At 51.6% G+C, this 57,671-nt stretch carries 49 protein-coding genes and 1 pseudogene (2 of these 50 only partly in view); 41 read left to right on the forward strand and 9 right to left on the reverse strand.

The features are described 5' to 3' along the window. The 8 genes from GCU45_RS34460 to GCU45_RS32330 all read left to right on the forward strand — a co-directional run. Nucleotides 1–252 carry the end of a nickel pincer cofactor biosynthesis protein LarC gene (locus GCU45_RS34460; protein ID WP_152404174.1) on the forward strand. 687 nt of this gene lie to the left of the window's left edge, so only the last 252 of its 939 coding nucleotides appear in the window; its start codon lies beyond the left edge, outside the window; the stop codon is at nt 250–252. A 28-nt stretch (nt 253–280) separates the two neighbouring features. Then, nucleotides 281–766, forward strand: coding sequence for a nickel pincer cofactor biosynthesis protein LarC2 (gene larC, locus GCU45_RS34465; protein ID WP_152404176.1), 486 nt, complete (start codon nt 281–283; stop codon nt 764–766). Between the two features lie 133 nt (nt 767–899). Next, nucleotides 900–2,282 carry an amidase gene (locus GCU45_RS32305; protein WP_244364700.1) on the forward strand — a complete coding sequence of 461 codons (1,383 nt, stop codon included), beginning with the start codon at nt 900–902 and terminating at the stop codon, nt 2,280–2,282. Between the two features lie 810 nt (nt 2,283–3,092). After that, nucleotides 3,093–4,595, forward strand: a complete 1,503-nt coding sequence (locus tag GCU45_RS32310; protein WP_152404178.1) for a spore germination protein — start codon at nt 3,093–3,095, stop codon at nt 4,593–4,595. Next, nucleotides 4,592–5,764, forward strand: coding sequence for a Ger(x)C family spore germination protein (locus tag GCU45_RS32315; RefSeq protein WP_152404180.1), 1,173 nt, complete (start codon nt 4,592–4,594; stop codon nt 5,762–5,764). The genes GCU45_RS32310 and GCU45_RS32315 overlap by 4 nt, the downstream gene beginning before the upstream one ends. 9 nt (nt 5,765–5,773) lie before the next feature. Then, on the forward strand, nt 5,774–6,007 hold the full coding sequence (locus GCU45_RS32320) for a hypothetical protein (protein WP_105443079.1): 234 nt from the start codon (nt 5,774–5,776) through the stop codon (nt 6,005–6,007). A gap of 15 nt (nt 6,008–6,022) precedes the next feature. Continuing rightward, nucleotides 6,023–7,111 (forward strand): GerAB/ArcD/ProY family transporter, encoded by a 1,089-nt coding sequence (locus GCU45_RS32325; protein ID WP_152404182.1) that lies wholly within the window; start codon nt 6,023–6,025, stop codon nt 7,109–7,111. A 108-nt stretch (nt 7,112–7,219) separates the two neighbouring features. Continuing rightward, nucleotides 7,220–7,603 (forward strand): YciI family protein, encoded by a 384-nt coding sequence (locus tag GCU45_RS32330; protein WP_152404184.1) that lies wholly within the window; start codon nt 7,220–7,222, stop codon nt 7,601–7,603. A 12-nt stretch (nt 7,604–7,615) separates the two neighbouring features. Here GCU45_RS32330 and GCU45_RS32335 read toward each other — a convergent pair whose 3' ends face one another. Beyond that, nucleotides 7,616–8,830 carry an MFS transporter gene (locus GCU45_RS32335; RefSeq protein ID WP_152404185.1) on the reverse strand — a complete coding sequence of 405 codons (1,215 nt, stop codon included), beginning with the start codon at nt 8,828–8,830 and terminating at the stop codon, nt 7,616–7,618. A 143-nt stretch (nt 8,831–8,973) separates the two neighbouring features. Here GCU45_RS32335 and GCU45_RS32340 point away from each other — a divergent pair, with 143 nt between their 5' ends. Further along, a complete protein-coding gene (locus GCU45_RS32340; RefSeq protein ID WP_152404187.1) occupies nt 8,974–9,837 on the forward strand; it encodes a LysR family transcriptional regulator in 864 nt (287 codons plus the stop codon). Between the two features lie 80 nt (nt 9,838–9,917). On the opposite strand, the gene GCU45_RS32345 is transcribed toward GCU45_RS32340, so the two are convergent. Then, the gene (locus GCU45_RS32345) at nt 9,918–10,112 is read right to left on the reverse strand and encodes a hypothetical protein (protein ID WP_105443075.1); all 195 of its coding nucleotides are present in this window, start codon (nt 10,110–10,112) and stop codon (nt 9,918–9,920) included. Between the two features lie 319 nt (nt 10,113–10,431). Between GCU45_RS32345 and GCU45_RS32350 the strand changes: the two genes are divergently transcribed. From GCU45_RS32350 to GCU45_RS32370, 5 genes and pseudogenes are all read left to right on the forward strand, one after another. Beyond that, a complete protein-coding gene (locus GCU45_RS32350) occupies nt 10,432–11,022 on the forward strand; it encodes an ankyrin repeat domain-containing protein (RefSeq protein WP_152404189.1) in 591 nt (196 codons plus the stop codon). A 107-nt stretch (nt 11,023–11,129) separates the two neighbouring features. After that, a pseudogene (locus GCU45_RS32355) lies at nt 11,130–12,631 on the forward strand (ATP-binding protein). Beyond that, nucleotides 12,606–13,301, forward strand: coding sequence for a response regulator transcription factor (locus GCU45_RS32360; protein ID WP_152404191.1), 696 nt, complete (start codon nt 12,606–12,608; stop codon nt 13,299–13,301). Before GCU45_RS32355 ends, GCU45_RS32360 begins: the two are co-directional and overlap by 26 nt. 132 nt (nt 13,302–13,433) lie before the next feature. Further along, on the forward strand, nt 13,434–14,915 hold the full coding sequence (locus tag GCU45_RS32365) for an S-layer homology domain-containing protein (RefSeq protein WP_152404193.1): 1,482 nt from the start codon (nt 13,434–13,436) through the stop codon (nt 14,913–14,915). Between the two features lie 241 nt (nt 14,916–15,156). Beyond that, entirely contained in the window at nt 15,157–16,020 is an 864-nt protein-coding gene (locus tag GCU45_RS32370) for an SDR family oxidoreductase (RefSeq protein WP_152404195.1), read from the forward strand. A 113-nt stretch (nt 16,021–16,133) separates the two neighbouring features. Here the strand turns inward: GCU45_RS32370 and GCU45_RS32375 are convergent, their stop codons facing one another. Continuing rightward, on the reverse strand, nt 16,134–17,000 hold the full coding sequence (locus GCU45_RS32375) for an SPL family radical SAM protein (RefSeq protein WP_152404197.1): 867 nt from the start codon (nt 16,998–17,000) through the stop codon (nt 16,134–16,136). Nucleotides 17,001–17,256: 256 nt separating this feature from the next. Here GCU45_RS32375 and GCU45_RS32380 point away from each other — a divergent pair, with 256 nt between their 5' ends. The 3 genes from GCU45_RS32380 to GCU45_RS32390 all read left to right on the forward strand — a co-directional run bounded on the left by GCU45_RS32380 (nt 17,257) and on the right by GCU45_RS32390 (nt 20,563). Continuing rightward, a complete protein-coding gene (locus GCU45_RS32380; protein WP_341874568.1) occupies nt 17,257–17,682 on the forward strand; it encodes a nuclear transport factor 2 family protein in 426 nt (141 codons plus the stop codon). 361 nt (nt 17,683–18,043) lie between these two features. After that, a complete protein-coding gene (gene dhaK, locus GCU45_RS32385) occupies nt 18,044–19,807 on the forward strand; it encodes a dihydroxyacetone kinase subunit DhaK (RefSeq protein WP_152404199.1) in 1,764 nt (587 codons plus the stop codon). Nucleotides 19,808–19,840: 33 nt separating this feature from the next. Continuing rightward, the gene (locus GCU45_RS32390) at nt 19,841–20,563 is read left to right on the forward strand and encodes a GNAT family N-acetyltransferase (RefSeq protein ID WP_244364702.1); all 723 of its coding nucleotides are present in this window, start codon (nt 19,841–19,843) and stop codon (nt 20,561–20,563) included. A 162-nt stretch (nt 20,564–20,725) separates the two neighbouring features. On the opposite strand, the gene GCU45_RS32395 is transcribed toward GCU45_RS32390, so the two are convergent. After that, a complete protein-coding gene (locus tag GCU45_RS32395; protein ID WP_152404200.1) occupies nt 20,726–23,158 on the reverse strand; it encodes an S-layer homology domain-containing protein in 2,433 nt (810 codons plus the stop codon). A gap of 287 nt (nt 23,159–23,445) precedes the next feature. Here GCU45_RS32395 and GCU45_RS32400 point away from each other — a divergent pair, with 287 nt between their 5' ends. The 12 genes from GCU45_RS32400 to GCU45_RS32455 all read left to right on the forward strand — a co-directional run bounded on the left by GCU45_RS32400 (nt 23,446) and on the right by GCU45_RS32455 (nt 40,682). Beyond that, entirely contained in the window at nt 23,446–24,432 is a 987-nt protein-coding gene (locus GCU45_RS32400; protein ID WP_152404202.1) for a phosphotransferase enzyme family protein, read from the forward strand. 651 nt (nt 24,433–25,083) lie between these two features. Further along, a complete protein-coding gene (locus tag GCU45_RS32405) occupies nt 25,084–28,149 on the forward strand; it encodes a 3-keto-alpha-glucoside-1,2-lyase-like domain-containing protein (RefSeq protein ID WP_244364703.1) in 3,066 nt (1,021 codons plus the stop codon). Nucleotides 28,150–28,333: 184 nt separating this feature from the next. Next, the gene (locus GCU45_RS32410; protein WP_244364705.1) at nt 28,334–30,091 is read left to right on the forward strand and encodes a cache domain-containing sensor histidine kinase; all 1,758 of its coding nucleotides are present in this window, start codon (nt 28,334–28,336) and stop codon (nt 30,089–30,091) included. Continuing rightward, nucleotides 30,084–31,718: a response regulator gene (locus tag GCU45_RS32415; protein WP_152404208.1), complete on the forward strand. Its 1,635-nt coding sequence runs from the start codon at nt 30,084–30,086 to the stop codon at nt 31,716–31,718. Before GCU45_RS32410 ends, GCU45_RS32415 begins: the two co-directional genes overlap by 8 nt. Before the next feature lie 138 nt (nt 31,719–31,856). Further along, the gene (locus GCU45_RS32420) at nt 31,857–33,260 is read left to right on the forward strand and encodes an ABC transporter substrate-binding protein (RefSeq protein WP_152404211.1); all 1,404 of its coding nucleotides are present in this window, start codon (nt 31,857–31,859) and stop codon (nt 33,258–33,260) included. A gap of 71 nt (nt 33,261–33,331) precedes the next feature. Continuing rightward, nucleotides 33,332–34,231 carry a carbohydrate ABC transporter permease gene (locus GCU45_RS32425; protein ID WP_152404213.1) on the forward strand — a complete coding sequence of 300 codons (900 nt, stop codon included), beginning with the start codon at nt 33,332–33,334 and terminating at the stop codon, nt 34,229–34,231. Nucleotides 34,232–34,330: 99 nt separating this feature from the next. Then, the gene (locus GCU45_RS32430; RefSeq protein ID WP_152404215.1) at nt 34,331–35,233 is read left to right on the forward strand and encodes a carbohydrate ABC transporter permease; all 903 of its coding nucleotides are present in this window, start codon (nt 34,331–34,333) and stop codon (nt 35,231–35,233) included. Nucleotides 35,234–35,266: 33 nt separating this feature from the next. After that, nucleotides 35,267–36,277 carry a glycoside hydrolase family 130 protein gene (locus GCU45_RS32435; protein WP_152404217.1) on the forward strand — a complete coding sequence of 337 codons (1,011 nt, stop codon included), beginning with the start codon at nt 35,267–35,269 and terminating at the stop codon, nt 36,275–36,277. Between the two features lie 197 nt (nt 36,278–36,474). Further along, on the forward strand, nt 36,475–37,863 hold the full coding sequence (locus GCU45_RS32440; protein ID WP_152404219.1) for an FAD-dependent oxidoreductase: 1,389 nt from the start codon (nt 36,475–36,477) through the stop codon (nt 37,861–37,863). Further along, on the forward strand, nt 37,860–38,879 hold the full coding sequence (locus GCU45_RS32445) for an SGNH/GDSL hydrolase family protein (RefSeq protein WP_152404221.1): 1,020 nt from the start codon (nt 37,860–37,862) through the stop codon (nt 38,877–38,879). The genes GCU45_RS32440 and GCU45_RS32445 overlap by 4 nt, the downstream gene beginning before the upstream one ends. Nucleotides 38,880–39,303: 424 nt before the next feature. After that, the gene (locus GCU45_RS32450; protein ID WP_152404223.1) at nt 39,304–40,146 is read left to right on the forward strand and encodes a sialate O-acetylesterase; all 843 of its coding nucleotides are present in this window, start codon (nt 39,304–39,306) and stop codon (nt 40,144–40,146) included. After that, the gene (locus GCU45_RS32455) at nt 40,143–40,682 is read left to right on the forward strand and encodes a PadR family transcriptional regulator (protein WP_152404225.1); all 540 of its coding nucleotides are present in this window, start codon (nt 40,143–40,145) and stop codon (nt 40,680–40,682) included. The genes GCU45_RS32450 and GCU45_RS32455 overlap by 4 nt, the downstream gene beginning before the upstream one ends. A 172-nt stretch (nt 40,683–40,854) precedes the next feature. On the opposite strand, the gene GCU45_RS34065 is transcribed toward GCU45_RS32455, so the two are convergent. The 3 genes from GCU45_RS34065 to GCU45_RS32470 form a co-directional block, all read right to left on the reverse strand. Beyond that, nucleotides 40,855–41,391, reverse strand: coding sequence for an alpha/beta fold hydrolase (locus GCU45_RS34065; protein ID WP_208837170.1), 537 nt, complete (start codon nt 41,389–41,391; stop codon nt 40,855–40,857). A gap of 42 nt (nt 41,392–41,433) precedes the next feature. Next, nucleotides 41,434–41,682, reverse strand: a complete 249-nt coding sequence (locus tag GCU45_RS32465; RefSeq protein ID WP_244364707.1) for a hypothetical protein — start codon at nt 41,680–41,682, stop codon at nt 41,434–41,436. Between the two features lie 121 nt (nt 41,683–41,803). Further along, the gene (locus GCU45_RS32470; protein ID WP_167527305.1) at nt 41,804–42,337 is read right to left on the reverse strand and encodes a PadR family transcriptional regulator; all 534 of its coding nucleotides are present in this window, start codon (nt 42,335–42,337) and stop codon (nt 41,804–41,806) included. Nucleotides 42,338–42,733: 396 nt separating this feature from the next. On the opposite strand from GCU45_RS32470, the gene GCU45_RS32475 reads away from it, so the two are divergent. The 4 genes from GCU45_RS32475 (at nt 42,734) to GCU45_RS32490 (ending at nt 46,655) form a co-directional block, all read left to right on the forward strand. Beyond that, a complete protein-coding gene (locus tag GCU45_RS32475; RefSeq protein WP_116230596.1) occupies nt 42,734–43,411 on the forward strand; it encodes a response regulator transcription factor in 678 nt (225 codons plus the stop codon). Further along, the gene (locus GCU45_RS32480; RefSeq protein WP_152404231.1) at nt 43,408–44,784 is read left to right on the forward strand and encodes a sensor histidine kinase; all 1,377 of its coding nucleotides are present in this window, start codon (nt 43,408–43,410) and stop codon (nt 44,782–44,784) included. The genes GCU45_RS32475 and GCU45_RS32480 overlap by 4 nt, the downstream gene beginning before the upstream one ends. A gap of 66 nt (nt 44,785–44,850) precedes the next feature. Continuing rightward, nucleotides 44,851–45,975 carry an ABC transporter permease gene (locus tag GCU45_RS32485; protein ID WP_152404232.1) on the forward strand — a complete coding sequence of 375 codons (1,125 nt, stop codon included), beginning with the start codon at nt 44,851–44,853 and terminating at the stop codon, nt 45,973–45,975. Next, nucleotides 45,972–46,655 (forward strand): ABC transporter ATP-binding protein, encoded by a 684-nt coding sequence (locus GCU45_RS32490; RefSeq protein ID WP_152404234.1) that lies wholly within the window; start codon nt 45,972–45,974, stop codon nt 46,653–46,655. Before GCU45_RS32485 ends, GCU45_RS32490 begins: the two co-directional genes overlap by 4 nt. Before the next feature lie 141 nt (nt 46,656–46,796). Here GCU45_RS32490 and GCU45_RS32495 read toward each other — a convergent pair whose 3' ends face one another. Next, complete coding sequence (locus tag GCU45_RS32495) at nt 46,797–48,281, reverse strand: sulfatase (protein ID WP_152404236.1); 1,485 nt, start codon at nt 48,279–48,281, stop codon at nt 46,797–46,799. A 148-nt stretch (nt 48,282–48,429) separates the two neighbouring features. Here GCU45_RS32495 and GCU45_RS32500 point away from each other — a divergent pair, with 148 nt between their 5' ends. Both GCU45_RS32500 and pepF read left to right on the forward strand, forming a co-directional pair. Then, a complete protein-coding gene (locus tag GCU45_RS32500; protein WP_152404238.1) occupies nt 48,430–49,317 on the forward strand; it encodes a helix-turn-helix domain-containing protein in 888 nt (295 codons plus the stop codon). A 95-nt stretch (nt 49,318–49,412) separates the two neighbouring features. Continuing rightward, nucleotides 49,413–51,212 carry an oligoendopeptidase F gene (pepF, locus tag GCU45_RS32505; protein ID WP_152404240.1) on the forward strand — a complete coding sequence of 600 codons (1,800 nt, stop codon included), beginning with the start codon at nt 49,413–49,415 and terminating at the stop codon, nt 51,210–51,212. Between the two features lie 118 nt (nt 51,213–51,330). Here the strand turns inward: pepF and GCU45_RS32510 are convergent, their stop codons facing one another. Continuing rightward, complete coding sequence (locus tag GCU45_RS32510) at nt 51,331–52,314, reverse strand: MBL fold metallo-hydrolase (RefSeq protein WP_152404243.1); 984 nt, start codon at nt 52,312–52,314, stop codon at nt 51,331–51,333. Between the two features lie 177 nt (nt 52,315–52,491). On the opposite strand from GCU45_RS32510, the gene GCU45_RS32515 reads away from it, so the two are divergent. From GCU45_RS32515 to GCU45_RS32540, 6 genes are all read left to right on the forward strand, one after another. Then, nucleotides 52,492–52,902 (forward strand): PaaI family thioesterase, encoded by a 411-nt coding sequence (locus GCU45_RS32515; protein ID WP_152404245.1) that lies wholly within the window; start codon nt 52,492–52,494, stop codon nt 52,900–52,902. Between the two features lie 38 nt (nt 52,903–52,940). Beyond that, nucleotides 52,941–54,503, forward strand: coding sequence for a class I adenylate-forming enzyme family protein (locus GCU45_RS32520; protein WP_152404247.1), 1,563 nt, complete (start codon nt 52,941–52,943; stop codon nt 54,501–54,503). Further along, complete coding sequence (locus GCU45_RS32525; RefSeq protein WP_152404249.1) at nt 54,500–55,480, forward strand: zinc-binding dehydrogenase; 981 nt, start codon at nt 54,500–54,502, stop codon at nt 55,478–55,480. The genes GCU45_RS32520 and GCU45_RS32525 overlap by 4 nt, the downstream gene beginning before the upstream one ends. A 22-nt stretch (nt 55,481–55,502) precedes the next feature. Further along, on the forward strand, nt 55,503–56,330 hold the full coding sequence (locus GCU45_RS32530) for a VOC family protein (RefSeq protein WP_152404251.1): 828 nt from the start codon (nt 55,503–55,505) through the stop codon (nt 56,328–56,330). A 36-nt stretch (nt 56,331–56,366) separates the two neighbouring features. Then, nucleotides 56,367–57,164, forward strand: a complete 798-nt coding sequence (locus GCU45_RS32535) for an ABC transporter permease (RefSeq protein ID WP_152404253.1) — start codon at nt 56,367–56,369, stop codon at nt 57,162–57,164. An 89-nt stretch (nt 57,165–57,253) separates the two neighbouring features. Continuing rightward, nucleotides 57,254–57,671 carry the 5' end (the start) of an ABC transporter substrate-binding protein gene (locus GCU45_RS32540; protein WP_167527306.1) on the forward strand. It continues 674 nt past the right edge of the window, so only the first 418 of its 1,092 coding nucleotides appear in the window; the start codon lies at nt 57,254–57,256; its stop codon lies beyond the right edge, outside the window.

A 57,671-nucleotide genomic window follows, 5' to 3' on the forward strand; every position in this document is an offset into this window, starting at 1 on the left:
AAAATCCGGATCGACCACGGTATTTACCCGGTGCCCGCGCCTGCGACGCTGGAGATTCTGAAGGGCGTACCGCTGGAAGCGTCGGATGTCCGCTTTGAGCTGACGACACCGACGGGTGCGGCGATCGTATCGGTGCTCGCGCAGCAGTACGGGCCCATACCGTCTATCAAGGTGACCGCCGTCGGTTACGGAGCAGGGACCAAAACGTTTGCCGACCGGCCCAACGTGCTGCGTGTCATCGTAGGCGAATAACGCTCTTGATCCGAAAGGAGTCTGTCTTATGAAATCCGAGCTGCCCCCAAATCATGAACATGTCGATCAAGACATGGTAAAGATGGAAGTCAACTACGACGACATTTCGGGTGAATGGCTGGGCTACGTGATGGACCTTCTGCTCGAAAACGGTGCAAACGACGTGTTCTATACGCCCATTTTCATGAAGAAAAACCGGCCGGGAACGATGCTTCAGCTGCTATGCGCCAAAGACAAGATCGACCGGATGAAAGAAATCATTTTTCGCGAGACGACAACGCTTGGCATCCGGTATTATCCGCTCACGGTGCACCGTCTGGAACGAACGTTTACTCAGGTCCCAACAGAATGGGGTGCCGTTACCGTAAAATTGGGTATTCATAACGGGGAGACCGTTCAATGCGCTCCGGAGTTTGAGGATTGCAAACGAATAGCCCAAGCAAACAGGATCCCGATCAAGTCTGTTTACGAGCAAGTATGGAAATCCGTCGGGTTCCTGCCTACCAATTCGTGATGTTTTAGAATTACCTTTTATTGGCAAAATCCCCATACGTTCTCTAGCATTTCCGCATAGCTTAGTAGAGAACTGGACATGAAAGCTTCCCGAAAGGGAAGTTTTCGTTTGTCTGACTAAGAAAGGAGAATGAATGATGGGGAGAAAAACGATTCAGGAAATTCAATCCGGGTACAAAACAGGCTCTTGGACGACGCTGGACATTACGAAGTATTATTTGAAACGGATTAAAAAGAAAGATCCTGCACTCAATTCATACATTACGGTAGCCAAGGATCGGGCCACAGGAGAAGCTAAGCGACTCGAAGCCAAATCCTCATCGGGAGAGCAAACCGGTCTCCTGTACGGAATTCCGCTTTCCTATAAGGATAATATCGATACGAAAGGCATCCGCACCACTTATGGCTCCTCGATTGACTCCAATCACATACCAGACGAGAATGCTGCCATCGTCCAGCGCCTGCTGCTGCAGGATTCGATCCTGCTGGGAAAAAACAATCTGCATGAATATGCCCTTGGTGTCACCTCAAATAACCCGCATTATGGGCCTGTTCACAATCCATGGAATCACGAGTACACGCCGGGAGGCTCAAGCGGCGGATCGGCTGCGGCGGTAGCCGCGGATTTGACGGCAGCCTCCATCGGGACCGATACGGGCGGCTCCGTTCGGATCCCGGCGGCATCCTGTGGCGTTGTCGGGTTAAAACCTACGTATAACAAAGTACCCACTGATGGTGTATTTTACGTTTCTTGGACTCTGGATCATGTTGGGCCGATCACGGCCAATATGACCGACTTGGCAGTCCTGTTCGGTGCCATGACGAAGCAGCCCTATCTGCCATATCTGAATCAAGACATCCGGGGGCTTCGTGTCGGCGTGCCGACCAGCTACTTTAACGAACACATCGACCCGGAAACCTATGCATTGTATCTTCAATCACTGGAGGCGCTTGAGTCGCTCGGTGCCATTCTCATTGATACGGACGTCTCCTTTGTGGAAGGGAACAGCGAGGTTTCGTTGACCATCGCCGCTTCGGAGGCCGGTTATGTCCACAAAAGCCGGATGGAATGCTGCTTATCGCAATACGGAGCGGATGCCAGAGCCTTTTTGGAATCGTCCCGGGATATCACCTCGCTGCAGTATATCGAAGCGCTTAAGACAAAAGAGATGTATATGAACATGTTCGATCAATTGTTCCGCGAACACATTGATGTGCTGGCCACACCGACGATCCCGATCCCTGCGCGGAAAATCGGCGTGGACGAAGTCCATTTTGGCGATTATACGGAAAGCGTGTTTGACGCGATGACCCGTTATACGGGCTTGTTCAACATGGTGGAGGTTCCGGCTCTGTCCATTCCTTGCGGGCTGACAAGCGAAGGGCTTCCTGTCGGATTGCAGCTTGTGGCCCGAAAGGAGCGGGAAGATTTGCTGATTCGAGCCGGATACGCTTATGAGCAGGACCAACTGAAGGAATTCTACCGTCTCCGGGATCAGATCTGCGCAGGATACTAATCAAGCAATTGAGTGGGGAACACTGTCTGCACTGCCGTGCAGCGGTGTTCCTTTCTTAAGAGATCAGAAAGTATAAGATTCGGAGCCTCCGCTTCCGGATCTCGCAAGAAAAACTTCAGCTAAACGCGGTCTTTCTTCTTAGAAGGTACGTCGATAGACGTTTTTCTTATTTTCTGTTCATCCGATAATTCCGGAAATATTAGAAATCTCTCGTTTACCGAATTTTTCAAGCTGATCTGACCATACTAAAAACATGTATCGAAGAAACTTCAAAGTAGCCAGACCGCGTATAGAGGAAGTTTTTAGTGCGATATAAGGAAGTGGATTCAACGAAGCCAACACTGTTCTTATATCTAACTAAAAACATGTATCGAAGAAACTTCAAAGTAGCCAGACCGCGTATAGAGGAAGTTTTTAGTGCGATATAAGGAAGCGGGCACTTTGAAGCTATTTCTTCCTTATATCTAAATGAAAATGTATATTGATGTACTTTCTAAGAAGCCAGACCACTTTTAGCGGAAATTTTTAGTGCGATATAAGGATGCCAAGTCTCTGATGCCTACACATTCTTATATCTAACTAAAACATGTATCGAAGAAACTTCAAAGGAGCAAGACCGCTTTTAGAGGAAGTTTTTAGTGCGATATAAGGAAGCTGAATCTCCGAAGCCTGCACTTTCTTATATCTAACTAAAAATATCTACCGACGTAACTCCCCGAAGCCAGACCGCGTTTAGAGGAATTTTTATTGCGATACTAAAAAAATATATTTTGCCACCAGTATGGACTTTTGCCGGTTGGGGGTGTGGACATGCAAACCAATGAAGATGTGATCTTCTCAGCTCGCTTACAAGAAAATATCTCTCATCTGAAAGAGCGGTATGCGGATTGCTTTGATGTCGTGTTCCACGATTTCAGCTGCGGCCAAACTCCTGCGGTGATCGTATACTTTATGGGTTTGACCGACAGCGACATGATTAACCGTTACATTCTCGAACCCACTCTGAAACAGTTGTCAGAAGACGGGGGCATCACCTTAGGGGATTTTTGCAAGTGCTTGCCGGTGTCCTCCTATACTATGATCCAAACGATGGATCAGGCGGTGATGGAGATTGGTGACGGCAATGTCGTCCTGCTAATGGATGGGGAAGAAAGGGCTATCTCTCTGTACCTGGCAAAATGGGAGCAGCGCTCGATCACGGAACCCGAAGCAGAATCCGTCGTCAGAGGCCCGCGTGAAGGGTTTATCGAAACGCTGATGGTCAATGTGTCCATGATCCGCCGCAAGCTGAAGTCACCCGACTTGAAGATGAAGTCAATCCGGATCGGACGTTTTTCCCAGACCGAAGTTGTCGTCGCTTTCGTCAGCGGTATCATAGAATCCTCGCTGGTCACTGAAATCGAAAGCCGTCTTTCCCGCATCAACATCGACGGGATTTTGGAAAGCGGGATGATTGAAGAACTCATCGAGGATAATCCATATTCGCCTTTTCCGCAATTACAGTCTACAGAACGGCCGGACGTGGTGGCAGCCAATCTACTTGAGGGCAGAGCGGCTATACTCGTAGAAGGAACTCCCATTGCCTTGATTGCTCCAGCAACGATTTTTACCTTTCTGCAATCGCCGGAAGATCATTACCAGCGTTATTACATCGGCACAGCCATCCGCTGGCTGCGCTATTTTTTCGCGTTTATTGCTCTCATCGGGCCTTCATTCTATGTCGCTATCGTTACCTATCATCAGGAAATGATTCCAACGACGCTGCTGCTTAATATGACCAAATCGAGGGAGCAAATACCTTTCCCGGCTCTGGTTGAAGCGCTGCTGATGGAAATTACGTTCGAAGCTTTAAGGGAAGCCGGTGTTCGACTTCCCAAACAGATTGGTTCTGCAGTCAGTATCGTGGGAGCGCTGGTCATCGGTCAGGCGGCCATAGCGGCCGGCCTCGTCTCTTCGCCGATGGTCATGGTCGTTGCGATAACTGGGATCGCCTCGTTTCTGATCCCCCATTTTGCCTTTGGCATAACGGTCCGGCTGCTTCGTTTTCCGATGATGCTGCTGGCAGGCTTTCTGGGCTTTTTCGGACTGATGATGGGGATCACCTTAATTTTGACCCATCTGTTCGCGCTTCGTTCTTTTGGCGTTCCTTATGTTACGTTGTCAACAGTCTCCAATCTCAGCCAGCTGAAGGACATCCTGGTCCGCGTCCCAACTTGGAAAATGAATACAAGACCGAGAATCGGCGTTTGGAACAGGTATCGCCAAGGTGCTAACCAGCGTCCGGGACCCGGAAGGGGAGGCCGAAGAAGATGAAAAGCGCAAGACTTGCCGCTGCATTTCTTCTGTTTACGATCATCCCACTCGTTACAGGGTGCTGGGACCGCACCGAGGTGAACGATCTGGCTTTAATTATGGGAGCTGGGATGGATGCTGCGCCAAACGGGAAAGTAGAGCTGTCCGTTCAAGTCTACACGCCCAACCAGACCAGCATGAGCAGTGACAGCGAGATGACAAGCAGTGGGAACGAAGGAGACATGGTTATTGTGAAAAGCGCAGTTGGGACGGATTTGGCGGATGCGGCTCAGCGGCTGCAGGAGGAAATGCCCCGCAAAGTCTTTTGGGGCCACAGCGAAGTATTTATCGTAGGGGAGGAGCTCGCCAAGAGGGGGATCATGGATCAAGTCGATTTTCTCTTTCGCCATCCCCAACCGAGGGAGCATGCTTATTTTTTTATCAGCAAAGGAAGGGCTAAGAGCATTTTGAGCATAAACACGCGAATGGAGCGGGACAGCGCGGAAACCCTTCGCGAATTGACCGTTCTAGCCGGAGGCATGGGAGTTACGCTTAAAGATTTGGGAGGGATGCTGGCAGGGCGGTCGAAGGCAATTATCGTTCCTCTCATCGGGAAAAAGGAGGAATCTGGCCAAAGCAATGCTTACCCTTACATTAACGGGGCGGCGGTTTTAATGAAGGGGAAAATGGCGGGTCAATATCAAGGAGAAGTCAAACGATACGTTCAGATCATCCGCAACGAGCTGGAATCAACGACGGTAACATTTCCTGTACAGGAGAGTAAGGACGATGAAGGGGGCATCATGTCCGTCCGGCTGATCAAATGCCATACGAAGCTGATTCCGTTGATTCGCAGAAATCAATGGAGTGTTATGATCCGGATTGAAGGTGAAGCAAGTGTGCTTCAGAATGAAACCCATGTCAATGTGATGCTGCCCCAAGAAATGCCCCGATTGGAACAGCAGCTGAACAAGGAAATCGAGTCCAAGATGAAAGAGACGTTTCGGCAGATCCAGGATGAGACTGGCGCCGATGTTTTCGGAACGGCCGATGCGTTTTGGCATAAGTATCCTGCACGTTGGACCAAGGAACAGGTCCGATGGGATGAAATATTCCCGGAAATCAGCGTTTACGCCCATTCCGGTGTACATATTATTTCGCCTGGTTTTTCCGGTAAAACCTTTAAATGAGGGATAAGCATGATTGTTCTCAAACTGCTCGGCATTACGCTGCTCTTTGTGGCCGTGTTTATATATGATTTTTCGAGTGTGGACCCCAAGAAGAAAAAGGAACGGGCAGCCATTGCCGTCATTACCTTCGCCGGGTGGGTAGTAGCGGTCATGCTGTTATTTGCTCCCGGCTTGCCCGGTCCGACCGAATGGATCAATCAAGTGACCAAGCCGATCTGGGTTATCTTTTATCCCGAAGGCTAGGAGGGGGACGGCGGAATGGATAAGGAGAAAGTTTCGAATCTTCAACTGTGTTTGATGATGTACCTGATGATCGGCGGGACCTCCATACTCGTCGTGCCTTCTTTTACCGCGATGTATGCCAAGCAGGATATGTGGATTTCGCCGGTCATTGGCTCTTTCTTCGGTTTCTTCAGCGTGACTGTCGCTTGGCTGCTGTATCGGAGAAATCCGGGGCTTACGATGATCGAGCAGACGCAGCGCCTTTTTGGGAAGTGGGCCGGAAGCATTCTGGGCATCGTTTTCCTCTTATTCCAAATCGACGCGATCGGCTTGATTACCCGGGAATATGCCGAATTCATCGTACAGGCGTTTCTGCCCAAAACTCCGCTGGTCATGATTATCGGGTGTATTGTATTGACATGTTCATTTGCCGTCCGGTCCGGTGTGGAAGTGATTGGACGATTCGCGCAAATTTTTGGTCCGATTTTTTTGTGCTTTGTCCTGGCGATTTTTCTGTTTCTTCTACCGGAATATCGCTTTTCCAACATGCTCCCCATTCTGGGGACCGGAATCAAGCCTTCGCTAAAAGGCTCTTTAGAGCCTTCGGTTTGGTTTATGGAATTCATCTTTATTTCATCGGTCTACCCGTCCGTCCGAAAAGGAGACAACGGCCTCAAGGGTGGGCTGTTTGCCGTATTTCTAATGATGATCACGATGGTCATCACGAATTTTACTTGTTTGTTTTTGTTTGGGGAATCGACTGCCAATCTCACCTTCCCGTTCCTGTCTGCTTCGCGCTTTGTGAATATTGCTGATTTCTTTTCTCATGTGGAAGCCATCGTGATGGCGCTGTGGATCCTCGGGGGCTTTGCGCAAATTTCGATGTGGTATTACACGCTTGCTCTGGGAACTGCCCAATGGTTAAGGATAACGGATTTCCGTCCACTGGTATTTCCGGTTGGGCTGCTGATCGGTGTGTTCAGTATCTGGGTGGCTAAAAATTTCCAGCAAATGCTTCATTATTTTCCCACTGGGGGAACGGGCAGTTCCATCATCGCTTTGCTGCTGCTGCCGATCCTTTTACTCCTGGTCAGCCTTGTCCGCCGAGGCGGAGCTCGAAAGTAAATTTTTATTACAGCCCTTCGTAAAAAGATGTCGATACGGGAATATCTCTCTCGTCGTCTTATATAAGCAGCGTTATAATGCTGTATATGATGATGAGGAGATGAAGTCATGAAGTATTTGTGTTTGGGTTACCTGGAACCGGATCTGATGGATGCCAGACCGCAGGAGGAAATCGACGGAGTGATGCAGGAGTGCAAGCCCCATCTTGAACAGTTGTATCACAGCGGGAAGGTGCTTCTCGACGCCGGCCTGGGCAATACCGCGACGACCCTGCAGCGCAAGAACGGAAAGCTGAGAATGATGGATGGTCCATTTACCGAGTCGAAGGAGCTGATTGGCAGCGCGTTTCTGATCGAAGCTGAGGATCTTGAAGATGCAGTCCGTGTGGCATCTCTTCATCCGGCCGTTCAGGTGAGCGCGGGCGAATCGTTTGGCTGGCGCATCGAAATTCGCCCGGTTCATCATTTTGAATTGTTTAGTCCAGAGGGATAACTTTCGATTCATTTATTTGTTTAACTTCACTCTTACAAAAACGGCGCCCGCGACCGAAACCGCCGCCAAAACCGCTGCAAACAGCGAGGCACCCAGGGAGATGCTGGTCATATCGATCACAAATCCTGTTCCGATCGGCAGCAGTGCGGCAGGTACATAACTTCCGATATTCAGTACCGCGTTGGTTTCGGCGCGGCGGTGTGCCGGGACATGCAGGCTGATCAGCGTCAGGCCTCCGAGCTGCCCTAATCCCTGTCCTGCACCAGCGAATACAGCGGCTATAACCAGCAACACGGGTGCCGACTCAATGACAGCAGCAACCAGGCATATCATGGACAAAAGGGTTGCCGCACTTCCAAGGAGAAACAGGCTGCGAACCGGCAGCCTTTTGACAGCGAATTGTATTCCCGTCGCCGCCAAGAACATGATACAGGCCATTCCTCCAGCTACCAAGGGACTGGTCACATGAAGCAGTTTGGACAGCAGTGACGGACCCAGCGACAGCACAAAGGAAGTCGAGGTAATGCCTGGAGCAAACGCGGATATTCCTAAAGCTAAATGCAGGCGATTTTGCTTAGGAACTGTTGGGAAGCGCAGTTTCCATCCTTCGCGTGCAGGATGCTGCCGGGAGGGGAGGCGGGCTGCCACCATGAAGGCTGTTGCCAAAATGATCAATTGAGTGGTAAACACCGTGACGACATGATGCGCAAGAAATTGGGCCATCATTCCGGCCAGCAAAGGCCCTAGCCCGGCTCCGAGGACCATGGCCACGGAGGCGGCAAGGGATGCCAGCTGTTTTTTACTGTGTCCGCCAGCGTCCACTACAGCAGCCATGCCTGCGGAGACGATGACGCCGACGGCTATGCCTGTCAGCAACCGCGCCGCCAGCAGCATGCCGACCGAATCGGCCGAAGCAAACAGCACACAAGCCGCGACCGCTGCTAATAGACCCGGATACAGTACGGCCTTGCGTCCGAAGCGGTCCGATAATTGGCCGGCCGCGAGCAGAGTGCCGAGCAGGCCCAGAATATAAGCGGCAAAAATAACCGTCAACGTTCCATTCGAACATCCCATCGCTGTCTGCCACTCCACATACAACGGCGTTGCTGAATTGGACAGCATAAATACGGCTGTTACGATCCAGGCGGTAATCCAGATGCGGCGTGTTGATACGCGGGAATCCTCCGATGCCTGAGGAATTTCCGCGTTTTTTGCATGATCGATCAAGGTAATCTCCTCCTATTTAACCAACCCTTTGAATGTGTGTAAGGTATCCGTGTTGTCATGCATTTAGAATACGTTATAATAGTTCATAACTGAAATACACATTTGTAATAGGAGAGATAACCATAAGGTTATGTTATAGAGCGATGAATTTAAACTTGAACCATCTGAATGTCTTTGTGGCAGCCGCCGAGAAAATGAACATTACCGAAGCGGCGAAAGCGTTGTTTATTTCCCAACCGGCTGTGAGCAAAACGATTAAACAGCTGGAAGATGCGCTGCAAGTGAGGCTGTTTGTCAGGGATAAGCAGAAGGGGATCATTCTGACCGATGTCGGCAGGGAGATTCTGATATTGGCCAGGCAGATGCAGTCCATTGAAAATCGTATTTTCCAGGCAGCCAGCCGGGAGAACCAGCTGTTAACCGGAAAAGTCAAAATCGGCTCGTTTCCAGCGGCATCGACCCTGTTGCTCCCGGAGGCGATCTCCAGGTTCCGGGCCAAGTACCCACAAGTTCAAATCGAGCTGAGTGAGGGGGTATCCGACCAGATCAAGGAATGGGTTGCCGACCGTACCGTGGAAATCGGGCTAGTCGCTTCTCCGTTTGCAGGATTTGAGCATCATAGCCTGGTTCAGGATCACATGGTGGCCGTTATTCCGGACGATCATGAGCTGCAGGATACAGAGATTGTGGATCTCAGAAAATATGAGCAAGACATGATTTATTGTAAAGGCGGACATGAGGCGGCGTTGAACAGTGCAATACAACAGCACCATTTTAATCTCGAAAGCAGCTTGACCGTCCAAACCGCCGAAACCTTGATCCAGATGGTCCGCAGACGACTCGGAATCGGTCTTGTTTTCGATTTTACGCTGTCTTCCGTGTCCCATGAACTTATCGTAAAGCCCATTACGCCGGTCATCACGAGGGAGATCGGGATCATCGCGCTCTCATTTGCGGAGATTTCACCAGCATCCATGGAGTTTGTTCGAATGATGAAAGAATCATGAAACAAGCCGCTTCCGGTTATGCCGGTGCGGCTTGTTTGTTAATATATTCAATCGATGGCTGTTCGGAACGGAAATTCCCCTTAGCGGCTGCTCTGACGATTCTCAACAGACTTCATGCGGTTTTGTTCATCGGGCGCGCGGTCATGGCCGAATTCCTGGCCGGCTTCCATTTCCGTGTGTCCCGACTGGCTGCGGGCGAATTCAGTGAATTCCGCCTTCTGCTCATCTTGCTCATGCTTTTGTTTCAGTATCTTTTTCGGATCTTGGGTTGTCATGGGGAAAAACCTCCTCGAATTCAAATTCACTTTCTTATTATTACCCGCCTCGATGTTTGGCAAACTTACGCTTCATGCGCGTAAAGATGGGGCACAGGTATTGTTATATGAAAAAAGTAAGCGAAACAAAGGTTTTTAATATTTTGCATATGGAGTAGGGCGTGTTAGCATGTCGTTGAGTAGGAAAAAGGGGATTTGATCTATGATTCGTCTCTTTTTATGTATCGTTTGCATACTTTGGCTCAGCTCATGCGACATCATGCCGGGCTCTTCAAGAGAACTAGCGAAGGAACAATTGTCATCAACGGGGGTGGAAACGGTGACTCAGCAATTCATACAAGCGGCGGAAGCAGGTGATCTTGAGGCGGTACAGAACCTGCTTCAAGACGGAATCGATATTAACGCGCAAGATGAGCGTGGCAGAACGGCTGTCATGGCTGCGACGTACAACCATCAGACGGAGATGGTCCGGCTGCTGATCAGCAAAGGGGCGGACATCAACATCAGGGATCATCTGCTCAACAATGTATTTCTGTATGCCGGAGCTGAGGGAATGCTGGATATCGTCCAACTGGCGATCGAAGCTGATGCAGACACCAAACTGACCAACCGCTATGGCGGGACGGCGCTGATCCCCGCATCCGAACGAGGCCATGTCGAAGTGGTCCGGGAGCTGTTGACCCGCACCGATATCGATGTCAATCATATCAACCGCCTCCACTGGACTGCTTTGCTGGAAGCGGTCATTTTGGGGAACGGCGGGGAGAAGCATCAGCAAATCGTCCGGCTGCTGGTCGATCATGGCGCGGATCGGGAGATCGCGGATGCGGAAGGCATCACTCCGCTGCAGCATGCCCAAAGCAAAGGTTATCACGAAATCGCCGCAATACTGGAACGAGCAGGTTCGTAACTTTCAGCATACCCGCTAAAATAAAGCATGTGATAATCCATGCGCTAAAGAGCGAACGGTCAGGACCGTTCGCTCTTTCTGTACCTATCAAAGACGGAGGTGAGCAAGTGTCCATTCGCATCAAACTTTTATTATCCTATACCGGCGTGCTGCTCATCAGCCTGTTGGTCTTTGTCATGACGGCGAGCCTGTTTACGATCGCGGCGACGGGCGACGTGCACAGCCTGCGCGATTTTTACAAAGTCCACTATCAGCTCAATCCGCTGACGGAACAAGAAGAATCTATTTTTTGGAATTGAAGTATCTTGCCAAAAATGAGCCGGATCGATTGCAGGATCAGCAGCTGCTGAAGGATTTCGATTTCAAGCTCAAAACGGTCAGAGCCGGGCTGTATGTACGCCGTGAGAGCGGACGCATCTACCAGTCGTATACGTTCAACCAGCCTGAGCTGAAACGGCATCTGCCGCCTTATGACCTGAACAACAACCAAATTCGCAGTACGTTTAATATCGGTGAGCGTTTTTATGCGTACGCCAAATACGACTTCCATTACTCGGACGGCCAGAAAGGCAGTGTGTTCGTCATCCGCGAGCGGAGTCCGTTTGGCGAAGTCACGAGAAAGCTACTCCCGGCATTCGTCATTAGCTTGGCAGGCATCATCGTGATATTCAATGCGCTGCTTTTCCGCTGGATTACGCGCAGCGTTGTTAAGCCGTTGGACCGGCTACGTCACTCGGCAGAGCACATTCAGAGGGGCAATCTGCAGTTTTCGCTTGAACCGAGCACAAAGGACGAAATCGGACAGCTGAATGCAGCTTTTGAAAATATGCGGAAAAGGCTTCAAGAGTCGGTTCAGCTGCGGCTGGAGGATGAGGCGAACCGGAAGGAGCTCATCTCGAACATTTCCCATGACCTGCGGACACCGATCACCAATATTAAAGGCTATATTGAAGGCATTCGTGATGGAGTGGCGGATACACCCGAGAAAATGAGCAAGTATGTCAACATCATTTATTCCAAAGCCGTTGACCTGGACAAGCTTGTGGATGAGCTTTTCCTGTACTCCAAGCTGGATCTGAAACAGGTGCCGTTCACGCTTGTGGCGGTTGATATCGTCGACTTTCTGGATGACTGCATCGAGGAGCAGCGATACGTTCTGGAAGAGAAGGGAGTGGTCATCGCATGGGCTCATCGGCCTATTCCGCCGGTCAACGTATTTGCCGACCTGGAAAAAATAAAGCGTACCGTTCTTAATATAATCGGGAACGCTCAGAACTACATGGATAAAGAACATAAGAACATTCATATTTCCGTTCATCCCGACCGGGAATGGGTAACCGTCGAAATCGGCGATAACGGGACGGGGATTCCACAAGAAGCACTGCCGCATATTTTCGAACGATTCTACCGCGCCGAAGCTTCGCGGAATTCTTCAACCGGAGGCAGTGGTCTGGGACTGGCCATAGCCAGCCAAATCATTGAGGGGCACGGGGGCAGGATCTGGGTGGAAAGCGAGGTAGGTGTTGGTACACGCGTGTTCTTCACGCTGCGGCGTATCACATACGAAGGAGGGGAAGGCAGAGATGGCCGGGAGCATTCTGATTATTGAAGACGAGACGACTATCGCGCAGTTGGAACGGGATTATTTTGAATTGAACGGATTTCATGTGGATTTGTGCCATCATGGAGACGAAGGGCTGCAGCTTGCTCTTGAAACGGATTACCATCTTATCATTGTCGACCTGCAGCTGCCGGGATTGAACGGTTTTGAATTATGCAACCGGATCAGGCAGGCAAAGGAAGTTCCGATCCTGATCGTCTCCGCCAAAAATGAAGAGATCGATAAGATCCGCGCGTTTAACCTGGGAGCCGACGATTATATCACGAAGCCGTTCAGCCCGAGCGAGCTGGTAGCCAGGGCAAAGGCGCATTTGACCCGGTATGAACGGCTCATGAGCAGGCATGAAGCGCCCCACAAAACAGAAATCCATATCCGCGGCCTGGTTATTGACCAGGCGGCACGCCGGGTGTACGTCCGCAATAAGGAGGTTATCTTTACTTCCCGTGAATTCAGCCTGCTCGAATTTTTGGCCAGCCATCCGAACCGGGTATTCAGCAAAAGCGAGCTGTTTGAACGGATTTGGGGCATGGACTCGAACGGGGATATCGCGACCGTCACCGTACACGTACGGAGACTGCGGGAGAAGATGGAGGTTGATCCGTCCAACCCGCAGTATATCGAAACGGTATGGGGAGCGGGATACCGGTTCACCGTGTAACCGATTTAATAAATTGTTAATATAAAGTTTCGATTTTGTTTATGCCGGGTTTCTTGGCCGTTTATCTGTCTCGTTTACGATAGAGACATGACAAACACCAATCCATCTAAGGGATTGAAGGAGGAACCATCGATGAATAAACATACTAACAAACTGGCCGGCCTGATGCTGGCCGCAGCTTTGGGAACAGCCGCCTTGCCTATCGGTGCCGTGCATGCTGCAGACGATTCAAGGGCGCTGGGAGAAGGAGATATCAGTCAAGCAGTCCGTCAGTTATCGCAGCTTCATATTATGCAGGGATACGAGGACGGTTCACTCGCCGTAGAACAGCCAGTCACACGTGCGGAACTGGCCAAATTGCTTGCCCTGACGTTTAATCTGCAGGGTGCGGATCAGGCACAGCAGGGATTCACGGATGTCAATCCGCAGGCGTGGTTTTCGAAATATGCCGCTGAAGTGGCAGCACAAGGGATCATGCAAGCAAACGATGACCGTTTTGAGCCCCGCGGAACCGTAACGAAAACGGAACTTGTACAGATTGTAACCAAAGCACTTAAACGGGATGCGAAATCCGTGGAATACTGGGCTGAAAGCCTTGCCCCAGGCAGCGGTCCGGTCACTCGCGGAGAAACTGCGTATTTACTGAATATGGCGCAGCAGGCGATCCCGTCGGACAAAGCCAAAATCACCAGCATCCGTTCCTTGAATGCAATTACGCTGATCGTGACGTCCGATGCGCCTTTGACGGCTGACAACGAGGCGTTTACGAAAGCGAAAGAAGACTTTGCCTTCACCGGCGGTCTTACGTTAACCAATCTTCCGCGGCTGAAAACGGGTTCCATTGCTACTTATATTGTACCGACCTCCGTTCAACAGCCGGGTGTCCAATACTCCCTGACCTACAGAGGAGCGAACGCGGGGACTTTTACCGGGAATGCAGACAAGCTGAACATGACCGAGGCCAGACAGGTAACGAATGATACGTTTGAGCTGGAATCCTTGCAGGCGAACGGCGTGGTTGACTACGGATATGTCATCTCCGCATACAGTGCCGGCCGGGGAGCGGATGCCTTCGTCCTGGACGAAAACAACCGCGCCAATGGCCAAACCTATCAGATCATTTCCTCCGGACAAGCCAGGGAGGTAACGATCACGCCGGAGGGCGGACAACCGATGGTAGCTAAATATGTACCGTTCACGCAGTCGACCGATGGCAGACAGGAACCGAAATTCCGTCTGCCTGAGGGCAAAACCCTGACTCCGGGCGTCACTTATACCGTGACTTCGGATTGGGCGAAGATCGAACGACCGTCTTTTGTAGCGCAGAGCATCGCTCCGCTTGACATCGTCGGTGCCGAAGCCGTGAGCGAGACTTCCATTACGGTTACGCTGTCGGAAGACCCGGGAGACGAGCTATTCTCGGGCCGCAGTATCGAGCTGACGGATGCGGAAGGGCATAAGCTAACCGCCGCCTATAAATACTCCAGCCGCAAAGGGGCCGTGGGTATCTTCGATCTTGCACCAGACAGCAAACTTGTGAAAGGCACGACCTACACCGTTACGCCGGTGGGGGAATGGGCCGGTTCTTCCCGGACTCCATTGACAGCGAATTAAATCTTATACGCCTTTTACTTGTTTCAGCTGCCGGATGTCCGGCAGCTTTTTACTTTTCTTTAACGCTTAAGTTTAATCGGATCATTGCTAGCTATGAACAGATAACGAGCAAAGGGTTAGTCGGTTGACACACGATAATCCTGTAACTATAATAGTTACATAACTGATTTGTTACTAATATGGTTACAATTAAGATCATAATGTGACAATAAGATCATAACGCTACAATGGAGGAATCAGGATGAAATTATTAGTTACCGGAGCCACAGGGAAGCTGGGCAGAAAAGTTGTGGAGAACCTTTTGCAGACTGTCCCTGCCAGTCAATTGGCGGTCAGCGTGCGCACCCCGGACAAGGCTGAAGATCTTCGGGCCCTGGGCGTTGATGTCCGCCATGGTGATTTTGACGTGCCGGAAACGTTGGATAAGGCCTTTGCCGGGATTGACCGGCTGCTGATCATTTCCGCGGATGGAGACAACGAAACCCGGATTCGGCAGCATACGAATGCGGTGGAAGCTGCCGCACGAGCCAAAGTTGGTTTCATCGCCTACACGAGCTTGGGAAATGCAGCTGAGAGCAAGCTGTTTCTTGCGCCACCTCATCAAGCAGCAGAGCAAGCGATTTTGAAGACGGGCATTCCGTATTCGTTCCTGCGGAACAACTGGTACCTGGAGAATGAGATTCCGAGCATTCAGGGGGTTCTAGCTGGAGCACCATGGGTGACGTCTGCAGAATCCGGCAAGGTTGGCTGGGCGCTGCAGCAGGAGTATGCCGAAGCGGCTGCAGCTGTTTTAGCGGGGGAAGGTCATGAAAACACCGTGTACGAGCTGTCCGGCAAACCGCTGACACAAGCGGAACTGGTGACTGCGCTGGGCGATGTGCTGGGTAAAGAGGTACCGCTCCAGCAGGTCGACGACGAACAATATGCTGATATCATGAAACAAGCAGGAGTTCCGGAGTTTGCCCTCCCGATCGTTGTAGGCATTCAGCAGGGGATCCGTGAGGGGCAGCTTGAGATCGAAAGTCAGGATTTTGAGAAGCTGCTTGGACGTCCTTTAACGCCTATAGCAAAAGCACTGAATCAGATTGTAGGCGGGCTTAAATAAGTGAGCATCAATCGTTGGCCTAGATCTTGATATGGCATGAAAAAAGCTGCAGAACCAACAGGTCTTTTATGACCCGGTCTGCAGCTTTTTTACTGGTGTGAAATCTAGTGGCCTCACTCGTGTTCATCTCTCTTAGTTTCCGTCTGTTTCATCGGGAAAGCTTCTTCTTTGGAAACGCGAATCCGGTCCGGCGGAAAGTGTTTTTTGAAGTATTTCAATACCCGATGATGGATATCTTTGTCGTACCAAGGCGTTATTCCGTGCTCCTCGAAAAGAGCTGGCATACCGAGTCTGGCTGAACGCTTACCAAGCATACCGTCTCCTATCAGTAATGTATCGATCCATACGTAATCTGCAATTCCGCTTAAAGTCTTGGGGAAATCAGGTGTGAACGGCAGTACCGGCGAGATGGAAGCCTGCGTTCGGATTCCTGCTTCACGAATTTCCTGCAAAGCACTAAGACGGAGGCGAATACCAGGTGCCTTAGGGGCAAAAATCCGCTTCATATCCTCACGGTCGGTCTCCACTGTCATGGATACCAGCAGTTCACATTTGTCCTTAAGCTGAGTCAATAAGTCAATGTCCCGTGTGATGAGCGGTCCGCGCGTTTGAATTTGCAGCGAATCCGGTGGATAGCTGATCATTTCCTCGAGAATCCCCCGGGTTATGCCCGCTTTGCGTTCAATAGGCTGATAAGGATCGGTGGCGGATGACATAAAGATATGAACGGGTTTGTTTTTCTTCCGCAGCTTTAATATCTCCTTGCGGTAATTTTCCGCCGCGTTCGTTTTGACCTCCAGCCAGGTTCCCCAGGGCATGTCTTTAAATTTCTGGATGGGCATTTCCCTTACATAACAGTATTTGCAGGCAAAGGCACAGCCGCTGTATGAATTTAACGAGTGGGTGAACCCCACATCCAAGTATCCTTTTACTTCGGTGAGGATGGTTTTGGCCGTGATTTCCTTCGTTTCGATGTTCATATCCACAGCTCCTTTCCCATATTGTAACCGATGTGGCGGAGGTTTAGGGAGAGAACTCGTTATGGTTGACATAATAAATATTACGTAATCATCATTATAGCCATATAAAGCAGGTGGAGTCGCATTCGCAAATTGATTTACATCTAATTCATCTTTTCCGGTAAATAAGCCATCATCTGTCTTGTTTATTTCGTATCCTGAGCGTGTCTTCTCATTTGATTCGACGAGACGATAATACTGCCAATAAGGAGAAATAATGATGAGAATGGATATTGATTTCGGAAAGCCCCTTTCAGTTGCTTGGGATGCCAACACGACCTGCGGAAGGGCATTTGAAGCGTTTCGAACCGCTTTTGAATACGGTGAAACGGCGGATTTTCTCGCGCTTGTGACAGACGATTTCCGTTTTTCCGTACCCTTGCCGTACGACGAATGGAAAGAGCCGCAGTTCGGAAGGCAGCGGTTCATCGAGTTGGTCCAATTTGAAAGTGAAGTGCTGCAAGTAGCGTTAACCCCGCAGTTTCAGCTCTTTGATTATCAGTACGGAGTGGTCGTTTTTCGAGCAGAAGGTCTGCTCAGTAACCAACCTTATCACAATGTACTTACCGTCGTGTTTGAATTTGAAGACGAACGGATCAGGTCCTTCCATGAATTTGTCGGGATGCCGCTGAAAAACTACTGAGAGCTGAATCCCTGATCGGAATGGCCGGCGTTTGTCTCAGTATGCCTCGCAGGGCCATAAGATCCGTTATGAGGATTCCCTGCGAGAATCACGGATCGGCTATGCCGGTCTTGATGAACCGGGCGATCCGGATAGCGTCTGAAGGCGTGTAACGAATAAGCTTTAATATGTTTTGAAAAGTCCAGCATGCGCCGGGCTTTGTTGCATTTATTACAGGTATTCGGTTGCGGCAATTCATGTTGAAGAAGCAGGATAATCGGGGGTGGCCGATGAAATCGTACGACGTATCCATTAAAATCGGTGTCAGCAACGGTATAATGGTTATAGAGTGTTGGAGTGTTTTAAGAAAGGAAGCGATCTCATGAAGAAAATCATGAACAGACCCGAGACGCTCGTATCGGAAATGTGCAGCGGTCTCGTATTGGCCCACCCTGAGCTTGAGTTTATCCGTAAATACAACATCATCAAGAAAAAAGTGATCCGGCAGGATAAGGTGACGCTGATCAGCGGCGGCGGCAGCGGCCACGAACCGGCACATGCGGGTTTCGTCGGCAAAGGCATGCTGGATGTGGCCGTCTGCGGCGACGTGTTTGCTTCCCCGTCCCAGATTCAGGTGTACCAGGCGATCCGCTCTTCTGCGAGCAAGAAGGGGACGCTGCTGATTATTAAAAACTATAGCGGCGACATCATGAATTTTAAAAATGCGGCCCACCTCGCTGCCGAAGACGGAACTCTAGTCGACTACGTGAAGGTGGATGACGATATCGCCGTTGAAGACAGCTTGTATACTGTCGGCAAAAGAGGCGTTGCTGGAACGGTGCTCGTACATAAAATCGCAGGAGCCGCAGCGGAAGCGGGCTTACCGCTGGAAGAAGTCAAGCAGGCCGCCCAGAATGCAGTCGATAACGTGAAAAGTATCGGATTTGCGCTCACGTCCTGTACGGTGCCGGCCAAAGGCAGTCCGACGTTTGAGATCGGTGATCAGGAAATGGAATACGGCGTCGGCATCCATGGCGAGCCTGGCATCCGGCGGGAGAAGCTGATCACGGCTGACGAACTGGCTTCCCGAATGGTTGCCGAGCTGCTGGAAAGCTTGCGTATCAGCGACAGTGCACCCGCGGAGGTGGCCGTCCTGGTAAACGGATTCGGCGGCACGCCGCTGCAGGAGCTGTACCTGCTGAACCATGCGGTCATACGTGAGCTTGCCGCACGGAACGTCATTGTGTATAAAGTTTTCGTGGGCAACTATATGACAAGCATTGATATGGCAGGCGCGTCGCTGTCGATCATGAAGCTGAATCCCCAGCTGAAGCGGCTGCTCAGCGAGGATTGCGAGACGCCGGCGCTGACCGTCCGCGGACCATTCGAGCCGGTACAGTACATACCTGAAGAAGGGACCGTCCGACACTCGGTATCCTTCGGCGCCGCTGCTGATGAAGCGCATGGAGTCATACACAACAATAAGCTTACATTGGAAAACCTGGTTTATCTGGTTGATCGCATGAGCGGCGTCATTATCGAAAACGAAATTCCGTTCTGCGAGCTGGATGCTCATGCCGGTGACGGTGACTTTGGGATGAGCGTGGCTAAAGGGTTTAAGCAGCTCAAATCCGAGTGGGAGGAACTTACCTCCCAGGCGCAAGATATCGGAGGATTTCTTGATGCCTGCTCTCTAATCATTATGGAGCATTGCGGCGGTGCCTCCGGTCCGATCTGGGGTTCGGCCTTCCGGGCGGCAGGCAAATTTGCGGGGAACCGGAGCGAGCTGTCCGTTATGGACATCGCCGGCATGATGAGTGCTGCCGTGAAGGGAATTCAGGATACGGGTGAGCGTTCCTTTGGACGGGGTGCCGTTGTGGGTGACAAAACGCTGATCGATGCGCTTGTCCCCTATGCCGAAGCCTGGGCGAGTGCGGCTGAGCAGGGCACCGATCTGATCGGCGCAGGCCTGTCCGCGGCAGAGGCAGCCGTTGAGGGAGCCAAGCAAACCGAGCACATTGCTGCCCGGATGGGGAGAGCCGGAACGGTTGGCGACCGGAGCATCGGTTACCCGGATGCGGGAGCCTACGCATTGGGCGTGATATTTACCGAACTCGCGCATTCCCTGAAACCATCGGATCAGTGAGATTCTATGAACGCTCAAAGGGGGCATGAAATTTTGAATAATGGCCAATTTCATAAACCTTCCGCCCGGGATCTAATGGAATATCATGCGGAGGCTATGTTTACCCATGACCGCAGCGGACGCCTGCATCTGGTCAACGAACCTTGGCCTGGTTCAGACCCGGCTCCGCGATTGTTCCTGGGAAGAACCACGGGGGGAGGAAGCGTTTGGCGTTTCCGTCACGACGTTCCTGACCAACTGGTGAAGCAGCTGGAGAGTTGGTGTGCCGAAGAGGCTGTGGTCGTTGACTTTCAGGACAGGCCGAAGCATGAGAAGGATTATTGGAACCTGCTGCAAGGTAAAAAAATGACGATGGGGCCTTGCTTTTCTATTGAAAATGAAACGAGAGAGCCATCCGTGGATGTGCAGCGAATCACGCCTGAAAATGTAAGGCAGCTTGCGCGGGAAGGATTCGAATGGCTCGCTGACGAGATCAGCTATGCGCAGCCCTGCGTTGCGGTGGTACAGGAGGGCCGAGCCGTCTCCGTGTGCCGCAGCGTCCGCATCGGTACGAAGGCGCATGAAGCCGGGCTGGAAACGTTAGAAGCATTCCGAGGCAGGGGATACGCGGCTGCAGCGACGGCGGGATGGGCTGCAGCCGTCCGGGAGCTCGGATGTATTCCGTTATACAGCACCTCATCGGATAATCTATCTTCTCAGCGCGTCGCGGGGAAAATGGGGCTTTCTTTCTATGGCGTGAATTTTTCGATTTATTAATAAAAGTAATTAGGGCGTTAGTTGATTCGCGGACACGATTGTGGAATCAAGAGGATCGATGAACTAAAAAGAGCGTGTTTGGACTTGTTCCAAACACGCTCTTAGATTATAGAGGCATTTATCGGCTAGCCGGCAATCATGTTTGCAGGCAGCATGTATCCGTTATTTGGAGCTTTGCTCCAGCAGTGAACGGAGCTCTGCATCGGTTCCTAACAGCCGAAGAATCATCGTGACGGCTTCGGCCCGGGTCACGGGTTCATTTGGGGCAAAACGGGACTCATCTCTGCCTTCGAGAAGTCCGGCTGCTGCGGCTTGCCCGATGATATCCTTAGCCCAATATGAATCGGTAATATCCGTAAAATGGCGCGCTTCACCGGTGGCCAGTTCAGATAAATCCACCAGATTGGCCATCATTTGAGCCATTTCGGCACGGGTCAGGCTGCGCTCGGCTTGGAAAAGCCCGCTTGCATTGCCCTTGACAATTCCATTGGAAGCCAGAATGCCTATGGACTCAGCCGCCCAATGCTCATGCATATCCCTGAAGGTAACGACCTCATTCCCCTGCCGAAGCCCGAAAGCTCTGACAAGCAGTTCACTGATTTCCGCCCGGCTAATCGGAAGATCCGGCTTGAAGCTTCCGTCACCATATCCGTTGACTAATCCAAGCCGGGAAGCCACCGCGATGTCTTTTGCCGCCCAATGTGTGTATGTATCGGCAAATCTCTCTGGATGTTTCATCGCCAAGGCGTGGCGGAACGAAGCAGCAATATCCTCTGCCCGGATAAACTTCCGGAACGAAGGTTCCGGCATTTCCGGTATTGGCGTAGGAGTTGGAGTAGGTGTAGGCGTCGGTACAGTGGCCGGACTTGGTGTAGATGGTGTATCTGCCGGTTGGGAAGGGTTAGAAACGACCGGCTTGGCTGCGACTTTTAAATTCAGTGATTCGCTCTTGCCCCCGTAGACGGCCGTGATCACAGTCGTGCCCGCACTCTTACCGGTTATCTCTCCGTTGGTAACCTCGGCAACCGCTGGATCAGCGGCACTCCATATCGCTGATTTCGTCACGTCGATTTCAGTCTGATTCGAATACAGAGCTTTCAACAAGACCGTTGAACTCTGGCCAACCTCCACATTTAAGCTGCTTGCACTGACACTTAAGCGTGTCAAGCCCTGAACCGTTAAGCCTTTATCGGCTTGATTGCTTTCGTCGTTGCCATCGCTTACCACAAAGCGGATGGTTCGATCTGATGGCTCCGATGCATTTTCAGAGCTGATGTAAGTTACGCTTCTAAAAGCTGACTCCCACTCAGAAACAGTGGCTGTTCCATTTTCTGATGTCAGGGTCAACATACCAGAAACGGGATCGAAGCGGCCGCTGATGTTGCCCATCGTCGCTCCATCGTTGGTGAATCGGAGCTCTTCCTTACCGGCATGATACGGGCTGACAATACACACGCGGCCGTAAGCCAAAGTTTGATCATCGGGATCCGAGATGGACAGTGCTGCATCGACAGGGACGGTCCCGGCTGTGTAGGAGGTTAAACCGGCGCTTGTTGTCACAACGGGCGGTTGGTTGGACACCTTTACCGTCTTGGTGGCGGAATTGCTGCTTGCGATTCCGTCGCTCACCGTGAACGTGATGGTTCTTATCGCGGCCGTATTCGGATTTTTAGATGTATTGCCATAGGTTACTTCTCTCAGCGCTTGCTGCCACTGGGCAATCGTGGCCGATGCTCCGGATGAAGTCAGAGTCAATGTACCAGTTACTGCATTATAGCTCCCTGTAATGTTTCCCATGGTCGAGCCGTCGTTTATAAAGGCAAGGATATCCTGATTTGAAAAAAAGTTCCCCGAAATCGTGACCGTGGCCGCTGACATCGTCTTGTTATCCAAGTCTGAAAGGGTAAGGCCGGAATCGATGGCAACGGGGATCCCTTTGAAGGTAGAGGTGCCGCCCGTTGTTGTCAAAATCGGCGCCTGGTTGACCGCTGTCACCGTCACCGTTTTGTCTGCGGGATTGCTTGAAACGGTACCGTCATTCACCGTAAACGTGATGATGCGATTCGCCGAATTGGGAGTGATGGCCGTATTCGAGTATGTTACCGCCTGAAGAGCATGAATCCATTGATCGACTGTCGCGGTATGACTCACAGATGTCAGGGTCAGTATCCCGGTTTCTGAATTATAACTTGCAGTAATATCTCCAAATACGACCGAGCTGGTATTCACAAACTGAAGCAAATCTTCTCCGGGATGAAAACCGTTCGAAATTTGAACTGTAGCCGAAACTAAAGTGAAACTGTCGGCGTCGTTTATGGAAATATTCGAATCCACGGTGACGGGAGTGGTTATTGTATTATTCCCTGCTCTAAAGCTGGTTGTTCCGTCACTGGTGGCAATCTGCGGTAGTGAGCTGGCATTCGTCATCTGGTTGGTATTTGGGGATGAATCATCGGCCGCACCTCCTTCGCTGACAATGGCAGCTGGTTGAGGGTCGTCCGCAGCGGATGCGGATTCGGGGAGAACCGAAGAGGTTACCATTTGAAATGCCCAAATCAGGGCAATGATTGCCGCGTACTTCGAGCGGTTGTTCATAAAATTCCTCCTATTTGCGTCATGAAATAAGTCGTACTGTCTCTATATAGATTGAACTAAAGATAAGCATCGAGCCTTCAGTTAGCCGCCTGTAAACTTCATTTCGATAGTTCATTCTATTTAGCTATAGAATATATCGGAATTCGCGAAGCCGGAGAGTATAGTTCGAAAAAAATAGGGCTCTCTCACTCGCAGGGACTACGGATAACAATCTATAAGTTCAGCCGGACATATGGTAATCTTTTGGTATTAGAGAGCATTCATCCCAATTCAACGAGGTACAATCCATGACAAACGAAGATCTGGAGCGGCTGGCACAAAGGTTTGGCATCAAGGGAGCAACATTCGATTTTCTCCAGCATAATGAAAATAAAACATACAAGGTAGACGCGGGCGACGGCCGTAAATTTGTATTGCGAATCCATCAGCCTTTCCAAGAGGGGATGACCGGTAAGCAGCACACCTATGAAGGACTGCTGGGTGAACTGCACATGCTGGAGGAGCTATCCCATAACAGCGGCCTTAGTGTCCAGACCCCGATCCGTAATTCGGAAGGGAGCTTGATCACCGTGATGGAGCATAATGGACGTCAGCTGAATTGCTCCATGCTCTCATGGTTAGAGGGGAGGGACCTCAATAAAACGGATGTCAGCCACCCTGAACTGGTACGCAGACTCGGCAGCCAAATCGGCGAGCTGCATACCTTTTTCCGCAGATACTATCACAAAACGCTGGAGAATCGGCCCAGCCAGGGGATGGCTTACAATCAATGGCTGGCCGAAACGGTCCGGAAAGGACTCAGCCTAGGCCTGTTTACACGATCCGATGTCGACATCATTGATGTAACCTTGCGGGAAATCAACAAGCTTTTAGCTGCGTCAGCTGAGGCTCCTTCCGGCCGGTTAGGTCTCGTCCATGGAGATCTGGGATTAGGCAACGTAATTATTTCACCCGAAGGGATCATGAGCTTTATCGATTTTGGTTTTTTCGGAGAAGGTTACGAACTGCTGGACGTGGCGATGGGGGCCATCATGGTGCCGCCCGAACACAGGGACGTGCTGTTGGATGGGTATTATGAAGTGATAGGACGCAGTATAAGCACAGGTGATAGGGTCTTGCTGGACGGCTTTGCGCTCGTGGCAATCATCGGGTATTATGCTTTTCAAATGCCGAATGAAGTGGTTCATGGGTGGATGCGGGAGCGGATGCCGCGCTTGTGCGCAGAATATTGCAAGTCGTTCCTGCAGGGGGAGCGGATCTTTTCCAAAGTGTAAGCTGTGAGCGGAAGCCGGAAGCCTTTATTGCCTAGAAGGATGCAATCGTGGTCGGCAGTGATTCATACCGGTTCGATATCGGTGGTAGAATTTATGTTTATTACTTCCACTTCGATTCAGAGACTGAAATGATTTGCGCGATCTTAGTCGGACCAAGCAACTCAATCGTCTCATTAAGGCGATTCTTTTGCACTTGAACGAGCGCGGCATGCTAAGGGTAAGAGGCTATTTAGATGCCTTCACCCGCAATGATGGAGTAAGAGGAGCTAGTAAATGCGATTATTCGCTCTAGTACTGTATATAAATGATCGACGGTCTTACCGGAATGCAGCACGGCAGCAATAAATTCTACCTGATTTAATCCATGCAGGAAGTGTGAATGGTATTGAAGGGCCTCGGAATTCACATTCCCCAGTACCCGATGGACAGTTAAAATGTATCCCTGAAGAGTGGGCTTGCCCCACTCCTTTCTTTTTGGGCAGGGATTATAATCCATCTCAACAATGAAAAGTTTCAAATGGAGGGGGGAACTTGATCATCATAAAATGAGCTTGTTTCCGAAAATAATGTTAGCGCTTTCGCCAAACCACAAGCACTGCCTTATGATCGGTGGGTGGATGATTAATTTTTAAGGAGGTATTTATGCTTACCATGACAAGAAAAGCAGTCAGTCTGTTGGCCGTGCTTGCCGTTATGATCACGGTATTTTTAGCCCAATCTGCGAATACGATCGCGATGGAGAGCTATTCGGTTCCTTCATTGGATAGGACGGATGTCGCTGATCCGGCATTATTGGCACAGACCGACAATGCTCCGGCCACGATTCAAAATTATCCGATGCCGTCCATCTATACCGCGTCCAGCGTGTTTTCATTGAAAGCGGATAACGAAGCGGTTCCTGTCATCAGCTATATGCCTGACTATGACTACGCTGAGTTTTCTTTTTCCGGTACGGTCCATATCGAAGTTACTGTAAGTGAGCCGATTACCTCTTATTCCATCAGTCCACTGGCTAAAAAGATCGCAGGTACGGTCAACGGGAACAAGCTAACATTCTCGCTTTCTTCCTCAACCTATGTGATCGTGAAAATCAATGACATGAACAAAAAGATCGTCATCGCAGCAGATCCTTTGGAGACGGATGTTCCCCCGTCCACAGGTGCAGGAATCTATAATGTTACAAAGTCGCCGTACAACGCGGATAACACGGGGACAGAGATGGCATCGGACGCGATTCAACGGGCTATCGATGATGCCAATCAAGCCGGCGGCGGCGTTGTATTCGTTCCGGCCGGTGTCTATAAAAGCGGGAACCTGACGCTAAAAAGCAATGTGACCTTCTATCTTGCCGGAGGAGCTGTCATTGTCGGCACGGGCAAGGGTGAAGACTACGTGATCGATTTTCGCAAGGATTCACGAAATGCGGATGGTACGTATTTTATTCGCACAGCCGTAGACTCCAGCAATATCACGATACGGGGACGGGGAACCATTGATGGAAAAGGCATAGCGATGCGTGAGCGAAAGATGCCGGCGCCAAATAAAAACGAAGGGTTCCTGAATAACTTGCTGGTCCCGATTGCAACCACCAATTTTACATTTGACGGTTTAATACTGCGGGATGGCGGTTTCTGGTCGTTCATGGTTGTTCGTTCCGACAATGTGACCATCAAGAATCTCAAGGGATTCCAGGATTTATACAAAATTGAGAATGACGTTATCGACATCAACGAGAGTCAGGACGTGCTGGTTAAACATGCGATTGGAATATCGGATGACGACGCTTTTTCAACTAAAACCTGGCTGCAGACGGGGATGTCCAAGGGTTGGCCAGGAGCACTTGAACAATTGGAAAATGTAGTTTTCGATGACGCCATGGCATGGACAAGATGCGCGGCTTTCAAGATTGGCATGGGGGTGGCTCAGCCGCAGATCAGCGTGACCTTCCGAAATTCATACGTGTATCAAAGCGCTCGAGCCTTGCTTATTGATCATGGTTACCAATATAATACTCTTCCTGAGGAAGGCTACGCCCACAACATTACGTTTGAAAATATCGATATCGAACGAGTCGGTATCAATCAATTCGGGAATTATTGGTTCGGGGTATCAACCAGTACTTCCGGGGATGTAAGCAATGTTATATTCAAAAACATCAACGTTCGTGAGACGGGATCCCAGAAATCCAGACTTTCCGGAAATGACGCCAAAGGCGGAATGGTTAACGGCGTCACGTTCGCCGATGTTTATGTTGGAGGCAAGCTCGCAACAAGCTTGAACGACTTGAATGCAACCACTAATAGTAACGTAAATGGCATCCTATTTGCCAATTCCAAGCCGCCGCTGTTCAGCGATAATTTCGAAGACGGAAATTCGGCAGGGTGGACATCCGTGACCGGCGGATGGACCGTACCGACAGACGGCTCGAATCAAGTGCTGTCCAGCGGGAACCAGACAACCACATCCCTGATTACTGCTAATGCCGGCAATTTATGGACGGATTACGCGTATGAAGCCAGAATGCGCATGCCCATTACCAATGCAAACGCAGGTCTGGTCTTTAGGGTGAAAGATGCAAACGATTATTATATGTATCGAATCAACTCATCGAATCAAAAGCTGGAGTTGTACAAATCCGTGAACGGACAACTGACGTCTGTAGCCAGTTCACCGTTCACAGCCCAGGAGAAGCAGTGGTATACGGTTAAGGCGATTGTACAAGGGAACACGATTGCCTGTTATGTGGATGGAGAATTACAAATGGAATGGACCAATCCTGTAAACGAATTGACAGCAGGGGGGATCGGATTCCGGACCACCTCAGCGGGCGTCCATTTTGACGATGTCGTGGTTTCACCGATCAATAAAGCGCCTGAAAATGTAACGCTTTCGCATAACAGCGCAGTCGAAAACACAACTGCAGGAGGCATGGTCGGCACCTTTTCCACTACCGATCCTGATGCGGGAGAAACATTCGCTTATATGCTGACAGCAGGAGCCGGGGATACGGACAACAAAAGCTTCACGATTTCGGACAACAAGTTGTTTCTTGCCGTAACGCCTGATTACGAAGTAAAGGACAGCTACAGTATCCGGGTGAGGAGCTTAGATTCAGGCGGACTGTATGTTGAGAAGACTTTTACGATCCATGTCACGGATGTGAATGAAGCGCCTACGAATCCGATTCCTACGGTCACAAGGTTCAGCGACAATTTTGAAGACGGAAATACGGCCGAATGGACGTCTGCCTCCGGTTCCTGGAGTGTGGCAACAGACGGCACGAAAGCCTTGTTCCAGAATGCTTCGGCCACTGGACTCATTACCGCCGGGGATTCATGGACGGATTATACGTTTGAAGCCAAAGTGAAGATGCCTATCACCAATGCCAATGCAGGCATTCTATTCAGGGTACAGGATGCTGGTCATTTCTATATGTACCGAATCAATTCCGCAGCTAAAAAGCTGGAGTTGTACAAATCCGTGGACAATGTCATGACCCTAGTATCCAGTGCTCCGTTCACAGCTCAGGAGAAGCAGTGGTACACGATGAAGGCTTCTATTCAAGGGAACACAATGAAATGTTATGTGGATGGTGAATTAAAAGTGGAATGGACCAATTCCGTAACGGAATTAACGGCAGGAAAAATAGGTTTCCGGACCACCTCGGCGGGTGTCGCTTTTGATGATGCTTTAGTTCTGGTTCCCGCTCCGATTTAGCCTGTTCCCGTACGGTCAAAAATAGCCGATCTACAGGCAGGCGGTCGGTCGGCATAAATGGGTTTATACGATGGAGCTGCCCCAAAAGCCATGATATTGGCTGCTTTGGGACAGCTCGTTTTTTACATTGTCGAATCGGGGTCTACGGTGACATAATCGAAGGATAGAGACTATAACGGGAGGCGTGAGAGGCTTGATCCACCTTCGAAGGCAATCATTCCGCAACAAACTCAAAATTGCATTTTTAGCCGTCATCCTGCTCTCCGTGCTGATGACCGGCGGGCTATCATATTATATCTCGGCTGCTACCCTGGAAAAGAACGCGCTGAAGCTCACGCAGGACACGGTGGTCAGGTCCGCGCAAATCGTGGATGAGAAGCTGAACAAGTTGATGCTCATCATGATGACGTTCATGATCAGCCAGCCTTTTCACGACATGCTGAAGGATGCCGCCTCCGGGGATTCCAGCGCGTATTATACGCATCTGAATGATCTTGACAACGTTTTCTCGCAGGCGCGGATTGCCGAGCCGATGATACAGTCCATCTATGTGACGACGCCGATTGGTGAGTTCTATCCTTCGTCCATGAACCGTAACCGGCTCACCGCGTTCGAGGATACCTTTTTGTATGACCGCATTGAAGAGGAGAAAAAGAACATTTGGGTAGAGGGCCACGAGGATATGCTCTTTTCCGGCAGGGACCGTGTCATCTCGCTGATTCTGGAGCCGATCTTCGATATTCCGGTCAGAGATGTCTATATTGTCGTAAATATCCGCGAGGACGGCTTCCGAAAACTGGTGCAGGGAGATACCGGGACAGGGGCGTCAAGCTTTTTGCTGAACGCCGAAGGAGAGACGGTCTACCCAGTGAAGGAGCATCTGGTCCAGCAGGCAGCGGACTCAGAGAATCTGAGGGATATGATGAACCGCCCGGAAGGCAGCCAGTCCTTTGAACTGAACGGCAAGTCTTATTTGCTCAATTATGCGCAACTCGGTATTGCTGATTGGACGATGACCACCATCCAGTCTCAGGCTGGCGTGCTGAAAGACATGGTATATGTGAAATGGCTGATCGCCGGGATTGCTCTGACGGCTTTTACCGTAACGACGCTGATTTCCGGCGCGTTTACGCGCTATCTGCTGAAGCCGCTGCAAGGGCTGCTGAAGGTGATGAAGCGGGTGGAGAACAATGATTTGTCCGCCCGTTTTGAGAGCGGTAGTGGAGATGAGCTGGCTCAGGTGGGCTTCCGGTTTAATCGGATGCTGGAGCAGATCGTAGTGTTAATTGAAGAGGTCACGGAGGCGCAGACGCATAAGCGGTCTGCGGAGATCAAGGCGCTATCAGCTCAGATGGATCCGCATTTTCTGTACAACACCCTGAACACCATTTACTGGAAGCTGAATTTGAAGCAGGTCGGGCCTTCGCAAAAAATGGTTATGTCGCTCTCCCGGCTGTTCCAGCTCGGACTGAACAACGGCCAGGAAATTACGACATTGTCGAAAGAATTGGAGCATGTGCGTCAGTACCTGGATCTGCAGTCAAGCTGCTATGAAGGATTGTTCTCCTATGAGATCCATGTCCGCGATCCGGAGATGTCCTCGCTTTCGATTCCGCGCATCCTTCTGCAGCCGCTGGTGGAGAACAGCATTCTGCACGGTTTCCGCGACCTGGAGAACGGCGGCCGGATCGAGATCGAAATTGACGGAGACGGGGAACGCTGGACGATTGCCGTACGCGATAACGGCAGAGGCATGGACGAGACTCAAGTGCGCGGACTATTTTGGCAGGAATCGGAGAAGGGGTATGCCGTGTCCAATCTGATCCGGCGGCTTCAGCTTTATTACGGCGGCAGTGCGGAATTTCATGTGGACAGTGCGCCGGGGTGTGGAACAGTAATGCGGATTTCTTTACCCAAGAAGGGGGAACATTCGGATGAGTAAACATGAGGCGGTCAGTCTCTGCATTATAGACGATATCAAAAGCGTGGTGGACGGCCTGACCGCGATGAATTGGGAAGAACAGGGGATTCGGGTCGCGGGCGCATCAAGCAATGGGGAAGAGGGGCTCAAGCTGATCAATGGGCTGAAGCCGGACCTGGTCATTACTGATATACGGATGCCGAGAATGGACGGGCTAAGTATGCTGCGTGCGGTTATGGAGGAGAACCGCAGCTGCAAGGTCATTTTGATCAGCGGATATGCCGACTTTGAATATGCGCAGCAGGCAGTGCAACTGGGGGCGTTTGATTTTGTGGTGAAGCCTTTTTCGGAGGAAGATATCATGTCGACGGTGCTGCGGGCGAAGGCAGAAATTATGGAAGAGAGATCCAAGCGCTTAAATCTGAGGGACATGGAGAATAAGCTCCGTGAGAGCATGCCGGTACTGCGTCAGGAATACTTTGCGCTGCTCGTAAGCCACCGCACTTCATGGGAAGAAGCTTCGAAGCGGTGGGATTTTCTGAATATCGAGCTGGAGCCTCGCGGCTTTGTGGTGATGCTGATCGAAATTGACCGTTTTCAGGAGCAGGCATCCGAGCATTCCATTCGGGAGATGGAGCTGATCCGTTTCTCATTGCTGAATATTATGCAGGAGACACTGGCCAACTATGCGCGTAACGTGGTTTTCCGCGCCCGTCACGACCGGTACCTGGTCGTACTGAACGATACGGGCGGATCTGGTCCGTTCAGCCCGATCGAAATTGCCGAGCAGTGCTGCCGGAATATTGATCGGTATACCAAGTTTACAGTATCGGTCGGGGTCGGCGGCAGAGTAGTGGAGATCAGCGAGCTGCCGGATTCCTATCGCCAGGCTCATCGTGCGCTCACCCATCACCTGTTCACCGACGGCAATGCAGCCATTATGTACGACGATATACACCAGAGCGGAAGCCAGAAGCCGCTGGCGCTGGAGTACAAGGACGAGCTGCTGCTAGCCCTTCGTTCCGGAAATGCCGGACGAACGGAGGCCATTCTGTCCGCGATTTCGGAAACGCTGCAGAGCCTGGTCTCCCGACAAAATCCGGATTACCTCCTCAGTTTTTACGATGAATTGGCAGCTTCAGCCATTCGCACCTTTTACGAGATGGTTCCGTATCCGGACATTCAGCCGCTGATCCAGCGATTCAGGGTGGTGCAAGGGACAGCGGGATTGTCGCTGGCCTCTCTGCAGCGTCAACTGCTTGCCCTGTGCACGGAGGGAGCCGAACTGGTGCGCCGGAACAGCTTCTCCGAAGGGCAGCGGGTGATTTATGAAGCCATTGACTATATCAAGGGCAACTTGTCCGAGGATATCACCGTCGGCGAATGTGCCACGCATGTTCATCTCAGCGCCAGCTACTTTTCGAGCCTGTTCAAGAAAGTGACTGGGATGACGGTCACCCAGTATACGACCTCGGAGCGCATCCAGAAAGCGAAGCTGCTGTTGGTGGAGGGAGCGCAGGTGCAGGAAGTGGCCGCGGCCGTAGGCTATGAGGAGCGCAGATATTTCAGCGAGATGTTCAAGAAGATCACCGGCCAGACGCCGTCGGAGTTCAGGGCGGGCTATCACCCGGAGCGGCCGGAGGCGTAGGACGCGCAAAAGGGCGCCAGCACGAACCATAGAATTCTATCCCTGGAGAGTGAATTTGCCTCACTCCTTTTCTGAGGACGAGGGTCTACAATAAAAAACGAGCTCACAATACAAACGTCAATAAAAGGGGAAGAATGTATGCGAAAAAAATGGTTAGGTCTCGGCTTGAGTTTCATGTTGGCCGCCGGAATCGCAGGGTGCGGCGGGAATGACAACAATGGCACCAGCGATGCGACGAATGGAAAGTCTGACGGCGGCACGGCAACTCCCGCATCCGAGAAGAGCCAACCCGTACAGCTTAAATATTGGACCGACGACCGTCATGACCAGGAGTATATCAAGGAATTGATCAACAAGTTCAATGAGACGAACGGCGACAATATCCAGGTGGAATTGACAGTAATGTCCGAGAACTACACGCAAAGCGTCGACATCGCATTTTCCAGCAACCAGGCACCGGATGTACTTCGTCTGAAGAGCGCCAATACGTCCGAGTTTGTCAAGAAGGGGTACCTGGCGCCGATCGACGGTTATCTAACCGATGATATGAAGAAGAAATTCGGCAGCTTGTTGATCGACAATGTCAACCGTTTTGACGGCAAGGTGTACTCTTTGGCCAATACCGGTCTCACTATGCGACTTGTCTACAACAAGGATCTCTTTGCCAAAGCGGGCATCGAGAAGCCTCCGGTATCGCTGCAGGAAATGGTGGACGATGCCAAGAAAATCACCGAAGTCGGCAAGTCCGAAGGCATCTACGGTTTCGCGCTGAACTTCAAAAATCCGAAGCAGGCATTTGACCGTTCCATCCGGGAAATTCTCTCGTTGAGCGGCTATCAGGGACTTGGCTTTGACATGAAAACTGGCCAATTCGATTTTGCGCCTTACTCGCAGGTCATCAAATATTTCAAACAGATGCATAAGGACGGAAGCATACTCCCCGGCGCGGAAACGCTGGACATCGACCCGTTGAGGGCCCAATTTGCGGCAGGTAAAATCGGCATGTACCTCTCCTTTTCGACGGAACCGGGCGTGTACAAGGACCAATTCCCGACGGAAATCAACTGGGCGGGCGCCTTGGCCCCAACGCTGGATGGACAGATCAAGGGAACTTCTGAGATCGTGTCCGCCGGAACCTGGCTTGGAATAAGCGCCAAATCGGCGCATCAGGAAGCGGCCTGGAAATTCATGCAGTATATGTACGGCGATGATGTTCTGAAGACCTATCATGAAAAAGGCTTCGGGATCGCCATCGTGCCAAGCATTGTGGAGCAGGCCAAAAATCCGGATACCAACGGCATGGAGGGCTTCTTGGTCGGAGATCACGACTCGCTCTGGCCTGCTGCGCCAAGCGTTACCCCGGAAGGTTCCAACTATGCGGACGCTTTCTTCAAATATATGATCTCCGATGGAGATCTGAAGACGATCACAGCAGATTTGAACGCCAGATACAACGCCGCATTGTCCAAGGCCGTGGAAAAAGGCGAGTTTACCGTAACGCCGAATCCTGCTTTTGATCCAAGCAAACCGCAGGGCGAATAACAGGCAAGGATGGGGCTGCCGCGCACGCTTTCGCGGATGCCCCTTTTCTTTCCCCTAAGGAGGAACGAATCATGAGCTTTAAATGGAAACGGCTGGGCGAGAATTCTCTGTTTCTGTTCCCGAGCATCATTTTGACGGCGGTCTTGGGAATCTATCCCTTGTTCTGGATGCTCCGCTATATGTTCTATGATTATGCCGGGTACGGCGAGGCCTTGTTCGTTGGTTTGGACAATTTCCGGCGGTTGATGCGCGACGGTTTGTTCTGGGAATCGGTCGGCAATACCTTTATGTTTGCCGGAGGCAAGCTGCTGTTGACGCTACCCTTATCCCTGTTGTTGGCGGTTATCCTGAACGGCAAACTGCGTGGTGGAAGTCTGCTGCGGGGGATTTATTTTATGCCGACGGTCATCAGTACCGCGGTTATATCCGTTGTTTTTTATACCATTTTCAATTCCTATAACGGGATGGTTAACACGCTTTTGGTGAAGCTGCATCTGATTTCGCAGCCAGTTGACTGGCTTGGGCCGAAGCATGCGATGCTTACGGTCATCCTGGTGGCGGTATGGGGTGCGGTCGGCAACTACATGCTGCTGTTCCTCGCCGGACTGCAGAGCATTCCACAGGATTTGTACGAGAGCGCGTCCATAGACGGCGCGAACGCCGGAAGGCGGTTCTTGCACATCACGCTTCCAATGCTTGCCCCGGTTGCCCAGATGGTCATGATGTTGGCAATTATCGCTTCGCTGAAAGGCTATGAGAGCATCATGGTCATTACGGAGGGTGGACCGATCGGCAAAACCGAGGTTATGTACCTCTATCTTTACAAACTGCTGTTCCCGGTTTCCACCGGTTCGCCAGTAGCGCAGCAGCTCGGATACGGCAGTGCCGTTGGCTTCGCAAGCGCAGCGATCGTCGGAGCGATTACCGGCTTGTACTTTTTCCTTAGCCGTAAAATGAACAAAGTGTATTAGAAGCGCAGGGCGCCGAATTTGTGAATGCCTTTACGATTTGACAACAACGCCGCAGCCCGGTTTATAGTGAACGGCTGCAAGCGTAAAGGAGGTCCAGCAATGAATGAACAAGCATTACCCCAACAGCCGGGCATACGCGAAAAAAACAGGGCCCGTCCTGATTCTGGCCGTGCAGGCAGAGTAGTGGGCCGTACGCTCATGTGGCTGTTTTTATTGGCAACGGCGATTCTGACTTTGTTCCCTCTGATGATGACGATATCCGGTTCGCTCAAGACTGGCGCCGAAATGATGACAGGCGGCAGCCTGCTGCCGGCCAAGCCGCAATTCGCCAACTATACGGAAGCCTGGAAGCAGGCCAATTTCGCCCGCTATACCTGGAACAGCGTCTTTGTCAGCATCATGGTTACAGCGGGCACCCTACTGGTCGCTTCCATGGCGGCATATGTGGTGGACCGGCGCGATTTCCCCGGCAAATCCCTGTACGTGACGGTGCAGGCATCGATGATGTTCATATCCGTCGGCGCCATCGTGCTGCGTCCGCAGTTTGATCTGATGGTCATGTTGCACTTGAATACCACGCTGTGGGGTGTCATCCTGATTCTGATCAGCGCCCATTCCAGCACGTTTTTTATGCTGCAGGGATTCTTCAAAGCCATTCCCCGCGAGCTGGATGAAGCGGCCATGGTGGACGGCTCAGGGTTCATCCGTACCTTCTTTCGGATTATCCTGCCGCTCTTGATTCCGGGGCTGGGCGTGGCCGGACTGTTCGCCTTCCGCCATGCCTGGAACGAATATATCCTGCCGCTCGTGTTCACGATGACCAATCCGCAGCTGCAGACGCTTACCGTCGGGCTGGCGAATCTCCGCTACGGCTCTTCCGCGGCCATGCAGATCCATCTGATGATGGCGGGAGCATGTTTGTCAATTCTGCCGATGCTGCTCGCTTATATCGTGGCCAACAAGACGTTTATCCAAGTGACGGCAGGTTCGGTGAAAGGTTGACTCCATTTTCATACTCAAGGAGCATTGATGCATATGAATGAATTTACGGTAGGACCATTGTTATCCAGTTCAGTGATTGCCCGGTATTCTGGAAATCCGATTCTGTCGCCGGGCGATGTGCCCTATGGTCCCGCGATGGTTTTTAATGCCGGGGTTACCAAATTTAAAGGCAGATATGTGATGGTGTTCCGCAATGACTACGGCGATGAACGCAAGGGGATTGTTGCCCCTCATCATACGACCAATCTTGGGCTGGCTTTCAGCGATGACGGAAGAAAGTGGGAAGTGCAGCCGAAGCCTTGCTGGTCCTGGCATGATGAAGAGGTCATCCGCGTGTATGATCCGCGTCTGACGGTGATTGGCGAACAATGCTTTATGTGTTTTGCGGTTGATACGGAACATGGGCTGCGCGGCGGCATTGCCGTAACGGAGGACTTCAGCTCCTTCGAGGTGCTGAGCCTGTCGCTGCCGGACAACCGCAACATGGTATTATTCCCGGAGCAGATCGGGGGTAAATACATGCGGCTGGAACGTCCAATGCCCGTATACAGCCGGGGCGGCAAAGACCGCTTTGACATGTGGATGAGCGACTCTCCAGACCTGAAGTACTGGGGCAACTCCAAGCTGCTGCTGGCGGTTGAAGATGTTGCCTACGCCAATGACAAGGTAGGCCCTGGCGCTCCGCCCGTCAAAACGGACAAGGGCTGGCTGACCCTGTTCCACGCCGTGGACCTCGACCCCAGCCGCGGCAAGAACGGCTGGGAGGACAGCTGGAAGAAACGCTACACCGCCGGCATTATGCTGCTGGATCTGGCTGATCCCAGCCGGATCATCGGCAGGGCGGAGGCGCCGCTGCTTGTGCCGGAGACCGAATATGAGACTAGCGGAGGTTTCCGCAATGATGTTATTTTTCCGGGAGGCATGATTCTGGAGGATTCCGGCGAAGTCAAAATCTACTATGGCGCCGCCGATACCGTAGAGTGTCTGGCTACCGCGAACGTGGAGGATCTTCTCCGCCTTTGTCTTGAAGGTGTGGTCAAGTAAGCTAAATGTGACACTTAATCACTTGGTTATGTTCATCACTGCTAGGAATGTTTGAACTTTCGGCTGCTGTTATGTTTGGATTTCGCTGGAACATTCGCTCCTTTAGTTTCATATGTTCCCCAAACCATTCCTAGCCGTAATATTAGTTTTTTTAAGTTTAGCTTATTGCAGCCAATATATATCCAGAGGAGGTTTCCATGGAATACGGACATATTACTCTGCCAACAACTAACATCCCGGTTTCCCGCGAGGTGGATGTGCTGGTCATCGGCGGAGGTGCTTCGGGCATAGCCGCGGCCATAGCTGCTGCAAGAGGCGGAGCAATCACTATGCTGGTGGAGCAACGAGGTTTCCTTGGCGGCATGGGCACCGTTGCACTCGTCCCGGCCTTCTGTCCCTTTACGGATAAGCGGAAGCCGATTATCCGCGGCCTCGGCCTTGAGCTGATGGAGCGTATGAAGCATGCGTGCGACGTCGGGTACAGAGAGGAATATCAAGAACTGCTGGACTGGGTACCGATCGATCCCGAGGTGCTTAAACGGGTTTATGACGGCGCTATTCTGGAAAGCGGCGTTACGCCGCTGTATCACACCTTTGTTTATGATGTCGTATTGTCCGAGGACCGTCGGACGGTGAAAGGTGTCGTTGTCGTTAACAAGACGGGGCGCTCCTTCATCTCCTGCCAATATATCATCGATTGCTCGGGAGACGGGGATATCGCTGCGCTGGCGGGGGTTCCTTTTCAGAAGGGCGGGGAAGCGGGCGAGCTTCAGCCCGGCAGCATGTGCTATCTGCTTGCGAACGTGAACCGTCCGAAGTTCAGACGATACCTGGAGGAGAGCGGGGATACAGGCCAACTGCACCAGACGGTGGAGCGGGCGATCGAGGACGGTGCGCTGCCGGAGGGCCGCAAATCGATCTCCGGCCTTGCTTGGGTCAACGACTACCTGGTAGGCGTTAACTTCGGTCATGTATTCGGCGTAGACGGCACGCTTGCCGAGGATTTGACGCGGGGGGCCATTGAAGGACGCCGCTTGGCGGAACGCCAGCTGCAGTTCTTCCGCCGCTACGTACCGGGCTTTGAGCACGCCCATATGGTTGCGAGCGGAGAGCAGCTTGGCATTCGAGAGACGCGGCGCATCGAAGGAGACTACATACTATCGGTCGATGATTTCATTGCTGCGCGCTCCTTTCCGGATGACATTGCCCGGAACGCCTACTACATCGACATCCATCTCGCCAACAGCAAAAGCGAAATGACATTCAACCACTTGCCGCCGGGAGTCTCACACGGCGTACCGTACCGGATCCTGCTGCCGGTCGGCATCGACAACCTTTGGGTCGCTGGACGCTCCGTGTCCTCGGATCGTGCGGTCCAAGGCTCCTTGCGGGTGATGCCGAACTGCTTCTCTATGGGTCAGGCCGCGGGGTCGGCGGCTGCATTGGCGCTTCAAAGCGGAACCGGCTCGCGCGGCATTTCCGTATCTGAGCTTCAGCGGCGGCTGCTAGAGCAGGATGTATGGCTGGGAGAGGATTTCATGCCGGCTGAGGAGACTGCAGGCAAGAAAGAAGGGAATACGCCGTGAAGCAGCTTCCCTTAACAGATGAGTGGTTTCACGGTGCCGTTTCGCTGGAGCAACGGGAGGATGGAATCAAGCCGTGGCGAATTCCTTACAAGGATTACAACCTGTATCCGCCCGAGGGAATCGAAGGCAAAGCGGAGATTTGCGCCGGTGTCCGCCTTCGGCTTCGCACGGATTCCGCAGAGGTGGCCATATCGTTCACACCGCTTGCGGATGCAGCAGCCATGGATTGCCTGGTCTGTGGAGAGTTATTCCGGACGCTTAGCCTACCCGCCGGAGCATCAGAAGCCTTGTTCTCCGGATTTCCGGGCGGAGTCAAGGATCTGGAGATCTGGCTCCCGCAAAATATAGGAATGACCGTCATCGGCCTGCGGATTGGCGCCCAAGCTTTCGGAGTCCCGCTGCCGGACACCCGGCCTCGCTGGATTACGTACGGCAGCTCCATTACCCAGTGCGTCGGGGCTTCCAGCCCTTCCCGCGCTTGGCCTGCCATTGCCGCCGAAACATGCGGCTACAGCTTGACCAATCTCGGCTTCTCAGGCAACTGCCACATGGAACCGATGATCGGGCGGCTGATTCGCGACTTGCCGGCCGATTTCATCTCCATTTGTGCGGGCGTGAACATCTATGGCGCAGGCACCCTAAGCCCTCGCATGTTCAAACCGCTGCTGATTGGAATGCTGGAGACGATACGCGAGAAACACAGGGAGACCCCACTGCTTGTCATTTCCCCGATTTATGGCACCGTCCGCGAAACGGAGCTCAATATGCAGGGCTTTACTCTGCCCATGATTCGTGAAGCCATCCATGAGACCGTGGAGCTATTGCGGGAGCGGGGCGATCGCCAGTTGTATTATCAAGATGGCCAGAACTGGCTCGGCCCGGAGGATGAAGCCTTTCTGTCGGATGGCCTGCACCCTGATGCCGAGGGGTATGAGTTGCTCGGCAGGCGTTTTCGCGATCTTCATGAATTTGCGTTCCGAGATGTACATAGATTTGCAGATAACGAATTGCTGTGAAAGAGATCAGTAAACGAAGAGAAGAGAGGGATTCCATTATCGGAATGCCCTCTTATTTCTTATTTGTCTCCGTCATCGAAGGATACCAATGCGGTCCGATAATCGCACCGTTCCGGCTGATATGATTTCAACCGGGTGCAGCCGCCACAACTACCTTTGCGACAACAAAAGCCTGAAAACATTCAAAAAAATTAACCGTAGAAGAGGGCCCTGCAAAACGATGATCTAATAGAGAAAGTCCATAAAGCCAATAATAATTAGAAAATGAATAAGATGTTGAACATTTTATTAGCTAAATAAGAATGGATAGAGGTGTCAGAAAACATCTGAATCTTCTAATATAATTCAATTGACTATAGTCTAATCAGACTATATAATGTTTATAGTCTAATTAGACTATAGTGTTGTAAAGGAGTAAGACGAAATGATAAAGTCATTCTTAATGTTGGGGCAGTCGAATATGGCGGGTCGTGGATTTTTGCATGAAGTCGATCCTATCTATAATGAAAAAATAAAAATGCTTCGCAATGGACAGTGGCAGATGATGACAGAGCCGATTAATTACGACCGTCCGGTTTCCGGTGTAAGCCTGGCGGCGTCTTTTGCCGATGCCTGGTCGAAAGCCAACCCCGATGAAGAAATTGGTTTGATTCCTTGTGCGGAAGGCGGCAGTTCCTTGGATGACTGGCATCCGGAAGGCATCCTTTTTCAGCATGCTTTGTCCGAAGCCCGCTTCGCCCTGCGGTCCAGCCAAATCTGCGGAATCCTATGGCATCAGGGTGAGAGCGACAGTTATCGTTCGCTACATGAAACTTATTACGAGAAATTAACCCTTATTATCGAGACCCTAAGAAACGAATTGAATCTTGATGAGGTGCCGTTGATCATTGGCGGACTTGGCGATTTCCTTGGGAAGACCGGTTTTGGACAGCATGCAACAGAGTATCGGCAGGTCAATGAACAATTGCAGCACGTCGCTAACAAGCAGGAAAATTGTTATTTTGTAACAGCGGCAGATTTAACGGCGAATTCTGATGGCATTCATTTAAATGCGGTTTCGCAACGCAAATTCGGATACCGCTATTTCAAGGCTTTTTCGAAAAAGCGTCATGTCATGGAACCCATCCCTGAGGAAGAGCAGTCGCTGATAGTGAAGCGAAACTATTCGAAAACAGAACAGATTTACCTTCATAGCATGGATTTGGCTTCGGGTAAAATCACGTACGCAGAATTCGAGGCGCTTATGGCGAAGGTGATGCAGCTTTGATTCCCTTACTCATCCTTGGCTTGCTCACCCAAAACCCCGGCGCTCACGGCTATGAACTGCTGGCCTTAATGGAAAAACGCCATTACAAATACATCGTAAATTTCACAAAAGGCTCGTTTTATTACAATCTGCAGCAACTTGAAGAAAAAGGTTGGATTGAACAGATTCAGCAGAATTCTTCAACCAGTGGACGCGAGACTCGGAACTTTAAAATCACCGAATCGGGAATGGCTGAATTCGAAAAATTAATGGTCAAATACGGCACCAAATCGGAATATGTGAACCTGCAATTTTATGGGGCGCTGCTCTTTGCTGATGAATTCGACAAAAACAAATTGCTGGAACTGATCCAATCGCAAATAGACCAGACTAAAGTCCGAATCGCCCTCCTTGATGAATACCTGTCCAACACACAAGCACTTCCCGGCGCAGTCGATTACTACCGCCGCATGAACGAAAATTCCCGTTCCCATCACTTGGTTAACTTAGAGTGGTTTGAACAATTGAAAGCAGAAATAGAGGGGCCTGTCGTATAATTAAATAAGAAGTTAAATAAACTGGTCCCCATAGACGGGACACTTTGAAAGAAGTGATTAGGCTGTGGGGACTTTTTGTATACTGGTAATGTCATCTAAGGATCTAATTGGAACAGCGAGGATTTTCAGTTCAGTGGCTGCTTTCTGGTGAAGGAGCCGAAAAAGAAGTACATTAAAACGAAGTAGTTATTTTGGATATCATGTTACCCGGTTTAGACGGATTCACTGTGGGAAAACGATTAAACAAAGCAGCTCCTGCTGTTCCTATGAACTGTAACCCGAGAGATGGACACTTTGAAAAAAATGCCCTCTCTCGGGTTCTTTGCATCTCCCCGCGGTCCATCAGACAAGCCGTGGCCTCTGATGTCAGGCAGGAACGCAGCAACTCCTCCCCGATCGGCTCATACCCAGCGCCGCTATTGGCCCCCGAACCGTGATAAAATAGGACCATTGCTTTTGGATGATCGGGAATATAGCTCCGGTAAGCCAGGCGTAAGCGGTCGGTGGCCTCAACGTATTGAACATGATCGGCCGGCAGCCGGCTTGTGGCGTCTGTGTCCGGGCCAACTCCCTCGGACGATACATTGGAGACGACATGGCCGGAGAATCGGCAGGACGAAAGCGGGGTTACCGCAAAGGTGACAACGCCGGCCGTAACGATCATCAGAAGCACAAGAATCGTCAGCAGCAACCTCTTTATAGTCTTCATTATCCTTCCTCCTGCCCAAATGTGATGGAATAGATCCCCCCTTTAATGAAACCAGGCTTTAGCCTCTGGGCTGTTTAATCTCCATAGGACGATGACCGGCAAAATGATTCCAAGCAAAAACCCGATGCTATGCCATGCGGCAAACTCGGCAATCCGCGTGACGATCAGGATGGTGCAAAGAACGTTCGCCGCATACCTGCTGAAGAGGGCGGGAATGCTCAGGCGATACGCTGCAAAAACCGCTGCAATTGCTGTGAGGATCATGATCACGCATAACGCTTTCTTGACCATTCCCTGGCTGCCCAACGAATATATGCCATTAATTCCATTGATTACGGCTGTGGCATAAAACAGAATTTGCACGAACGTGATGATTGGGGCTTGGTTGATTCGATTCTCCGATGATTGGACATCAGGGCTGCTCCTCCTCTGTTTGCGATTCGTTTAGGGATAAAGATAAAAGCTGTGATTCTGCTTCATTACACCAGTCCAGGACCATTTGGACATACGCTGTTCCGTATTGCTTGAGCATAGAGGGAACTGGGAGAGACGAAACGTCCTCCGGACGATCCCATGAGCTGCCCGGCTGGATTTCCTGAATGGTTTTCAGCATCCATTCAAAGCTGGCGCGGCGTTCCCGGATCAGATTCACGATCATTTCCGGTCCTTCCCGACTGGCAAATAAAAATTTAACGAGATTCTCATCCCTGATCTGAATGGGTGCAGACGGAGCTGCCAGCCATTGACGCAGAGCGATCCGGCCCTTATCCGTGAGATGCCACCGTTGACGGGCTCTTGGCCCTTCGGCGCCCTTCGGCGCTTCAATAAGCTGTAACGACTCAAGTACCTTCAACTGTGGATATAGCTGCCCGTCGCTGATGCCCCAGAACATGCGGACCGACCGTTTTGCCGCCTCCCGTATTTCATAGCCGCTTCTCGGATGCAAGGAGAGGAAACCTAAGATCGACCAAGCGGTTGGCGTAAGTTCGAGAGGCTCTATATCCGTCATTGCGGGGTTTGAGCCTGATGTCCCATCTTCATTCTCTTGTCGATGCAATATCAAAGCACTCCTTTAAAATAATATCTCTGCCAGAGGTATTATGCGTCTCGATCCGCTTTTTGTCAAATCTCCGTTAGTTTGCTCAAAATGAAAATCCGAAATGTTGTGTATTCTAAAAAAATAGAGGATTATTATTTCATCATGGCTGCTTTCTTATGAGTGATGGCAGAAATGATGAGGATTCATAGGGAGGTGCGGTTTTGTATTGTTTTGTTCATATGCCGTTCATCTCCTTTTGATATATTGATCGTTACGAATGTTGTATAAAGTGGGGGAGTTTCGATGAGACAACTGCTAATTGTGGACGATGACAGCCATATCCGCGAATTGCTGAGGTTCGTCATGACGAGAGAGGGCTATCAAGTCTATGAAGCCGAGAACGGTATGGAAGCAGCCAAAATGATGGACAGGCATGACATGGACCTCGCCGTCGTGGATATCATGATGCCATATATGGACGGATACGAGCTGTGCGAATATATTCGGGAAAATTACGATATTCCCATCATCATGCTGACGGCAAAAGACCAGCTAACCGACAAGGAAGAGGCTTACTCCCGGGGAACAGATGATTACCTGACCAAGCCGTTTGAACCGGAGGAACTGGTATTTCGCGTCAAGGCGCTGTTCCGCCGCTATCAGCGAACCTCAAGCGATACGCTTTATTTGAACCGAATCGTGATCGACCGGAACAACGTGGAGGTTACCGATGGCCAGAGCGTCTTTTTGCTGCCGATGAAGGAATTTGAGCTGCTCTCGCAGCTTGCCCAATATCCGGGAAGGCTGTTTTCGCGGGACGAGCTGATCCGGCTGGTATGGGGAGCCGATTACGAGGGGGATGACCGAACGGTAGATGTCCATATCAAGCGGCTTCGCCAGCGGTTTGCCGACTATACAGACGATTTCTCCATTCAAACGGTAAGGGGCATCGGGTACAAATTAGAGGTGCCCAAACGATGAAATCGCTGTACTCGCGTGTATTTCTTATCACCCTCATTGTGATTGTTGTCAGCAGCACGCTTGGCTTTTTGGCTTCCAATATGTATTACCATGTCAAGCTCAAACCGTTCAATGACGAGAAGCTCGTCGGAATCGCCAGCCAAATGAAGCGGTTCTTGGAGAATGAGCCTGCGGATGTCGATGCCTACCTGCAGAATGCGGCAGCGCTTGGATATCAGATTTATTTGACGGACGGTGATAATGATGACCGATATTACGGCCGCAGTTTTCGCAAAATGGATTTGGGCGAGAGCACGATATCGGAGGTTCTGCAGGGAGACGTCTATCATGGGGTAGCCCAATTCCCGAACAAGCCTTTTATCTCCGGGTTCTTCGATAACCGGTTAAGCAATACGGTCGGGGTACCCGTCGCGGCAGGCGGCCGTCAATTCGCTTTGTTTATGCATCCTGACGTCATTTTGCAATTTGGAGAGCTGCGGATTTTTTTCGCTTTGGTCGGGATCTTGACGGTAGCTATCAGCGTCGTCTTGTTTTTGATCAGCACACGCTACCTCGTTAAGCCGGTGACCCGGTTGTCAGAAGCAACGAAGCGTATCGCGCAGGGGAATTACAATATCGTGCTGCCGACCAAGCGCAGGGACGAAATCGGCAGGCTCGCCGAGCATTTTATGGTCATGAGCCGGGAGCTGGAGCGTACGGACGCGGCCAGACAGCAGTTTGTGTCCAACGTCTCGCACGAAATCCAGTCGCCGCTGACGTCGATTCAGGGGTTTGCCAAACTGCTTGGCGGGTCCCGTCTATCTTCAGAGGAATCTGCGCACTATGCATCTATTATCGAACAGGAAAGCCGCCATCTTTCGATGCTCAGCAAGCAGCTGCTCCTGCTTTCATCCCTGGAACAGGGACAGGTTGCAGTTAACCGGAAAACATTTTCCCTGCGCGATCAGGTTCGTCAGGCGGTTCAGATGCTCCAGTGGCGTATCGAGGAGAAAGAGCTTCTGCTGAAAATATCTATACCCGAATCTATAACGTTAACCGGTGACGACGTGCTGCTCATACAGGTGTGGATGAACCTGATCGGAAACGCTGCTCAACATATTCCTGCCGGGAGGACCATTACCGTTCATGCCGAACAAACGCATGCCGACATCAAGGTGGAAATCCGGGATACGGGCGACGGCATAGCCGCAGAGCATTTGCCCTTTTTATTCGACCGTTTCTATCGCGCAGACCGGGCGCATGAACGGGGCTCCGGAAGCACAGGCCTTGGACTGGCCATTGTCAAAAGGATCGTGCAGCTTCACGAAGGCCACATCGAGGTAACCAGTTCACCCGAAGGAACCAGCTTTACCGTTACGCTGCCTGCGTTGTAATTTGCCATTCATGCGCCGTTCACATTCGCTTCCTATACTGGACTCATTCCAAAGGAGGGAAGCAGGATGTATTTAGCTTTACGGGAAATCAGATTCGCCAAGGCCCGGTATACGTTGATTGCAGCCATCATGCTGCTGATTTCATTTCTCGTGCTGTTCGTCACAGGTCTGGCCCAGGGTTTGGCCTATGATAATGCAGCATCGATCCAAAATATGCCCGCCACCCATTTCGTGCTGGAGCAAGGATCCGATCATCGCTTTACCCGTTCACAAATCAGTGGGGAGAAGCTAGAACAGACCCGGTCCGTCGTGGGCGAATCGAATGCGGAGCCGCTGGGGGTGCAAATGACGAGCATCGTTCTTTCCGGTGACATTCAAAAAATCGACGTTGCGCTGTTAGCCGTTAATCCCAAAGGATGGCTGGCACCGGATCTAACCATGGGGACTACGGAGAAACAGGAAACAGGCGGTGTCGTCGTGGATGAGAAGCTGGCGGAGCATGGCGTCAGATTAGGATCCATCCTGGTCGATCAAGCTTCGGGAACCCGGTGGACCGTAACCGGTTTTGTCAAAAATGAGTCGTTCAGCCACGCTCCGGCCGTGTTCTTGAGCAAGGAGGAGTGGATGGGACTTCATTTGCCATCGTCTGCGCAATCAGGGCCCGGCAGTGCCGAAGGGCAGGCCGCATATAACGCGGTTGCGGTTAAAGCAACGGAGGGGGAGGTCTCTAAGCTTCAAAGTGCGGTTCCGAACACAGAGATCATTAAGAAGGCGGATGCTGTGTCGGCGATTCCCGGATACAAAGAGGAGCAAGGTTCGCTTCTGATGATGATCGCGTTCCTGTTTGTTATCTCGGCGTTCGTGCTGGCTGTCTTCTTTTATGTCATCACGATTCAAAAAACGAGCCAATTCGGCATCCTCAAAGCGATTGGCACGCGCACTTCGTATCTGGCCGGAAGCGTGACGCTTCAAGTACTGCTCTTATCCGTATTCAGCTTGGCGGTCAGCATTTTTCTGGTCAAAGTGTTAGAAATGGCGCTTCCTGGGACGATGCCGTTTCAGTTAGGGGCAGACATGCTGGCGCTTACCTGCGCTGCGTTTATCGCGATGTCCTTGGCCGGCTCGCTGTTTTCGGTGTGGAAGGTAGCCCGCATTGAAGCATTGGACGCAATAGGGAGGGCAGGAGTATGAACAATCGCTTGGAAATGCACGACATCACGCGCACTTTTGCAGACGGTGGATTTCAGCGGACGATCCTGGACCGTCTCAACTTGAAGGTAGCGGAAGGGGAACTGGTCGCCGTCATGGGACCGTCGGGCTCCGGTAAGAGCACGTTTTTGTCGATCGCTGGGGCGCTGCTGGAGCCAACTCGAGGAGATGTCTTGATAGACGGCAAGTCTATCCTTGGCCAGGACAAACAAGCTCTTTCAGAGCTGCGACTCCGGAAGATGGGTTTTATTTTTCAGAATGCCAATCTGATACCGTATCTCAAGGTGGAGGAGCAGCTGATGCTCGTGGCTAAGCTGGCAGGGAGCAGCAAGGAGGTTTGCGCTCAGAGGGCGGACGAACTTCTTCAGAGAATGGGGCTGACACATCGGAAAAATGCTTATCCGCATAAGCTTTCCGGGGGTGAACGGCAGCGGGTGGCGATCGCCAGGGCGCTGATGAATGACCCCGCCGTATTGTTCGCCGATGAGCCGACAGCTAGCCTGGACGCTTCGCGCGGGTTGGAAGTTGTCGCCATGATTGCGAAGCAGGTTAAGGAGCAGCGGAAAAGCGCGGTGATGGTTACGCATGACGACAGGGTGCTCCCGCATTGCGACCGGGTATTTTATCTGGATAAAGGAAAGCTGACGGAGCATCCGGTGTGACATTCGATAAACAAGGTAAAATATACGGTATGCACCTGGGATCTCCCTGCATACCGGCGAAGGTCTAAAGTGAATAAACGGCAATCCCCAACACGGTTTGTGAGGAGATTGCCGTTCTTTTTATGAGGTTTTTGTAAAATATCACTGCGTCTTACGTCTGTATCCCTCCAAGCCGAGCCGAACGTATTGCTCTTCCGGCGCATCGTGGGCAGTCATCAGTTCCAGCATGTACCCGGTCAATTTCTGCTCGATGTCCTCATCCCGGAATGGATGTTTCTGCCCGGGATCCTTCTCCATATCGAACAGCATCGTGCCGAATCCATGGTAACGTTCCAAAGATTCCGAGGGAATCTTCATCTGGGATACGCCTTTAGTAAATGCAAACGGAGGCGCCAGCTCGATGTTTTGCAGCTCCTCGACCGAAAAGCGTGTGCGCATATGCGTTGGCATGAGGGTGTAGTTGTAGAGCGGACCATTCTCTGGGCCTGCTGGGGCACGCATGTACACATACCGTCCGTCCGTACAGTTCACATGGCCACCGTGCAAGCCGAATAACGCGGCCTTGCGCACCGGCGTATCGAGCGCAATGGTGTCTCGGAGGGGGCGCCCGGTCATATCCCCAGGGATTTCAACATCAAAGAACTCCAGCAGGGTTGGCGCTAAATCGATCGTCTGCACCAGGCTTTGTCTGCGCTCCCCCTGAACGCCCGAGCGCGGATCCCAAATATAGAGCGGTGTATGGGCCACTTCGTTGTAGAAAGGCTGGATGCATTTGGCCCACCAATCATGCTCACCCAGCAGAAATCCGTGATCCGTGTTCACGATCAGCATCGTATCCTGCCACATGGCGTTCTGATCCATCAAGTCGAGCACCTGACCGAGGTAGTGATCGCACATCGACAGCAGGGCGGCATATTCATACCTCAAATGCTCCACTTCTTCCGGGGACTGCCGGACTTCTTCATACGGCGGCCAGTCGAAATGCTTGCCTTCATATGCATGAGGGTACAGCTTTCGAAACCGTTCCGGAGCCCGGAAAGGCTCATGGGGGTCAAAGGTCTCGAGCTGAAGAAACCAGCGGTTCTGATCCGCGTTCGCCCGGATAAATTCCAAACCCGCCTCAAAAGTTAAGGCTTGCGGATAACGTTCTTCTTCCTTGGCATACTCGCGGTTGATCCAGTCCTGGCGGAACATGCCCGTCAGTGGACGGTCGACGGCTTGCGGGGGGATGACCGGGTCCTCCAGCCTGCCTTTCCAGGCGTCGCCTTCCTGACCGCGGATGAACTCGTAGGTCGTATAGCGGCTGTGGTACGTCGCCCCGCCATCCTCCCAATAATGCTGATGATCCGTGACCAGATGCGTATGTACACCTTCGTTTTTCAAAATTTCCGGCATGGAATCGTCGTAAGGCTCAAGCGGCCCCCAGCTCCGATGCAGGAAATTGTAGCGCCCGGTATGCAGCTCCCGGCGAGCAGGCACGCATGGCATGCTGCCGACAAAGCTGCGGTCAAAAACCGCCGTCCGCTCTTCCAATCGGCGAAAGTTGGGGAGGTGCGTCCAATCGCAGCCATAAGAAGGTAGCATGCGCCGGTTTAACGTATCAAACATGACCATAATGGCCTTCATTCCATCATCCCTTTCTTGGACCAGGTTCTCTTTCATAGATCTATGTTAAAATAAACGAAAGATTATCCAGTAGAAAAGAACGATGATTTTCTCATAAAAAACGAACAACATGGCATTGTCATACCGAACCCGAGGTGGCTGTTGAAAAATGTTCCCTGATCCGATTGGAATCGTTCATGAACCCTACAAAGTGATGCTGCAGTTTGCGTTTGAATGGATCCGCAGCCCGGAATGGAACGCTCCGGGGTACCGCAACCCAGGCGTTACACTGTGGTATATTCTGGCCGGCCGCCGCAGGCTGCTCGCTGGATCACAAGTCTATGACTTGCAGCCGGGAGAAGTGGTCCTGATTCCGCCGAACACCACTTTTATGACGGAAGGAGGGGAGGGGGAAGGAGGAGCGATCCATTATTTGTCTGCCAGTGTGTCGGTATACATGCATGGGATCGAGTGGTCCGAATTGTACGGGCTGCCTCCCCGCTTCCGGATTCAAAACATTGAGGATGGGCGAAAGCTTAAGGACAGCTGGTACAATCTCGTTCGTGCCTGGCAGCCGCGTGATTCGGAGAAGGCTTCCAGCAGAGGAGACGGTATGCTATCCATCTCCCAGGCCGCAAGGCAACTGCAGACACAGGCAGTCTGCCTGAACTGGTTTGCCGAAATGATCCGCGTTCTGGAGCCGCATCTGATGACCCCTGAACCGGTCGTCGACGAGAGGGTGCGCGAAGTTTGCGCTTTTATTCAAAGATTGTATGCTGCTCCCATTAGACTTGGAGATTTGGCTAAGGTAGCCAATACGAGCGAGGGCCATCTGCGACTTCTGTTCCGCACACATTTAATGGTGTCTCCTTACCAATATTTGCTGCAGGTAAGAATCGGGAAAGCGCAGGAACTGCTGCTGGCCACCAACAGGCCGCTTGCGGATATCGCCGCTGAAGTCGGGTTCGAGGAGTACAGCCACTTCCTGGCCACCTTCCGCAAAATCGTCGGCATGCCCCCTTCACACTACCGGAAGAACAATTCGTTGTATCAATAAAACGCTTACCGTTACCGTATCCATCTATGATACAATGGAGCATATTGGTATTTATACAATGGTCAATTCAAGTACTTGGGAGAGGGGCTTTGCATATGTCGAAAATTTTAACACGGGCTGAAGTGCCGGTGGAAACCACCTGGAACCTGGATGATATTTTTCCGTCCAAAGAAGCATGGGAACAAGAATTAAATGATATTCAGCGGGATATCGGCACGGTTGCGAAATATGAAGGCGAACTAAGTCAAGGCGCTGACACTTTGCTGGCCTGCCTGCAGGCCCAGGAAGAGCTTTCCGGCAGAATGAGCCGGGCAGGAGCGTACGCCTACCTGCATCAGTCCGGCGACAGCATCAATCCGGAGAATCAGACGAACGCTTCGAAAGCGCGCGACCTTGCGTCGCAGGTCAGCTCGGCGCTGTCTTTTATCAAATCCGACATCATTGCGCTTCCGGACGGTACGATTGACCAGTACATAGCAGATCAGCCCGAACTTCGGGAATTCGAGCGCAGCCTTCGCCTGCTCCTGCAAACGAAGCCCCACCGCTTGACGGCAGAAACGGAGAAGGTGCTCGCATCGCTGGGCGAGGTATTGGATGCTCCTTACCGGATTTATGAACGGAGCAAGCTGGCCGATATGACCTTCAAGCAGGCGGTGAACGGCCAAGGGGAAGAAGTACCGGTCTCGTTTGCCCTGTACGAGAATAAGTACTGCGAATCGCCTGATACGAAACTGCGCCGCAACTCGTTTAAAGCGTTCAGCGACACGCTGCACAAATACCGGAATACGTTTGCCGAGGCATACGGCACCGAAGTCAAGCGGCAGGTCATTGAATCCCGTCTGCGCGGTTACGAGTCCGTGACCGATATGCTTCTGCAGCCGCAGCAGGTCACCAAGGAGATGTACAACAACGTCCTGGATATATTGCAGGAGGAGCTGGCGCCGCATATGCGCAGATATGCCGCTCTTAAGAAAAAGGTGCTCCAGTTGGATGAGATGACGTTTGCCGACCTGAAAGCGCCGCTCGATCCCGATTACAACCCGGAAATATCTTTTCAGGAAGCCGGAGAACTGATCAAGGAAGCCTTGGCAATACTCGGACCGGAGTACGGGGAAATCGTATCGGATGCCTTCCGCAACCGCTGGGTGGATTACGCGGACAATGCCGGCAAACGCACGGGGGCTTTCTGCTCGTCGATTCCGGGCGTTCACTCGTACATTCTGATCAGCTGGTCCGACAGCATGCGCGGGGCGTTTACGCTCGCTCACGAAGTAGGGCATGCCGGCCATTTGATGCTCGCAGCGAAATATCAGCGGCTGACGAATGCCCGTCCGTCCCTGTATTTTATCGAGGCGCCGTCAACGATGAACGAACTCTTGCTGGCGGATCATCTTCTGGCGCGGTCTAGTGAACCTAGAATGCGCCGCTGGGTGATTTCGCAGCTGCTCGGCACGTACTTCCATAACTTTGTGACGCATTTACTGGAAGGCGAGCTCCAGCGTAGAGTTTACGAACTGGCCATGAAGAATGTGCCGATCACTGCGGTAACCTTGTGCGAGCTGAAAGGCGATATCCTGTCATCGTTCTGGGGAGCGGACGTGGTCATCGACGAAGATGCCAAGTTAACCTGGATGCGCCAGCCGCATTATTATATGAGCTTGTATCCTTACACCTATGCAGCCGGCCTCTCTGCATCCACAGCCGTCGCCAAGCTGATCCGGGAGGAAGGACAGCCTGCGGTGGACCGCTGGCTCGAAGTGTTAAAAGCCGGTGGCTCTATGAGCCCACTGGAACTGATGAAGCTGGCCGGGGTGGATATGTCTCAGCCCGATCCGATCCGGAGTGCGGCCGCTTATGTCGGTTCCCTGATCGATGAGCTTGAAAGTTTGTATTGATTTTTTTCATGAAAAAGACGAAAGGTCCGGATTTACCGGACCTTTCTTTTTTTTAGATCGAGATGGTTTGAGAATGGTACTATTTTTGCTGGATGTGTGGAATAACGGCTATGTGAAGCTAATACTGTGCATTTTCATATACGGAATACTTTCCCCTGGACTCTTGCACCCGCAAGAGTTTTTGTCGTTCCAGGTAACGTACGTGTGCTGCGGTTTCCCCAAGCGCAAACCGTGCGCTGTCCTTGTCAAAAACTTTGGAGAACAGCCTCATGCTAATGTCATATATCGTAGTACCAGCGCTTCCAGCCTCATGTACAATGCCCAGGACATGATCGAGCCGCTCCTTATGGTGGGCGATCACCGATTCAAAATAGTCCGTCTGCGGCTGAAACACCGGTCCGTGTCCGGGCAGAACGGTGCGAACCATCCGTCTTTGCAGCGCATTCAATGTCTCGAAATAGGACTCAAGCGGATTCCCCTCATCCTCTTCGTACTGATATGTGATGTTGGGCGTAATTTTCTGCAGCAGCAGATCCCCGCCAATCAGCGCCTGCCTCTCTGCATTCCAAAACCCCACGCTGCCCTCTGCATGACCGCCGCCAAGTAGGATTTCATACGGCTCCCCGGCGAGCACGATCGAGTCACCTTTCAGCAGGTTTACCCTTGTACCCGTAAATGGGGAAATTTGATGGAGCAGCCGCGAGTCCAGCTCAGCTACATCCTGAGCAAGCGTCTCCGGCATGCCGCTTTTTAAATAAAAATGGAGATTTCGCTCCGCCTGCTCTTGGCTATAATAGCGCTCCGCCAAGGCATAAGTCTCTCCACTTGCATTCACTTCGGCTCCCGTCCAGCGCTGCATCTTCCCGGCAAACCCATAATGGTCAGGATGGAAATGTGTGATGTAAATATTGCGGATATCAGAGGGCTTTACATTGAGCTGATGCAGCGTCTGCACCCATGATTTCTCGGTAACTAAGGTGTCCAGACCGGGATCGATGACGCTCCAAAAAGACCCGTCCTGAACGAGATAGCTGTTCACGTGATTGAGTCGAAAAGGAAGCGGGATGCGGATCTGATAGATTTGCTTCAGCGGCGTCTCCATGAATTGATCTCCTCTTTGTCGAAGTTTAGTGAGAACTATAGATCAATGTCGAGCCTTGCGTCAATGACATATAGATTTTATTTGATTTTATATAGAAAAGTTCAATTAGACTTTTAATTCCTACCGGTTTAGTATGAATAAAAATGTTTCACAGGCAAACAAAAAGGAGGTGAACCTATGGCCGCCGTTTTAACTAGAGAAGAAATTGAGCCGGTTCTGACCGGTACGAAGTTTCATCAATTTTTGGGCATCCGGCTCGAAGAAGTGAACGAGCAGTCCGTTACGATCCGGCTGCCCTATAACGAGCTCTTTTATACCTCTGCTGACGGATATATCCACGGGGGGATTCTTGCCACTGTCATCGACATCGCCGGATATTTTGCCGTGTTCAGTCAGCTGAATCAGCCGGTACCGACGGTCGATCTCAAAATTGACTACTTGCGTCCCGGGAGGGCGGGGGATCTGCTGTTTACCGGTTCCGTAGTCAAGCTGGGGAGGACCGTCAGCATCGCCGACATCGTGGCTGCCGATACAACCGGTAAAGCGATTGCTATCGGAAGAGGATTGTTTAGCTCAAAACAGGAGTAAGAAGCCAACAATATTCAGAATACAAAGGTGGAGCAGCGATGAACTCTTACAATTTTGCAGAAATCATTCGTTCCTCGGCAGCTCGTGCTCCTTTAAGTCCTGCGATCATTGCCCAAGGGAGAACGATAAACTACGGTGAGCTTCGGAGCCGTACAAACCAGGCGGGCAATTTGTTTGCCGGACTTGGTGTTGAGCCCGGAGACCGGGTGGCCGTGCTATTCATCAATGACTTCAGGTTTTTGGAAATCTGCTTCGGACTGATGACCATAGGAGCGGTTCCGGTGCCGATGAATTCGAAGCTGGGCACAGATACGCTTGCTTATATTTACAGGGATAGCGGCAGCCGCTTGCTGGTCTACCACTCATCTATGGGGGACAAGGCAAAGATCATTCATCAGGAGGCAGATGTCGCGGCAAGCGTCATCTGCACGACGGAATCACATCCGGACGATCTCGGGCTGAATTCATTGGTGTATGATGAAATACTATCGTCACAGGATACCCAGTTGGACCTGTATCCGACCCGCGGAGGCGATCTGTGCCTGCTTCCGTACACTTCCGGATCTACGGGAAATCCCAAAGGATGCCGCCTCACTCACAGCGGTCAGCTGTGGAACGTAACGGCGATTGCCGAAATCCGCGACTTGCAGCAGGAAGACCGGATCGTGATATCCCTGCCTCTTTATCATAAGAATGCCATGCTGTCCATGAAGGCGGTGTTTTATTCCGGGTCATCTGCCGTTATCCTTCCGGCGCCTGAGCCAGCGGCTATTTTTCATGCGATCGGGACGCATCGGGCCACTTATATTTCCGGCGTTCCAGCCCTGTATCGCATGCTTGTGACTCACCTGAAAGAGTCACCCGCTTCTTATGATCTCAGCTCACTGAAGTATGCGATATGCGGGTCGTCCGATACGCCGGTTGAGCTCCTGGAGGACATCAAGCAGTGGATGGGCATCGAGGTGTATGAAGGTTACGGCCTTACCGAAGGAGGACCGGTTGTGCTGGAATCGCGTAAAGGCCTGCACAAGCCGGGATCGGCCGGCTTTCCGCTTCCGGGATGTTCGATTCGGATCCTGGATGCGACAGAAGCAGATGTCCCGGAGGGAACGATAGGCGAATTGTGGGTGAGTAACCCCGGCGTAGCGGACGGCTATTGGAATTTGCCGGACGTGACGCGCAAACGGATCACCTCAGACGGCTGGCTCAAAACAGGAGATATGGCGTGGCAGGACGATGAGGGTTATGTCTACATTGTTGGACGCAAGGACGACATGATTAACGTAGGCGGCGAGAACGTCTATCCGAAGGAAGTCGAAAACATCCTGCTCCAGCATCCGCATGTCGAGGATGCCTGTGTTCTTCCGGTCCCTCACGAACTCAAGGGGGAAGTGCCCGCAGCATTTGTCGTATTGAATCATCCCACCGATCGTGAGGAAATCAAGCGCTTCTTCATCGAGCGGGGACCGGCCTATGCGCATCCTCGCGAGATTTACGAATTGGACGCTTTTCCGCTGACCGGTCCGGGGAAAGTGGATCGGACGCGGCTCAAACAAATGTTGGCCGAACAATTACAAAAAGGAGTGGGCAAATCGATATGAAAGCAGCGCTGATTCTTGAACATGGAGATCGAAACAATGTGGTGGTGGGGGATTATCCGAAACCGGAAGCCGGTCATGGAGAAGTTCTAGTCAGAGTTAAGGCGGTATCCCTGAACCATTTGGATATATTCGTCAGGAGAGGGATTCCAGGAAGAAAACTGGAGCTGCCCCATATTTCGGGTGGAGACGTCGCCGGCGTCGTCGAAGAGATCGGATCCGGGGTCACGAACGTTAATCCCGGTGACCGGGTCCTGATCGATCCGCATATCCCTGGCAAAGGGGCACTCGGTGAGGATACGACGGGTGGACTGGCGGAATACGTAAAGGTTCCGGCAATCAATTTGATTCCTCTTCCGGAAGGCATCTCCTTTGACGAGGCGGCTGCACTTCCGATCGCTTATGGAACGGCCTGGCGGATGCTGATTACGCAGGGCAGGCTTCAGGCTAACGAAACGATTGTCATCTTGGGGGCTAGCGGCGGCGTAGGGAATGCCGCGGTGCTGATCGCTAAGCTGGCAGGGGCACGCATTATTGCGGCAGCCGGATCGGACAGCAAGGCGGAGAAGCTGAAAGAGCTTGGGGCGGATCATGTGATCAATTACAGCAAAACCGATTTTTCCAAGGAAGTATGGGCTTTGACGGACAAGCAAGGCGCGGATATTGTAGTGGACTATACCGGCAAAGCCACCTGGCCGCAGAGCATCAAAGCGACACGCAAAGGAGGACGGATTCTGACCTGCGGAGCGACGACGGGATTCGATGCCGTTACAGACCTCCGGTACGTATGGGTCCGCGAGATTTCGATCATCGGCTCCAACGGCTGGGGAGAGGGAGATCTGCATACGCTGCTGGATTTGGTAAGCCGTAAAAAACTGAAGCCGGTCATCGACCGCGTACTGCCGCTGGAAGATATCAGGGAAGCGCACCGTTTGATCGAAGAACGGGAATTTTTCGGCAAGATCATCATTCATCCTTAAACAAGCCAAGGAGGAGCGAACCATGGGAGTCCAATTAACGTTTGATCATGCCGTACATTTTGTGAATAAACCTGAGCAAGCGCCGGAAGAACTTGCAGGGCTGGGGATTCATACGGTGAACGGCGGGAGGCACGAATCGGTAGGAACGTACAACGCGCTAACGTATTTTGATCTTCGCTATATCGAATGGATCGGCATTTTTGACCCGAAGCTGCTGCCTCCCCACCAGGATACCCAACGTTACGGGCTCGTGGATACGCTGGCAGGTGACGGTTATGTAGAAGGGCTCAGCCGGATCGCGCTGCGGACGGAGCAAATTGATGAGTTGGCGGAGCAGCTGGCCGCCGAGGGTAATCAGGTGATCGGCCCTGTGGATTGTTCCCGCAGAAGGCCGGACGGAAAACTGCTGGAATGGAAGCTGTTGTTCGCAGGATTGCCTGACGAAGGACTGCCGCTGCCATTCTTCATCCAATGGAACGATTCCGATGAAGACAGAAGGGCCGAACTGACCGCAAACGGCACCATTACGGATCATGCCCAGGGTCCCATAACTCTGGATTATGTGGCGTTTACGGTTCGCGACTTGGGAAAGACGGTCGGCAGATGGACGAAATGGCTCCACTTAGAGGCCGGGGAAGCCGTCTATGATGACTATTGGAAGGGCAAGAAACAAGTCATTTCTCTGGGTTCGTTCCAACTGGTATTTCTGGAGCCTGATCAAGAGGGACCCGCAAGGGAGTACTTGCAATCAAGGGGAGAACGTCCGTTTCTAGTCGGACTGAACAGCGGTCAGGAAGGCTCACCTGAGCAGTACGTCAACATTCACGGTTCTTTCTATCATTTGAAGTAGTCGTAGGGGACGCCTGAAGGAAAGGAGAGTCATCGCATGGCGTTACGTACCAAAAAAGACACTAAAGCGAAAAACCTATGGATCCGATTCGTGCAAATTGCATTTATTGCCGCACTGCTGGCGGGTATGCAGCTGGCGGTGTCCAAGGAATGGGTGAGCCGAGTATTCTTGGCTTCCCCTTCCCAGATCGTACAGGAGTTCGTATATATGCTCAAAGAAAACACACTTTGGCCGCATTTGTCCGTTTCCCTGCAAGAGGTTGCGGTAGGATATCTCATTTCGGCGGTAGCGGGCATCGGGCTTGGGGTGCTGTTCGTCTCATTCCCGTTATTGGAGAAGCTGATCGACCCGCTGATGGCGGCGATCATGGCCATTCCGAAGACGGCTATCATGCCGCTGCTCATTGTATGGTTCGGCATCGGCTTCAAAAGCAAGGTCGTTCTGGTTATACTGTTCTGTTTCTTTAACATTTTGTATAACACCGTAACGGGTTCCAAGCAGACCCGAACAGAGCATTTGAAGCTGGCCAAAGTATTTAAGGCGAGCCGGGCGCAAACGGTATTCAAGGTTTTGCTGCCTTCGGCGCTTCCTTCCATTTTCAACGGGCTGCGTGTGACGGCGGCGACGGCGATCACCGGCGTCGTATTTGCCGAGATGGCAGCAGCGAAGAATGGGCTTGGTTTCCTGCTGAATGAGTCCCAGGCTGTGCTGAATACGCCAAGATTATATTTAGTCATCATTGTGGTGACGGTGTTATCCGTTCTGTTCGTCGGGCTGATCAACCTGGTCGAAAGGTTGGTATGCCGCCGGTGGATGCCGAGCCGGATCGCCTGATTATAAAATTATCCATTATACAAAGGGTGGGAAAGAGGAACATGTACTCAAATCAATGGTTACGCAAAACAATTAGTGGAGTTATTTCGTTGTCCCTGGTTTTCACGCTCGCCGCTTGCGGCTCGTCTTCCAAGGATGCTCCCGCTTCCTCCAGCTCCACTGGTTCTGCCGAAGCTGGAAGCGGCACGGAGGCAGCTTCAAGTACACTGGACAATACAACCGTGGATATCGCTTCAGGGGTTCCGCCATGGAAAGGGCGGGATAACAAGGAAGTCACCCTTACAGCCGGTTTTTCCAAAGGGATGACCGGAATTGCCAATCAGTTTGCCATTGACAAAGGCTGGTATGAGGATGCTGGCATTCATTTAAACTTTGTCGATACGATTAACCCGGTTGCGGCTTTCGGAGCCGGAGAGGTCGACATCGCCGACGGGGATCCCGGAACCTATATCCCTGCCATTGTGAACGGGGTGAAAATCAAAGTCGTCAGCAATATGTGGAGAAGCA

This window comes from Paenibacillus cellulositrophicus, from assembly GCF_009363095.1.
GTDB classification, from domain to species: Bacteria; Bacillota; Bacilli; order Paenibacillales; family Paenibacillaceae; genus Paenibacillus_AQ; species Paenibacillus_AQ favisporus.

Bases quoted from the DNA above. Each gene is read 5' to 3' on its own strand.
- larC (WP_152404176.1), top strand. From the start codon at position 281: ATGAAATCCGAGCTGCCCCCAAATCATGAACATGTCGATCAAGACATG.
- GCU45_RS32305 (WP_244364700.1), top strand. From the start codon at position 900: ATGATGGGGAGAAAAACGATTCAGGAAATTCAATCCGGGTACAAAACA.
- GCU45_RS32310 (WP_152404178.1), top strand. From the start codon at position 3,093: ATGCAAACCAATGAAGATGTGATCTTCTCAGCTCGCTTACAAGAAAAT.
- GCU45_RS32315 (WP_152404180.1), top strand. From the start codon at position 4,592: ATGAAAAGCGCAAGACTTGCCGCTGCATTTCTTCTGTTTACGATCATC.
- GCU45_RS32320 (WP_105443079.1), top strand. From the start codon at position 5,774: ATGATTGTTCTCAAACTGCTCGGCATTACGCTGCTCTTTGTGGCCGTG.
- GCU45_RS32325 (WP_152404182.1), top strand. From the start codon at position 6,023: ATGGATAAGGAGAAAGTTTCGAATCTTCAACTGTGTTTGATGATGTAC.
- GCU45_RS32330 (WP_152404184.1), top strand. From the start codon at position 7,220: ATGAAGTATTTGTGTTTGGGTTACCTGGAACCGGATCTGATGGATGCC.
- GCU45_RS32340 (WP_152404187.1), top strand. From the start codon at position 8,974: ATGAATTTAAACTTGAACCATCTGAATGTCTTTGTGGCAGCCGCCGAG.
- GCU45_RS32345 (WP_105443075.1), bottom strand. From the start codon at position 10,112: ATGACAACCCAAGATCCGAAAAAGATACTGAAACAAAAGCATGAGCAA.
- GCU45_RS32360 (WP_152404191.1), top strand. From the start codon at position 12,606: ATGGCCGGGAGCATTCTGATTATTGAAGACGAGACGACTATCGCGCAG.
- GCU45_RS32365 (WP_152404193.1), top strand. From the start codon at position 13,434: ATGAATAAACATACTAACAAACTGGCCGGCCTGATGCTGGCCGCAGCT.
- GCU45_RS32370 (WP_152404195.1), top strand. From the start codon at position 15,157: ATGAAATTATTAGTTACCGGAGCCACAGGGAAGCTGGGCAGAAAAGTT.
- GCU45_RS32375 (WP_152404197.1), bottom strand. From the start codon at position 17,000: ATGAACATCGAAACGAAGGAAATCACGGCCAAAACCATCCTCACCGAA.
- GCU45_RS32380 (WP_341874568.1), top strand. From the start codon at position 17,257: ATGATGAGAATGGATATTGATTTCGGAAAGCCCCTTTCAGTTGCTTGG.
- dhaK (WP_152404199.1), top strand. From the start codon at position 18,044: ATGAAGAAAATCATGAACAGACCCGAGACGCTCGTATCGGAAATGTGC.
- GCU45_RS32395 (WP_152404200.1), bottom strand. From the start codon at position 23,158: ATGAACAACCGCTCGAAGTACGCGGCAATCATTGCCCTGATTTGGGCA.
- GCU45_RS32400 (WP_152404202.1), top strand. From the start codon at position 23,446: ATGACAAACGAAGATCTGGAGCGGCTGGCACAAAGGTTTGGCATCAAG.
- GCU45_RS32405 (WP_244364703.1), top strand. From the start codon at position 25,084: ATGACAAGAAAAGCAGTCAGTCTGTTGGCCGTGCTTGCCGTTATGATC.
- GCU45_RS32415 (WP_152404208.1), top strand. From the start codon at position 30,084: ATGAGTAAACATGAGGCGGTCAGTCTCTGCATTATAGACGATATCAAA.
- GCU45_RS32420 (WP_152404211.1), top strand. From the start codon at position 31,857: ATGCGAAAAAAATGGTTAGGTCTCGGCTTGAGTTTCATGTTGGCCGCC.
- GCU45_RS32425 (WP_152404213.1), top strand. From the start codon at position 33,332: ATGAGCTTTAAATGGAAACGGCTGGGCGAGAATTCTCTGTTTCTGTTC.
- GCU45_RS32430 (WP_152404215.1), top strand. From the start codon at position 34,331: ATGAATGAACAAGCATTACCCCAACAGCCGGGCATACGCGAAAAAAAC.
- GCU45_RS32435 (WP_152404217.1), top strand. From the start codon at position 35,267: ATGAATGAATTTACGGTAGGACCATTGTTATCCAGTTCAGTGATTGCC.
- GCU45_RS32440 (WP_152404219.1), top strand. From the start codon at position 36,475: ATGGAATACGGACATATTACTCTGCCAACAACTAACATCCCGGTTTCC.
- GCU45_RS32450 (WP_152404223.1), top strand. From the start codon at position 39,304: ATGATAAAGTCATTCTTAATGTTGGGGCAGTCGAATATGGCGGGTCGT.
- GCU45_RS34065 (WP_208837170.1), bottom strand. From the start codon at position 41,391: ATGAAGACTATAAAGAGGTTGCTGCTGACGATTCTTGTGCTTCTGATG.
- GCU45_RS32465 (WP_244364707.1), bottom strand. From the start codon at position 41,682: ATGGTCAAGAAAGCGTTATGCGTGATCATGATCCTCACAGCAATTGCA.
- GCU45_RS32475 (WP_116230596.1), top strand. From the start codon at position 42,734: ATGAGACAACTGCTAATTGTGGACGATGACAGCCATATCCGCGAATTG.
- GCU45_RS32480 (WP_152404231.1), top strand. From the start codon at position 43,408: ATGAAATCGCTGTACTCGCGTGTATTTCTTATCACCCTCATTGTGATT.
- GCU45_RS32485 (WP_152404232.1), top strand. From the start codon at position 44,851: ATGTATTTAGCTTTACGGGAAATCAGATTCGCCAAGGCCCGGTATACG.
- GCU45_RS32490 (WP_152404234.1), top strand. From the start codon at position 45,972: ATGAACAATCGCTTGGAAATGCACGACATCACGCGCACTTTTGCAGAC.
- GCU45_RS32495 (WP_152404236.1), bottom strand. From the start codon at position 48,281: ATGAAGGCCATTATGGTCATGTTTGATACGTTAAACCGGCGCATGCTA.
- GCU45_RS32500 (WP_152404238.1), top strand. From the start codon at position 48,430: ATGTTCCCTGATCCGATTGGAATCGTTCATGAACCCTACAAAGTGATG.
- pepF (WP_152404240.1), top strand. From the start codon at position 49,413: ATGTCGAAAATTTTAACACGGGCTGAAGTGCCGGTGGAAACCACCTGG.
- GCU45_RS32510 (WP_152404243.1), bottom strand. From the start codon at position 52,314: ATGGAGACGCCGCTGAAGCAAATCTATCAGATCCGCATCCCGCTTCCT.
- GCU45_RS32515 (WP_152404245.1), top strand. From the start codon at position 52,492: ATGGCCGCCGTTTTAACTAGAGAAGAAATTGAGCCGGTTCTGACCGGT.
- GCU45_RS32520 (WP_152404247.1), top strand. From the start codon at position 52,941: ATGAACTCTTACAATTTTGCAGAAATCATTCGTTCCTCGGCAGCTCGT.
- GCU45_RS32525 (WP_152404249.1), top strand. From the start codon at position 54,500: ATGAAAGCAGCGCTGATTCTTGAACATGGAGATCGAAACAATGTGGTG.
- GCU45_RS32530 (WP_152404251.1), top strand. From the start codon at position 55,503: ATGGGAGTCCAATTAACGTTTGATCATGCCGTACATTTTGTGAATAAA.
- GCU45_RS32535 (WP_152404253.1), top strand. From the start codon at position 56,367: ATGGCGTTACGTACCAAAAAAGACACTAAAGCGAAAAACCTATGGATC.